Genomic DNA, 56,328 nt, shown 5'->3' with positions numbered 1-56,328 from the left:
CCGGGGAGAGGAAGAATTCCTTCTTCCTCTCCCCGGGACAGACCGCCAGCGAGGAACCGGAACAGCGCCCTCGCGATTTTCAGAGCTGCGCGATGGCCTCGCGCAGGGCAGCCTCGTCGATCGGCTTCTCCAGGTGGGGCACCGTTCGGAAATGCGGGTGGATGACGGAGGCGTCGTATCCCGTGATGAAGAGGAAGGGGATGTCCGCCTCCTGCAGGGCTGTGCAGACCTTGTAGACGCGCTCCCCCTCCAGGTTCACGTCCAGCATGGCCAGGTCCGGCCGGCCGGACCGCAGCAGGTCCAGCGCCGGCTCCACGCCCGAGACCGGCCCCATGACGATGCCGCCGAGCCGCTCCACCAGGGTGCAGACATCCTCGGCGATCAGGTACTTGTCCTCCACGACCAGCACCTGGCGGCCGGAAAGTGGTGCAGCCTGTTCCTCAGCTTGCGTCATCGTCCCCGTCCTCCTCGGCGTCCGTCCCGTCTTCTTGCTCCATCGCGATCACCCGTGGTCCCATGGGCAGCTCCACCGCGCAGCGCACCCCGCCCGGCAGGAACTCCAGCGAGGTGACGGCGCCGAGGTCGTAGGGCAGGCCGCGCTCGATCAGCCGGCGACCGAAACCCGTGCGGGAGGGGCGCACGTCCAGCACCGGCACTCCCGTTTCCTGCCATTCCAGCGCCAGCCTGTCCCCACCGCCCGTGTGCAGGATGCGCCAGCGCACGCCCAGCTGCCCATCCGGGCCGGAGAGGGCGCCGTACTTCACCGCGTTCGTCGACAGTTCATGGATCCCCAGGGCGAAGGTCTCGGCCGCCTTGTCCTTCAGCAGAATGGGCGGCCCCTCGATGGTCACCCTCTCTCCGTCCTGGCCGAGCACCGCTGCCAACTCGTCACGCACCAGCCCGTCCAGGGTAATCCCCTCGCGGCCGCGGTTGGCAAGAAGGCCCTGGGTGCGCGCCAGGCTGTCGATGCGGCCGCCCAGGTGCAGGCGCAGTTCCTCCAGGCTCTCCGCGCTCTCCAGGGATTGGCGGGTGATGGAGCGCACCACGGCCAGGATGTTCTTCACGCGGTGCTGCAGCTCCGCCATGAGGAGGGATCGCTGCGCCTCCGCCCGGCGCTGGGCATCCACGTCCTGGGAAACGCCCAGTACCCGCGCGCCGGAACGGCCGCCGCTGAAGCGGATCCACAGCTCCCTGCGGCCGGCCAGCAGCCGCCCGTCCACGTCCAGTGGCTCGCCCTGTGCCAGGGTCCGGTCGAAGGCCAGCGCCAGGCGGTCCCGGTCCTCCGGGTGGGCGGTGCCCAGCAGGGCCGCCAGGGTGGCGGGCGGCGGCGCCTCGAAGACCTCCTCGAAGCCCTCGGAATGCGTGAAGCGGCCGCTCTCCGGGTCGAGGTCCCAGGTGGCAATGCGGGCGGCCGTCATCGCCTGCCGGGCACGATCCTGCACGACGCGCAGCGCCTCCTGCGCGCGCACCGCTTCCGTGACATCCAGGAAAGTGAGCACGGCACCGGCGATGAAGTTGTCCACGCTGCGGTAGGGCAGCACGCGGACGAGGTAGCGCTGCCCCTCCCCCAGGCCGATCTGCCGCTCCACGGTAGAAAGGGTCCGCAGCACGCGCCGCAGGTCGTCCCCCATCTCCGGATAGGGCACGCGGGAGGCGAGATGCGCGATCGGGCGCCCGATGTCGCCGTCGATGAGGTGGAACACCTCCGACATGCCGGGCGTGAAGCTCTTCACCCGCAGGTCGTTGTCGAGGAACAGCGTGGCGATCTGGGTGGATTCCAGCAGGTTCTTCAGGTCGCTGTTCGTCCGGGCCAGCTCGCCCACGCGGTGCGCCAGCTCGCCGTTGACGGTCTGCAGCTCCTCGTTGACGGATTGCAGCTCCTCCTTCGAGGTCTCCAGCTCCTCGTTGGCGGATTGCAGCTCCTCGTTGATGGACTGGTACTCCTCATTCGAGGACTTCAGCTCCTCGTTCGTGCTCTCCAGCTCCTCGATCGTGGCCTGCAGCCGGTCCTTGGTGACGCGCAGCTCGCTCTCCAGCCGTGCCACGTGCTCGTCGCGCAGGATGGCCGGGTTCCGCGCCGCCTCCTCCGCTTCTCCGCCATCCATCCCAAGGTCATGGAAGAGGACGACGAAATGCGGCGGGTCCTGCGAGTTCTCCGTCAGGGGCTCGATCGTCATGCCCACCCGGCGCGCCTCGTCCTCCGTCCCCATGCGGAGCGAGGAGATCCGGACGGTCCGGCGCTCGGCCCCTGCGCGCAGTAGCGCCGCCCGCAGGTCCAGCCGCAGGTCGCGATGCACGAGGTTCAGCAGGTTCAGGTTGGCCACGCCGGTGCTCGGGTCCAGGAAGGGCCCGGTGCGGCCGGAAAAGTTCAGCACCTGGTACTCGGAATCGATAACGACGTAGGCGGGCGCGTGCCGTTCCACCGCGCGCTCGGCCCGGCGGCTGAGATTGATGCCCGGCACCGCCCGGGCTGACGGGTCCGCCTCTCCCCCGGCGCGGCGGATCTCCGCGCGCGCGGTCAGCGGGAATTCCGGCAGTACCCGCGTCGCCGTCTCCTGCCGGCGGAAGATCCGGTGCTTGCGGTCCACGGGTTGGAAGAGCTTGCCGTGCCGCGTCACGTTCTCCGACGGGCCGAGAAAGAGGTGACCACCCGGCCGCAGGGAGAAATGGAACAGCGGGATCACGCGCTCCTGCAGCTCCGCGTTCAGGTAGATCAGCAGGTTGCGGCAGGAGATCAGGTCGGTGCGGGAGAAGGGCGCGTCCTTGATGACGTTGTGCGCGGAGAAGATGCACATCTCCCGCAGGTCCTTGTGGATGGCGTAGGTGCCGCCTTCCCGGACGAACCAGCGCGCCAGGCGCTCCGGCGGCACGTCCTTCTCGATGGATTGCGGGTAGCGCCCGGTGCGCGCCACCGTCAGGGCCCGCGCGTCGATGTCGGTGGCGAAGATCTGCACGTGCGGCGGCGCATCCATCCGCCCGATCGCCTCGCGCAGCAGCATCGCCAGGGAATAGGCCTCCTCCCCCGTCGCGCAGCCCAGCACCCAGACGCGGATCGTGTCCCCCGCCCCCTTGCCCTCCAGCATGCCGGGGATGACCCGCTCCTCCAGCACCGCAAACTCGGCGGGGTCGCGGAAGAACTGGGTCACGCCGATCAGCAGGTCCTCGAAGAGGTTCTGCGCTTCATCCGGGTCCTCGCGCAGTCGTGCTACGTAATCGTCCAGCGCGTCGAGCCGCAGCACGTGCATCCGGCGCTGGATGCGGCGCAGGAAGGTATTGGCCTTGTAGCCGTGGAAGTCGTGGCCCGTGCGGTTGCGGAGAATAGTGGCGATGGCGGGCAGCCGGCTCTCGCCGTCCCGCAGCGCCGCCCGGTCCCCCTGCGGCCCTTCCACCTCGCGCAGGTAGGAGACGAGGGAGAGGAGGCGCCGCGGAATCTCCGGCAGGGGCAGGTACAGGTCGGCCATGGCCGCCGCCCCCATATCCTCGCCCGCCTTCGCCTTGTCCTCCTCCGCCTCGTCTCTCTCCGCCAGGATCAGGCCGCCGCAGGCCTTGAGCCGGGCCACGCCGATGCTGCCCGCATCCGGCATGCTCTCCAGCAGGATCGTGACCGCCGCCTCCCGCTGCTCCTCGGCGAGGGAGATGAGGAAGGTGTCCACCGTGCCGCGATGCCCGGGCCGTTCCTCGGCGGGGGTGATGCGGAGATGCCCGTCCTCGATCGTCGTCATCACCCCGACGGGCGCCACGTAGAGCTGGTCCGCCGCCAGGCGGTCCCCATCCGCCGCCAAGCGGGCAGGGGGGCCGCCGCCCGCGTTCAGCGCCCCGACGAGGGCGGCCGTGTCGATCGCCTCCTTCGACTCCGAGACGATGACGAAAGCCGCGCCGCTCTCCCGCGGCATCAGGGAGAACAGGCGCAGCAGGGATTGGAAGGTCGCGGCCGCGACCCCGAGCCCGACCACCGCCAGGGGCGCGGCCTCGGTGGGCGCGGCTGCCCCGGCGGCGTCCTGATCGTTCAATGCCTCACCCTTCCGTCCAAGGCCCCCTTTATAATCCGAAATCGGTGGCCCGGTTTATACCTCAGGCTCCCCGGCCCGCCGGGCCATGCGAAGGTCCTGCGTCGCGGCCCGGCGGAGCGTGGCGGCGTAGCCCGCATACTCGGCGGCGCGCGCCTCGTACAGTTCGGCCACCGCCTTGCGCCCGTTCTCCCGCGCATCCCTCGCCATGCGGGTCACCAGCTCCACCCGCTCCTCCATCATCCGCATGGCAATCCGTAGCGCGTCGCCCACCCCCGCCTCCTGCGAGGCGATGGCGGCCTCCGCAGTGAAGGCGTGGCCGATCTGGCAGCGGTAGCGCAGCGGCCGCGTCCCCTTCATTTCCGAGAGGACACCGTGGCAGTGCGGGCAGCTCAAGGGGGAGGGGTTGGCCAGGGTCCTCAGCTGATCGGAGCCCAGCCGGCGCCCGGCGGCGATCGCCACCTCCAGCTCCAGGTCGGGCGAGGGCGGCACGCGCGGCCCGGCCAGCGTGCCGGCCACCGCCGCCAGCATCCCGGCGAGCTCCTCGGCGCGGCCCACCGCGTCCACCTCCACCGTCTCCAGCGCCGCGCGGGGCATCTCGTCGGCCTCCGCGTCCAGCGGGTGCTGCACCATGGCCACGCCCCCCGCGGCCTTGATGGCGTGCAGCCCGGAGGCGCCATCGTTCAGCAGGCCCGTCAGCACCAGCCCAATGGCCCGCGGCCCGTAGGACAGGGCGACAGAGCGGAAGAGCGGATCGATGGCCGGCCGGGCCATGTTCTCCCGCGGGCCAGTTCCCAGCGCGATCGCACCGTCCATCGCCAGCAGGTGCCGGTCGGGCGACGCGACGATCACATGGCCGGGCCGGATGGGCTGCCCATCCACGGCCTGCCTCACCGGCAGCGCGCTGTGCCCGGCCAGCGCCTCCGCGAGATAGCCCGGGCTGTTGCCCGGGACATGGGTGGCGATGAGGACCGCTGCGGGGAAGTCGGGCGGCAACCCGCCTAGCAGGCGCCGCAGGACGGCGCTGCTTCCGAAGGATCCTCCGATGGCGACGACATCCCGTCGGCCGGTCACCCGATCCGCGCCCGCGGGGGGGCGGGGGCCGGGCATAGGGTGGAGACCTGGGACAGGGCGTAGTCCGCCAGATCGGCCAGGCGGGCTGGATCGAGCAGCTCCACCTGCCCCTTGTCCATCCGGAGGAAGCGAAGGCGCCGCAGCTCCTGCAGGGTGCGGTTCATGTGGACGGTGCTGAGGCCCAGCGTATCCGCCAGCACCTCTTGCGTCAGCGGCAGCGGGAAGCGCGTCTCGCTCGCCAGGCCCACGGCGGCCAGGCGATCGCGCAGCTCCAGCAGGAGATGCGCGGTGCGCTCCAGGGCGGTCTGGCGGCCCAGCCGCATCAGGTGGTCCAGCAGCCCCGCCTCGGCCCTGGCGGCATCGAGGGCGAGGGCGGCGGCGAGGGCGGCATGTTGTTCCGGGGCGTCCCGTAGGGCGGCCGCCACCGGCTCCAGCTCCACCAGTTCCAAAGGGGTGAAGGCGAGAGTGGCGGCGGTGGCCAGGGCAGAAGGGATGGTGCTGATCCCCATGGTGTCCCCCGGCAGCAGCAGCCGGAAGATCTGGCGGCGCCCGTCCTGGAGCGACCGCACCGCACCGGCCCAGCCGCTGCGGATCAGCCGGGGCCGCAGCGGGGCGCCCTGCTCGCCGATCTCCTCCCCGGCCGGGCAGGCCCGAACCGGGCCGCCCAGCCCTTCGAGCAGGACCGTGTCGAAAGGACCAAGGGGCTGCAGCCTGCCCAGGCGGAGGGAGAGGAGGCTGCCGTGATCGGACGGGCGCATCTGTGTGGCAATAACCATAGTTCTACTCTCCCGATGGTGCCGCCGGGGGCCGCCCACCATGTTCGCACCATTCTCCGAACATCTGGATAACCTGTGTGTAACAGGACGACCTAACGGCCTGACCACCCCGTGAGGCCTTGCTGCAGGAGCCCGAGGGACTCGTGCATCATCCGCAGATCCTGGGCGGCAGCGTAGGACGCCATCTGCGCGACGTCCTGGCTGAGCGCCGGTGCGTCTCCCGCATTTGCACCAGTAGCTCGCGGGCAGTCGGCAACGGGCAGCTGCGCCGTTCCAGGCGCGCGATCGATTCCTCCCGGGGCCGGACCCGAGCCTCGGTACCGAGGATCAGACGTCATGTTTGCTCCACAGGCTTTTCCAGGACGATGGCTGCTTGATTCATTGGCCGCAGCCCGATTGTTCGGGGTCAGCAAGGGGCCGCGCAATGGAACGCGGGACCGCTCGCGCGATTGGGATCGCGGGAATAACGCCCGATAGGACGCTGCGCGACATTCCTCCTTAAATTTTTCGGCCAGGAGGAGAACGCACATGAGCGAGGTGCTCCGGAGCCCTTCAGCGGCTCGCAACCGGATCGACCTGGACGATCCCTACTGTGTCCAGCACTGGGCCAGGAACTTCCGCATCACGGAGCTGGACCTGACCATCGCCGTGCAACAGGCCGGCCCGCTGGTCCAAGACGTGGCCCTGCTTCTTCGCCAGCCGGTGCCAGGCAGTGCGGAGCAGCAACGCGAGACCGGGCTGGGCGCCTTCTGACGGGCAACAGGCCCATGGCCAGGGGGCGCGGAGAAGTACGGCCCGCGCTGACCTGACGTTTCCCGGGGCGCGCGGGTCGGGCGTCGCTGCCCCGAAGCGGAGGTCCGGCCTCTGCCCGGAGTATCGGGGGGTGAATCCGGGGTAGGACCGGCGCGCGGCGCCTCACCAGCAGGCCGGCAGCACCGCCGCCGGCGCCGCCTGGAAGAGCACGGCGAAGCCGGCCAGGACGCAGGCCGCCGCGCCGAACCAGCGCGTGAAGCCGGGCTCGGGCTCGCCGCCCTCCGTTGCGGCGCGCACGGGCTGGGCAAGAAGGAAGAGCAGGGCGAGCGCGGCCAGGGCGAGGAGCGTGGCCGCGGCGACCAGCGCCGCCACCCAGGGCAGGCCGAGAAGCTGCCCAGCCTGCAGCCCGCGCTCGCAGGCATGGGCGTGGACGGCGTAGATCGCGCCGAAATGCGCGCCCCAGACGGCGAGCCCCGCCGCCGGCCAGAGGACGGCGCGGGCGGCGGAGGCGGCCTCGCTCACAGCAGGCGCGGGAAGCCGTGCAGCAGCACGATCCCCACCGCCCCCTGCCCGGCCGCGTAGAGCCAGAACAGCATGGTGTTGTCGAAGGTCAGGCGCCGCGTGGCGTCCAGCATCCCCGCCCAGGCGCGGGCCTGGGTGTAGAGCGCCATGATGACGCAGGTGATGACGATACCGCCCTGCCAGGTGAGCAGCGCGTAGGAGGAGGCGGTGTGCGCGTGCTGCGTCGGCCAGATGCCGGCGCCGGTGAGGGCGGAGAGGTCCACGAGGTAGCCGCCGATCAGCAGCACGAGGGCCAGCGGCACGGCCCAGAAGGGCAGCGCGTTGCGCCGCCGCAGCAGCGCGCGCGCCAGCAGCATCACCGCGCCCGCGCCGAGATAGAGGGCCAGGGCGATCCCGCCGCGCTCCAACACGGGCAGGCCGATCCCGGCGGGGGGCCACATGCCGTCCCCGTTCACCAGCCACAGGAACAGGTAGGTGCCGATGAGGCAGGCGTAGCAGGAGCCCATCACCAGCATCAGCCCGCACATCGCCCACCAGGAGAGCGACATCGGGCCGGTGACGTAGGTGGGCAGCACGATTCCGCCGCCGATGTTGCCGCGCCCCTCCCCGATCGGGCCGAAATCCGTGCCGGTCCAGAGCCAGTAGAGGAAGGCGGCCAGGGCCAGCGCGGCGAAGGCGGCGGCGGGCACCAGCCACTCCACCGTCAGCACGAGGAAGAAGCCCGCCGTGCCCACCGCCGCGACGAGATGCGCCCAGGAGGGGCCGGGCAGCACGGCGACGTATTGCGGCGTGCCCTCCGCGGGGCTGACCACCAGCCCCTCACGCCGGCCCGTGATCGTGCCGGGCAGGTAGTGCGCGCCCGCCTCCACCTCCTCCGCCAGCTTCGGGTTGCGCCAGAGGGGATAGCGGCTGTTCACCGCCGGCAGGCTGCGCGGGCCGTAATTATAGTTGGGCAGCCACTCCATCGTGCCCGCGTCCCATGTGTTGTCGCCGCCGTTCTGCGGCCGGAAGTTCCGGATCAGGTCCGTGAACAGCACGACGCCGCCCGCCAGCACCATCAGCGCGCCGATGGTGGAGATCAGGTTCCAGATCTCCAGCCCCATCCCCGCGGGGTAGGTGTAGATGCGCCTGGGCATCCCGAGGAAGCCGGAGATGTGCATGGGGAAGAAGGTGACGTTGGTGCCAAGAAAGCAGAGCCAGAACACCCACTTCCCCAGCCGTTCCGACAGCGGCGTGCCGAGGCAGGGCGCCCAGTAGTAGAGGGCGGCGAGGATCGGGAAGACCATGCCGCCGATCAGCACGTAGTGCAGGTGCGCCACGATGAAGTAAGTGTCGTGCGCCTGCCAGTCGAAGGGCGTGACGGAGACCATCACCCCCGTCAGCCCGCCCAGCGTGAAGATGAACAGGAAGCCGAGGATGAAGAGCGTGGGCGTCGCGAGCCGCGCGCGCTGCCCGCTCGCGAAGGTGGCGATCCAGGCGAAAACCTGCAGGCCGGAGGGGACCGAGACGGCGAAGCCGGCGGAGGCGAAGAAGGCCAGGCTCAGCCCCGGGATGCCCGTGGCGTACATGTGGTGGACCCAGAGCCCGAAGGAGAGGAAGGCCGTGCCCACCAGCGCCAGCACGACGAGGCTGTGCCCGACCAGCGGCGCCCGCGCCATGGTCGGCACGATCATGGAGACCATCCCCGCCGCCGGCAGGAAGATGATGTAGACCTCCGGGTGGCCGAAGAACCAGAACAGGTGCTGCCAGAGCATCGGATCGCCACCGCGCTCCGGCAGGAAGAAGGGCCAGTCGAAGGCGCGCTCCAGCTCCAGCAGGGTGGAGGCGACGATCACGGCGGGGAAGGCGAAGATCACCATCCCCGCGAAGACGAGCATGGCCCAGGCGAAGACCGGCATCCGCCCCAGCGTCATGCCCGGCGCGCGGCAGCGCAGGATACCCGTGATCAGCTCGATCGCGCCGGCGATGGCGGAGATCTCGATGAAGCCGATCCCCAGCAGGTACATGTCCGTGTTCACGCCGGGGGAGTGCGCCTTGCCCGTCAGCGGCGGGTACATGAACCAGCCCCCGTCCGGCGCCGCGCCGAAGAAGAGCGACATGAAGAAGGCGGAGCCGCCGATGAGGTAGATCCAGTAGGCGTAGGCCCCCAGCCGCGGCGTCGGCATCTCCCGCGCACCCAGCATGGCGGGCAGCAGCGCGATTCCCACCGCCTCCACCACCGGCACGGCGAAGAGGAACATCATAATCGTGCCGTGGGTGGTGAAGACCTGGTTGTAGGTGGCCGGGTCGATCAGCGTCAGGCCGGGAAAGGCGAGCTGCAGCCGGATGAGCACGCCCAGCAGCCCCGCCAGCAGCAGGAACATCAGCGAGGTCGCCAGGAAGAGCGGCCCGATGAGGTTGTTGTTGATCTCCGTGATCACGCGGAAGCCGCGCGGGAAGGCCCAGGCAGCCTCCAGCCGGCCCAGCTCCTCCGGCGGGCGCGGCAGGGTATGAGGCAGATCACTCAACGCAGGGATTCCAGCCAGGAGGCGAGGGCGAGCAGGTCGGAACCCTCCAGGGAACGGGCGTAGGACGGCATGTTGTTGCCGGGCTTGATGTCCTGCGGCGCCGCGATCCAGCCCGCCAGATTGCCGCGGTTGTTCGGCAGCGCCCCCGCCGCCAGCGTGGCGCGCGACCCCACGCGCGAGAGGTCCGGCGCGATCCGCGCCACCCAGGGCGTGCCGCGCACCGCGTGGCAGGCACCGCAGCCCGCCTCCCCGAACACCTGCATCCCGCGCCGGTGCTCCTCCGTCTCCGGCTGGGGCACGGGCGCGCGCTGGCGGGCGATCCAGGCGTCGAAATCCTCGGGCGTCTGCACCACCACGTCGAAGGCCATCAGGGCGTGCTGCTGCCCGCAAAACTCCGTGCACTGCCCGCGCAGTTCGCCCAGCTTGTCCGCGCGCAGGCGCTGGCGGTTCACGCGGCCGGGGATCATGTCCAGCTTCCCGTGCAGGTTCGGCACCCACAGGCTGTGGATCACGTCCGCCGAGGTGAGGTTCAGCTCTACCTCCCGCCCCAGCGGCAGGTGCAGCGCGTTCGCCGTCACCGCGCCCTCGCCGAGGTCGGGGTAGCGCACCTCCCACCAGTACTGCCGGCCGATGATCTCCACCCGCAGCGGCGCGTCCGACATCGGCTTCGTCAGCGCGCGAGAGACGGAGAGCGAGTAGCCCAGCAGCGCCGTCAGCACGACCACGGGGAAGGCGATCCCGCCCCCGATCAGGAAACGTCGTGACCCCATCGCTCGCCGCAACCCTTGCGGCGCCAGGAAGGCGAGCGCCAGGAAGCCCATGGTGACGAGGAACACCGCCCCGCCGCCCCAGAACAGCACGTGGCTGAGCATCGCGATGCGGTCTGCCTGGACGCCCCAGGGATCGAGCGGTGTCTGCGCGCCGGTGCAGGCGGTGAGGAAGATCGCAGGGGCTCCGCCCCTGCACCCCGCCAGGAGGCTGAGCCTCCTGGACCTGCATCGGGCTGCCGCGGAACTGACCTGATATGTCAGCCCTCTTCCATCTGCACCCGTCCTGCCCTTGCAGTCGCCTCGGGTCATGGACCCGAGGCGCGCCGCCAGCCGAATGACTCCAAGCAGGTAGAAAAAGATGATGGAGAGGGTCCAGGGAGAGGAAGAATTCCTTCTTCCTCTCCCTGGGGCCACCGGACCGGACACCGCAGAACCGGAACCCGTCACGCCTCCATCTGCTCCGGTGCCGCCCGCAGCGCGCGGGCGAGGGCGAGCAGGGCAAGCGCCGCGAAGGCGATGCCGCCCGGCACCCACATCAGCAGCCCGCCGAGTTGCTGGTCCTCCAGCGGCGTCAGTCCCCATGGCAGGGTGGTGAGGGCGTGGGGCGCGAAGAGCGGGCGCGGGGCGAAGGTGAGGAAGGCGCCGAGCGCGCCCATCTGCGCCGCGGTGGCGAGGCCGGAGAGAAGGGCAGCGTCCGCGCGCGGGGCGCGGGTCACCCCGGCCCAGAACAGGGCGGCGGCGCCGAGGAGGGTGGCGTGCATGGCCCACCAGGCGATGTCCGAGGTGAAGGTCAGGGCGTAGGGCGCGGGCAGGTGCCAGAACCAGAGCGCGACGGCGAGGAGGGCGGCGGAGAGCGCCAGCGCGCCGGGCCCGGCCAGGCGTGTGCGGAAGGCGGCGGCGAGCAGCGGCGCGGCCACGAGCATGATGAGAAGGTGCTGCCCGACCCGCACGGAGAAGAGCGCGACCGCGAGGCTGCAGAGGGGAGACACCAGGGCCGCCGCCAGCACCGCCCAGCCGGCGAGGAGAGGCCGCCGGTCCGCGGCCAGGCGCCAGCCGATGAGGAGCCCGGCCAGCAGGACCCCGGCCAGGAGAGGGCTGGTGTTCCAGCCCGCCTCACCCGGGAGGGGCGGCAGGCCGCAGAAGGGCACGGCGTCCGTCCGGTTCATGCGCGCCCTCTGCTGCTGTTTGAATCATGGACGATCATACAGGATCGGCGCGCCCGCGCCCCGCGAGGCGGAGGGCCAGGGCGAGGAGAAGTGCGACCAGTGCGATCACAATCGCGTCCGTCACCGCGCCCGGGCTCCCTTCCGCCGCGCCGGGGGCGAGCGGTGCGTCCGGCCGCACGGACCACAGGAGCCCCGCCGCGTGCTGCATGACGAGCAGCGCGCAGACCGCCCGCATCCGCCAGGGCCGCCACTGCGGCACGGCCGAGAGGGCGATGGCGCCGAGCAGCGCGGGCACGGCTATGCCGAGCTTCAGCCACGGCCAGCCCCCTTCTTGCCGCCGCAGGTACCAGGCGGCCTCCGGCGGCAGGTCGGCCGCCCAGACGGTGACGAACTGCACGAACCACAGCCACAGCGCGAAGACGCCGAGGGTGAGCAACGCGCGTTCCAGCCCCGTGCGCGCCTCCGGGTCCTCCGGGCAGCCGAGGATCAGCACGGCGAGGCCGAGGAAGGCGGCGGCACCGCCCTCCAGCAGCGAGATCCCCTGCAGGCTGGCAACCCAGGCCGGATCGCGGGACAGCGCCCAATCCTCGAAGCCGATGGCGGCGGAGAGCACCACCAGCATCAGCGCGATCCCGGCGGGCCAGCGCTTTTCCGCCCGCCGGTCCAGCCACCGCCCCAGCACGCACCACAGCGGCAGGATCACCGCCGTGGCGACCCCGATCGCCACCGCGCGCGGCTTCCCCGTCCAGGGATAGAGGTCCGGCGCTAGCGCCACCAGCGGCAGGGCCAGGACCACCAGCGCCGGCATGGCCCGCCCCGCGGCGGAGAAGGCGGGCCGCAGCGGCTCCACCCACAATTCCCGCAGCAGCAGGCCGGAGGCGAGCACGGCCAGCGCCCCTGCCCCCAGCGTGGCGGCCAGCAGCCAGGCCAGAAGCCAGGCTTCCGCGATGGCGGTGATCATGGCGCGGCCCGCATCAGCGCCTCCACGTGCCGCGCCACGGCCCAGCGCTGGCGCGGGTCCAACCGGTCCGCCATGGGGTGCGCGCCCGCCCGGTTCTCCGCGATCGCCGCCATGCTGCGCGCCGGATCGGCGGGCAGGGGCGGGATGGGCGGGTGGCCGCGCGAGACGACCACGCCATCCCCCACCCCCCGCGCCCCGTGACAGGGCGTGCAGAAGATGGCGTAGCGGTCCGCGCCCTCGGCCAGCAGGGCGGCGTCCACTGGTGGACCGGGGGCGGCCAGGGCGCGTTGCTGTGCCGCCGCCCCGCGCGGCACGGCGCCCTCCGGCGGGGGTAGCGGGGCGGGGGGCTTGGGGCTCTCGGGCCAGCCATCGCAGCCGGCGAGGAGCAGAAGGAGGACGAGGCGTCTCATGTGGCTCCAAGGGGCGCTGCCCCTTGGATCCTCCGGGCAAGCGCGAAGCGTCTGTCCTGAGCCGGGGTGGCAACGGCCACCCCGGACCCCGCGATCCGTTGGGCCGGGCCGAACTGTCCCGCGCCGAGGGGCTTGATCCCTCGGTGAAACCCCTGATCCGCCTTCCGCGGCAGCCCCGGAGAAAAAGATGAGTGGGGGTCCAGGGGGAGAGAATTCCTTCTCTCCCCCTGGGGCCACCCGCGCACCGGATCAGGATCGTCCATCACGCGCTCCGCACCTCGGAGACGCGCAGCGGGGACAGCCCGCGCAGGAACTGCGCCGTCCCCTCGGGCTCGTAGAGCGGGTCGTCGGAGGACAGCAGCAGGAAGAAGCGGTCCGCGCTGGCGCGGTGGAAGCCGCGGGCGAAGAAGGCGGGGTGGCTCAGCCGGGGAAGGCCGTTCAGGGCCAGCATTCCGATCAGGGCGGCGGCGCAGGCCCAGAGGATGGCGACGAGGTAGGTGGTGGGCATGAAGGTTGGCCAGGCGTTGAGCGGGCGGCCCCCCACGTTCACGGGGTAGAGGTGGACGGAGATGTACCAGGCCGTGCCGGCGGCCAGGGCCGCGCCGAAGGCGCCGGCGGCGAGCGCGATGTAGCCCACGGGTGCGGCGCTGACGCCGAGGGCCTCCGCGGCCTCGGGGATGGGGTAGGGGGAGTAGGCCTCCAGGTGGCGCCAGCCGGCGGCGCGGGCGGCGCGCACGGCCTCCGTCAGGGCGTCGGCCTCGGCGAACTCGGCCATCTGGCCGAAGGGCGGGGGGTGGCTCACCGCTCCTCCTCCTCCATCTCGGCCTCGCTCTCCTCGTGGCGGGTCTCGTACATGGAGACCGCGGGGACGAGGCGGCCGAAGAGCAGAAGTACCAGGGCGAAGAGCGCGAGGGTGCCGCCGAGCAGGCCCCATTCCGCGAGGCTGGGGGAATAGGCGGGGCCGATGCCGACGAGGTGGTCGCGCAGGAGCCCGTCCACCACGAGGGACCAGCGGTCCAGCCAGACGCCGGCGGCGGCCAGGGTGCCGACGGCGACGAGGACGAGGGTGCGGCGGCGCGCCCACCCGCTCCAGAGGAGCTGCGGCAGGGCGGCGGAGAGGGCGACCGCACCCCAGTAGGCGGGGGCACCGGGCCCCAGCACGCGGGCGGAGAGGGCGGCGCGGGTGGTCGGGTCTTCCTCCGCAAAGCCGACCAGCAGCTCGTGCGCGTAGGCCAGGGCGGCGACGAGCCCGGCGGTGGCGGTGAGCTGTGCCAGGAGGTTCATGTCCTCCCGGTCCACGAAGCGCTGGAGGGAGAGGGCATGGCGCAGCACGGCGGCCAGCGCCAGCACCACGCCGAGGCCGGAGGGCAGGCCGGTGACGACGACGTGCAGCGGCAGCCGCGCCTGGTGCCAGCCGGGAACGAGGGTGGTGGCGAATTCCAGCGCCACCACCGTCTGCGCCCAGAGGAGCAGCGGCAGCACCATCGCGGCGACGAGGCGGTAGGCGGCCTGGTGCCGGTGCCAGTGCGCGACAGAGCCGCGCCAGCCCAGCGCCAGCAGCCCGTAGGCGCGCGCGGCGCCGATCCGCCCGCGCGTGGCCGCCGCGTCGCGCATCGTCGCGAGATCCGGGATGAGCCCGATGAACCAGAAGAGGGAGGTGACGACGACGTGCGACATGATGCCCCAGAAGTCCCAGACCAGCGGGCTGCCGAACTGGGGCCAGAGGCCGGTGTAGGAGGGATAGGGCAGGGTCCAGAGGAAGAGCTCCGCCCGGCCGAGGTGCAGGATGGGGTAGAAGGCGGCGGCGAGGATGGCGGCCAGCGCCGCGGCCTCCGCGAAGCGGTTCACCGCCGTGCGCAGCCCGTGCCGCCGCAGCACCAGGATGGCGGCGAAGAGGCTGGCGGCGTTGGCGATGCCGATCCACCAGGCGTAGCCGATCAGGTCGAAGCCCCAGACATGCGGGATGTTGTTCCCCCACACGCCCACGCCCCGCACCAGCACGGCGGCGACGGAGGCGGCCAGTACCACCACCCCCGCTGCGCAGAAGGCGACGGAGAGGCGGAAGCCCCAGGCGCCCGGGCGGAGGGCTGCGGCGGCGACGGGGGCGGTGACGTCGCTCATGCCTCCGCCTCCGGCGCGACGCGCGCGAGGTAGGTGGTGCGGGGACGCGTGCCGAGATGGCCGAGCATGGCGTAGTGCCGGCCATTCTGCCGCGCGCGGGAGACGGCGCTCCCGGGGTCGTTCAGGTCGCCGAAGGTGATGGCGCGGGTCGGGCAGGCGCGCTGGCAGGCGGTCTCCACATCCCCGTCGCGCAGCGCGCGGCCTTCGGCAGATGCCGCGCTGCGCGCGCCGGCGATGCGGTGGGAGCAGTAGGTGCACTTCTCCATCACGCCGCGCGGGCGCAGGGGCACGTCCGGGTTGCGCGCGGGCGTGTCGAGCAGGCGGCGGTGGTCCGCCCAGTTGAAGCGCCGGACCTTGTAGGGGCAGTTGTTGGAGCAGGTGCGCGTGCCGATGCAGCGCGGATAGACCATGAGGTTCAGCCCCTGCTGGTCGTGCAGCGTGGCGTTGACGGGGCAGACGGGCTCGCAGGGTGCCTGCTCGCAATGCATGCAGGGCACGGGCTGGAAGGAGGAGGCGGGGTTCGCCTCCTCCCCATGGTGGTAGCGGTCCACGCGCAGCCAGTGCATCTCCCGCCCCTGGGAGACGGCGAGGGGGCCGACCACGGGCACGTTGTTCTCCGCCTGGCAGGCCACGGCGCAGGCGTTGCAGCCGATGCAGGCGTCCAGGTCGATCGCCATGCCCCAGGCCTGGGCGGGGTAGGGCCAGTCCGGGTGGAGCGAGGCGTCGCGGCCGGGCTGCGGCAGGGTGCCGCCGGGCGCGACGGTGCGGACGGCCTCGGACGGGTCCACGCGGTGATGGGAATCCGTGGTAACGACATCCGCCCTGCGGCCGGTGGACCGCATGGAGAGGCCGGGCGCGGTCCAGGCGCCGTCAGCAGGGCGCAGGGCGTAGGCGTCGAAGCCCCTTCCTTCCCCCACCGGCCCGCCGGCACGGCGCCCGCCGCCGAGGGGCAGGGTGACGCAGTCCGGCGCGTGGCCGGGCACGGGCCAGCAGGGCGCCAGGACGCGGCGGCCGCCGAGTTCCAGCTCCACCTCGTCGCCCGGCGAGAGCCCGTGCGCGGCGGCGGTGGCGGGGGCCATGAGCGCGGCGTTGCCCCAGGTGATCTTTGTAAGCGGGCGCGGCATCTCCTGCAGCCAGGCCTCGTGCGCCGCCTCCCCGCCGCGCGTGCCGGGATCGGGCGCGAAGACCGCCACCAGGCCGCGGGGCATCGGCGGGGCGGGGCGGTTCCAGTCCTCCCGCAGGGCCGGGCGCAGGCCGGCGGGCGCCTCTCCGGCCAAGCCCTCCTCCAGCGCGGCGGCCCAGCGCGCGTCGAAGCTCTCGCCCCAGGCGGCGCGCCAGGTTTCCCCCACCGCCGCGCGGGCCGTGGCGGGGGCGCCGAGCAGGGCGGTGAGGATCTCCACCTCGCCCCGCGCCTCCTCGGCGAGCGGAACGGTGGCGGGCTGGCGAAGGGCGGGGGTGCCGTCGAAGGCGCGGGAGTCGCCCCAGCTCTCCAGCGGGTGGGCCATCGGCACCTGCCAAGTGCAGAGCCGCGTCGTCTCGTCCGCGCGGAAGCCGAGATGCAGGGTGAAGGGGATGCGGCGCAGGGCCGCCTCAAAGCCCAGCGCGGCCGGGGCATCGTAGGCCGGGTTGGCGCCGAGGATCAGCAGGTGCGTCACCTCGCCCGCCGCGATGTCGGCCATGATCGAGGCGAGGGAGGCCGCCATCGGCTCCGGCCGGGCCAGCGGGTGCGGCAGCAGGCGCACCGCCTCGCTTTCCAGCCTGGCGTTCATCGCGTGGGCCAGGGCGTGCACCTCAGCCCCCATGCCGCGCCCGACGAGGACAACCGCGCCCGGTCGGTCCTGCACGAGTTCCGCCGCGACCCCGGCGGCGTCCGGATGGGTGCCGGACGCGCCCTCCACGCCCAGTGCTGCAGCGACGGCGCCGGCGAAAGCGGCGGCATTGGCGGGGTGCAGCGGAATGCGCCGGTCGGCGCGGGCGCCGGTGATGCTCGGCGAGGCCTCCGCCACGATCAGCCGCGCGCCCCGCCCCTCCGCCCGCGCCGTGATCCAGTCCCGCGCGTGGCGGAGATGGCCGGGCATCGTCCCCAGCGGATCGGCGCCGAGGCAGAGCACCGCGCGGGCCCGCGAGAGGTCCGGCACGGCGGCGAGCGCCTGCCCGAAGGCGCGCGTCGCCCCTTCCAGCGCCGCGTCATCGGCCAGCGGGTCGTGCTGATGCCAGCGCGCCTCCGGGTAGGCCGCCAGCACCGCCCCCGTGATCCGCGCCAGGGTGGGGGAGGAGACCGGGCCGGTGAGGATCCGCAGCCCCCGCCCGCCGCGCGGCGCCAGCTCGGCGCGGGCGGCGGCGATGGCCGCATCCAGCATCTCCGCCGGCACCGGGCGGCCATCCCGCCGGATGCGGCGGGCGCGCTGAGGGTCGTGCAGGGAGAGCACCGCCGCTTCCGCGAAGATGTCGGTGGCGCCGAGGCTGGCGGGGTGGGCCGGGTTGCCCTCCACCTTCACCGCGTGGCCGTTGCGCGTGCGGACGATCACCCCGCGCGAGAGCCCGTCCAGCTCCAACACCGTGGCGTATTCCGCCGTGATGGCCGCGCCATCGGACGCGCGGGCCGGGGCGTGCAGCGGGTGGCCGTGCTCCGGCGCCTCCTCGCAGCCTGCGAGGGCGGAGAGGGCGAGGGATGCGCCCATCAGCCGCAGCGCCTCTCGCCTCTCCAGCGCGCCGTGCGGCGCGGGGGCCAGGGCGGCGGGCTGCGGCGGCTCGGGCGCGGGATCGGGGCCGCGCCGGGGTGGGATGGCACCGCTCATCGGTGGCACGTGGAGCAGCGGGTGAGGGGCGAGACCTCCACCCCGTAATGCTCGTAGCGGAAGGATTGCAGCCCGTGCGGCCGCAGCGCGTGCGCCTCGCCGGTCGGGGCGTAGTCCCGCGCGAAGACCGCGCCCGCCGGGCGCTGCTGCGCCGCGGGGTCGCGGTGGCAGTCCAGGCAGAAGCCCATGTTCAGCGTCTCGGCTTTCGCCGTGCGCGGCATCTCCTCCACCTTGCCGTGGCAGGTGCCGCAGGCCACGCCGGCTGCGGTGTGGGCGGAATGGTCGAAGCGCGCGTGGTCCGGCAGGCGGCTGACGGAGGACCACTCCACGGCCGCCCCGCGCGCGATGGCCGCCCGTAGCGGCGCGAACTGGGCGGTGACGTTCCACACCCGCTCGTGGCAGCCCAGGCAGGTTTCGGCGCTGGGCATCCCCGCATCCGCGGTGCGCTCCACGCCCGCGTGGCAGAAGCGGCAATCCAGCCCCAGCCCGCCCGCGTGCACCGCGTGGCTGAAGGGGATCGGCTGCGCCGCCGGCTCCCCCACGCGCCAGGCCGTGCCGGAGCGCACCCAGGCGAAGCCCGTGCCGAGGCCGAGGAGAAGGAGTGCCGCACCGATGACCAGGGCAAGGCGCAGCCGGGCATCGGCGGCGGGGGAGAAAATCTGCGCCATCGAATTCCCGGCCAACGGGATCGGCAACGCGAGGGGGGCGGGACGGTTTCGGGCACGGGCAGGCCGTTGCGCTTGTGGCCCCAGGGAGGCTCCCCCTTCCTGGAACCCTCCGCCAGGAAGGGGGAGCCTCCTGGACCTGCATCGGGCTGCCGTGGATACGATGACAGAAGGGCGGCGCCGAAGGCCTTCTGACACCGTGTCAGTCCAGGCTGCCTTGTTGGTCCCAGAGGCTCATGGAGCCTTGGCGCGACGCCAGCCGAGCATCCCGCCGCAGCCCGATAGAAGAAGATGATGGGGGTCCAGGGAGAAGAATTCCTTCTTCCCCCTGGGGCGGCCCGCTCAGCCCATCAGCGTGTTCCAGTCCGACACGCCGGACACCCCGAGGAGGCGGACGGAGCCGAGCGCGAAGAGGAGCACGCTGTCCTGGGTGCCGTCGAAGTTCACGTCCATCTCCAGGCCGATGAAGCCGCGCATGTCCTCCAGGCGGAGGTGATCGACGCCGACCTGGAAGTCCGTGATGGTGTCCACCCCCGCGAGGAGGCCGCCCTCGACCACGAAGAGGTCGGCGCCTTGCCCGCCGCTCAGGCGGTCGCTGCCCGCGCCGCCGTTGAGGATGTCGTCGCCGTCGCCGCCGTCGAGGACGTCGTTGCCCAGCTCGCCGTAGAGGGTGTCGATGCCCTTCCCGCCGAGGAGCCGGTCGTCGCCGATCCCGCCCCAGAGATTGTCGGCGCCGTCGAGGCCGGACAGGGTGTCGTTGCCCAGCCCGCCACGGATGATGTCCTCGCCCGCGTTGCCGGTGATCGTGTCCGACCAGATAGACCCGTTGACCGGGGCGTTGTTGGCGCCGCCCATCACGGTGACCGTCACCCGGGCGGTCGAGGTCGCGCCGGCGCTGTCGGCCACGGTGTAGGAGAAGCTCTCCTGCACCTTGGCGCCCGGCGCCAGCAGGTCGAATTCGTCCGCATCCGCGGAATAGGTCAGCATCTTGGTGGTGGCGTCGAAGGCGACGCTACCCTTCAGCCCGGCCGTGTCCACGGAGACGATCGACTTCGTGTCGCCCGCATCGGGATCGGTGTCGTTGCCGAGCAGCGCCGCCCACAGGTTGGCGGAGGTGGCGTCCTCCGTCACGCCGACGGCGTCGTCCGCCGCCACCGGGCGGTCATTGACGCCCGTGACCTCCCAGGTGGCGGAGGTGCCGACCATCTCGATGCCGTCCGTCACGCCATAGGCGACGGTGACCAGCGCCGTCTCCCCGGCCCGCAGCCCCTGGAAGGCCGCGGCGGAGGGATCGAGGGAGAGGAGCCCCGTCGTCGCGTCGAAGGTCACGCCGGCAGGCAGCGGGTCCTCGCCCAGCACCACGGAGAGGATGTCGCCGGCGTCGATGTCCGTCGCGCCCTCCAGGGCGAGGAGGGACACGGCCGCGCCGTCCTCGGTCGCCGGCGCGTGGAGCGGCGCCGCGACCACCGGGGTGTCGTTCACGCCGGTCACGGTCACGGAGACGGTCGCGCCGGAGCTGGAGCCGCGCCCGTCCGCCACCGTGTAGCCGAAGCTGTCGGTCGCCGTGGCGCCGGCGCCCAGCGCCGCGAAGGCCGGATTGGATGCGGCGTAGGAGAGGGACTGCGTCGCCGCGTCGAAGGCCACCGTGCCGAGGGTGCCGGTGGTGTCCACCGAGACGATGGCCCTCGCGTCGCCCGCATCGGCATCGGTGTCGTTGGCGATGACGACCGCCGCGAGCCCGGCCGCGGCCCCGCCGGCCGTCACCTGGATCGCGTCCGCCCTCGCCACGACCGGCGCGTTGGGATCGGCGATCTTGACCATGGAGACCTCGTCCAGCGCCAGGCCGGCGCCGTCCAGCTTGCCGCCGGTCTGCGCGAAGACGAGCCGGTCGGAGCCGTCGCCGGAGCCGCCCACCACCTCCACCGAGATCGTCTCCCAGGCCGCGCCCTTCGGCGCGCCCTGGTAGACCACCTTGCCGCCATAGGTGACGGTCAGGCTCTCCGTGTCCTTCAGGTCGGTGTCGGCGATCCCGAAGCTGAGCTTGTAGGTCGCACCCTTCACCACGCCCTGCACGTCCTGCGCCAGCTGCACGTTGTTCTGCCAGCCGTCCAGGTCCGTCCAGTACCCGCCCTTCGCGGCGCTGACGCCGCTGACGGTGTCGCGGTGCTGCTCCACGCGGCCGGTGCCGAGGTTGTGCCAGCCCGGCATCTCGCCGGCCTCGCTGTAGCGGCCCCAGTCGCGGTAGTCGGTGCCGTTGATGTTCTCGAAGCCGCCGTTGAAGATCAGGTTGCCATCGGCGGCGCCCGCCGGGGCCGCGGCCGTCTTCACCATCGCCACGTTGTCGAGCGCCAGCCCGGCGCCGTCCAGCTTGCCGCCGCTCTGCGCGAAGACGAGCGTGTCGGAGCCGTTGCCCGAGCCACCGACGACGGTCACGGTGATCGTCTCCCAGGCCGCGCCCTTCGGCGCGCCGGAATAGACGGTCACGCCGCCATAGGTGACGGTCAGCTTCTCCGTCGTGTCCTTCAGGTCGGTGTCGGCGATCTGGAAGCTGAGCTTGTAGGTGGCGCCCCTCTCCACGCCCTCCACGGTCTGGGCGAGCTGGACGTTGTTCAGCCAGCCGTCCAGGTCGGTCCAGTAGGCGCCGTCCACGGCCTTCACGCCGCTCACCGTGTCCTGGTGCTGCTCCACGCGGCCGCTGGCGAGGTTCACCCAGCCGGGCATCTTGCCGTCCGGGGAGTAGCGGCCCCAGTCGCGCACCTCCGTGCCGTCGGTGTTCTCGAAGCTGCCGTTCTGGATCAGGTTCGGGGCCAGCGGCAGGGCGCGGGCGGGCTCGGCGGCGGCGCGTGCCGCCTCCAGCGCCGCGACGGCCGCGGCGATCCCGGCGGGGGCGGCTCCGGTGGCGAGGGCGGCGAGCTCCGCGCCCGTCAGGCTCACCCCGTCGGAGAAGGTCACCGTCTCCGGCAGCACGCCGTCCTCGAAGACCAGGGCGCCGCCATCGGTGAAGCTCACCACCAGGTCCGCGCCCAGCGCGCTCACCGCGATCCCGGTAGAGGCGATGCCCTCCACCACCACTGCGCCGCCCGCGGCGGAGCTGACGAGGTCGATCCCGTCGCCGGCCGCGTAGCGGATCGTGTCCCCGGCGCCCGCCACGATGGCGTCGTTGCCGGCACCGCCGGCCAGGGTATCGACCCCAGCGCCGCCGAACAGCACGTCGTTGCCGCCGCCGCCCCGGAGCGTGCTGCCATCGGCGCCCGCCACGATCACGTCGTTGCCGCCATCGCCGTTCAGCACGTCGTGCCCGGCGCCGCCAACGAGAGTATCGCTGCCCTGCAGGCCGTACACCACGTCATTGCCGTTGGTACCACTGACGACGCTCCCGCCCGTGCCGCCATAAACGGTGGTGTAGCCCTCCACCGTATCCACGTATTCGCGGGCCACGCGGGTGTTGTCGGAGTAGACGCCGTCCACCCCCATGTCGATGAACTTCTGCAGCTCCTCGCCCGTGCCGGTATGGGTCCAGACATAGACCTTCAGCCCCACCGCGTGCGCCTTCGCGACGAGGTCGGCCGAGACGTTGGCCGTACCAACGGAGATCGTGTCGGCCCACTTGGCGACATTGGCGAGATTCACGCCAGCGAAGCTGGTGGCGACGTAGTCGATCGAGGTGCTGATGCCCGCGGCCGGGTAGAGCGTGCTGGCGAGGCGCTGCGTGGCCGAGGTGTCGAAGGAGGAGACGGAGATGTCCTCCGCATCGGTTATGCCGCGCGCCACCAGCAGGTCCACGAGGGCCTTCGGCATGTCCAGCCCCTTGGCGGCGTGGGTGGACGGGTTTTTCATCTCGATGCTGATCTTGATCTCGCGCCCCGTCTCCGCCTCCTTCGCGGCGACGAGGTCGAGAGCCTGATTCAGCGTCATGGTGCCGGGGCTGGAGGCCAGGAGCTTGGCGTAGGTGGTGGAGGGGATGGTGCCCGTGTCGTGGGCGACGACGAGCACGCCGTCCGACGTCATCTGGATGTCGAATTCGGCCCAGTCCGCGCCCCAGTCCATAGCGGCGGCATGCGCCTCGGCGGAGTGGTCGGTGTAGGGGTTCGTGCCGCGGTGGCCGAAGATCTCGAAGGTCATGGGGTTTCTCGGGGCGTGACGGAGCGCCCGGCCGCGATTGGCGGCCGGCGGGGTGGTGGACGGGAAGGCGGCAGGCGATCAGGGGCGGTCCGGATCGCCTGCCAGGAGGGGCGGGCACGGCACGACCGCCGTGTCCGACAGGGCCAGCCGGTCGCGTATCACCGGCGGCAGCTCCGCGTCGCAGAAGACGGCGGAGGCGTCCTCGATCCGCCCGCCGCGCACATGCGCGGGGCGGCCGAACTTGGAGGCATCGAGCACGAGGAAGGAGCGGCGGGCGTGGCGCATCATCACCTCGCGGATGCGCACCTCCTCGCGCGAGTAGTCCAGCAGCGAGCCGTCGGCGTCCACGCCGCCGACGCCGAACACCGCGATGTCCACGCGGTAGGCGGCGAACAGCTCCTCCCCCGCCGGGCCGCAGACGTCGAGATCGCCGATGCGGACCGTGCCGCCCGCGATCGCCACCTCGAATTCCGGGTTCTGCGCGGCCGCCAGCGCCAGCGGCAGATTATTGGTCACGATCTTCAGGCCGCGATGGCCGGAGAGGCATTCCGCCACGATCTGCGGCGTCGTGCCGATGCCGAAGGAGACGCAGGCGCCATCCGGCACGTGCTGCGCCACGGCGGCGCCGATCTGGCGCTTGGCCGCGCGGTTCATCACCTGGCGGTCGCGGAAGCTCATGTTGCCGCCGCTTGAAGGGGCGGTGATGCCGCCGTGCAGCCGCCGCGCCACGCCCTGCTCGCAGAGCCCGTTGATGTCGCGCCGGATGGTCTGGGTCGTCACCTCGAAGTGCTGGGCGAGCTCGTCCACCCGCAGGAAGTCCCGGGTCTTCAGCATCTCCGCAATGACCGCCTGCCGGCTCTGGGAGGCGGCGCCGATGTTCAGATGAAAGGGCGACCTGTTCATGCGCGGCGTCTTAGGGCCGCTCTGCTGCAAAGACGTGACATACCCGAGAAGGATTGGTGTTCTGCGCCGGGGAGGGTGGCGAATCCGGATCAACCGGGGCCACGGACGGCAGAAATGCTTGATTCGAATAGATTGATCTTTGCGAGGAGCTGGCATCCCCATTTGATGGCGGGTGCGGCCGGAGCCGCTCCAGGCCGTCGGCAGCTTCACAAAACCGACATCGAAGCAACATTCATTCGAAGCAAGCCGGGGATATCAGGCCGCCCATGAACCCGACCGACGGAAGGGGGGCCGCCATCAGGCTGGATGCCGTGCGCAAGCAGTTCGGCGACACCGTGGCCCTTCACGACATCACACTCGACGCCGCGCCCGGCTCCCTCGTGGTGCTGCTCGGCCCCTCTGGCTGCGGCAAGTCCACCCTGCTGCGCGTGCTGGCGGGGCTGGAGGAGGCGACCGGCGGCACCGTCCACCTCGGCGGGCGCGATGTCACGGGGCTGCCGCCGGCGGCGCGCGGCATTTCCATGGTGTTCCAGTCCTACGCGCTCTTCCCCCACCTGACCGTGGCGGAGAACATCCTCTTCGGCCTGCGCGCGCGGAAGGTGGCGCGGGCGGAGCGGGACGCGCGGCTGGCGCGCACCGCCGCCATGATGGGCCTGGACAAGCTGCTGGAACGCCGCCCTGGGCAACTCTCCGGCGGGCAGCAGCAGCGCGTTGCGCTGGCCCGCGCCATCGTGGCCGAGGCGCCGGTCTGCCTGATGGACGAGCCGCTCTCGAACCTTGACGCCAAGCTGCGCGCGGAGATGCGGCACGAGATCCGCAGCCTGCAGCAGCGGCTGGGCCTGACCATGGTCTACGTCACCCACGACCAGGTGGAGGCGATGAGCATGGCCGACCAGGTCGTGCTGATGCGCGACGGCCGGATCGAGCAGGACGCGACGCCCGCCGAGCTCTACGCCCGCCCCGCCACCGCCTTCGCGGCCGGCTTCATCGGCACCCCGCCCATGGCGCTGCTGCGGCTGGAGGCAGGGCCGGGCGGCGCCTGCATCGCCGGCGCGCCGGAGCACGCCGTGGCACCGGCCGAGGCCGCGGGCGCCCTGCTCGGCCTGCGGCCGGAGGACGTGGCGCCAACGAACGGCCACGGCTTGCCCGCCACCGTCACCAGCGCCGAGTTCCTGGGCGCCGAGACGGTGCTGCGCTGCGCGGTGGGGAGCGAGGTGGTGCAGGCCCGCATCCCCGGCCACCAGGTGATGACCCCTGGCAGCCCCATCCGCCTGCGGCTGCCGCCTCCGGCGCATCTCTTCGACCACGCGACGGGCCGGCGCCTGCCTCTGCCGGTCCACGCACCCGCTCTCGCCTGATCACGGAAGGACGATCCATGATGATCACCCGCCGCGCCGCCCTCGGCGCGCTCGCCGCCGCGCCCGCGCTTGCCGCGCCCGCGGTGCGTGCCCAGTCGCCCGTGCAGATCACCTTCAACTACCCCGTCGCCGTGGGTGGCCCGATCACGAAGGTGATCGACGGCTACTGCGCCGACTTCGAGCGCGCCAACCCCGGCATCCGCGTGCGCCCGGTCTATACCGGCACCTACCAGGACAGCATCACCAAGGCGCTGACGGCGGCCCGCGGCGGCGATGCCCCGCAGATGGCCTGCCTGCTCTCCACCGACATGTTCACCCTCATCGACGAGGGCGTGGTCGTCTCCTGGGACGAGCTGCCCGGCGCCGACAAGTCCTGGATGGACGGCTTCTACCCCGGCTTCATGGAGAACAGCCGCACGGGCGGGAAGACCTGGGGCATCCCGTTCCAGCGCTCCACCATCGTGATGTACTACAACAAGGACGCCTTCCGTGAGGCCGGGCTGAACCCGGATGTGGCGCCCGCGACCTGGGCGGAGCAGGTGGAGTTTGCCCGAAAGCTGACGAAGCGGCAGGGTGAGAACACCGCGCAGTGGGGCATGCAGATCCCCGGCAACGGCTTCGCCTACTGGATGCTGCAGGCCCTGGCCACGCAGAACGACGTGCGCCTGATGAACGAGGCGGGCGACCGCACCTTCTACAACGACCCCAAAACGATCGAGGCCGTGCAGTACTGGCTGGACCTCTCCACCAAGCACAAGGTGCACCCGCCGGGCATCGTGGAGTGGGGCACCACCCCGCGTGACTTCTTCGAGCGCAAGGTGGCGATGATCTGGACCACCACGGGCAACCTGACCAACATCAAGAACAACGCTGGGTTCCCCTTCGGCGTGGCGATGCTGCCGGCCGGGCGCAAGCGCGGCAGCCCGACGGGTGGCGGCAACCTGTATGTCTTCAAGTCCGCCAGCCCGGCCCAGCGCGAGGCCGCGGTGAAGTTCGCCCGCTTCCTGACGGAGCCGGAGCGCGCGGCGCAGTGGGGCATCGACACGGGCTATGTCGCCAGCAGCCCCGCCGCCTGGGAGACGCCGAAGATGAAGGAGTACGTGGCCGGCTTCCCCGCCGCCGCGGTGGCGCGCGACCAGCTGCCGCACGCCGTGGCCGAGCTGTCCACCCACGAGAACCAGCGCGTGACGAAGGCGCTGGAGGACGCGATGCAGTCCGTGCTGACCGGCCGCGCGCAGCCCGCCGCCGCCATGGCGAAGGCGCAGGACGATGCCGAGCGCATCCTGCGCAGCTACCGGTAAAGGGACCGCCGGGCCCATGCGCGGACGCGCGACACTCCACGCCTGGCTGATGCTGGGCCCGGCCATGCTGCTGCTGGTCGCCTTCACCCATTACCCGGTGGTGGCGACCTTCTGGCACTCCTTCTTCTCCACCCCTCGCGGGGCGCGCCCGTCGCGCTTCGTGGGGGTGGAGAACTACGAGGTGCTGGCCGCCGACCCGATCTTCTGGCAGGCGCTGACGAACAACCTGATCTATGCACTGGGCACCGTGCCGATCTCCATCGCGCTGGCGCTGGCCATGGCGCTATGGGTGAACGGCCGCATCCCCGGCAAGGCGGCGCTGCGCGTGGCCTATTTCACGCCCACGGTCCTGCCGATGATCGCCGTCGCCAACCTCTGGCTGTTCTTCTACACGCCGGATTACGGGCTGGTGGACCGGCTGACGCACTTCCTCCTTGGCTGGGGCGCCACGAATTGGATCGGCAGCCAGGAGACGGCGCTGGGCGCGATGATGGTCATCGCTGTCTGGAAGGAAGCCGGGTTCTTCATGATCTTCTACCTGGCCGCGCTGCAGGCTATCCCGCCCGTGCTGTACGAGGCGGCGGCGGTGGAGGGCGCATCCCGCTGGGAGGTGTTCCGCCGCGTCACCCTGCCGCTGCTGGGCCCGACCACCCTGTTCATTGCGGTGAACGCGCTGATCAACGGCTTCCGGCTGGTGGACCACATCATCGTCATGACCAAGGGCGGCCCGGACAACGCCACCGCCCTTCTCCTGACCTATATCTACGAGGTCGGCTTCCGCTTCTGGGACACCGCCCAGGCCTCGGCGCTCACCATGGTGCTGCTGCTGATCCTGATGCTGGTCGCCCTGGCGCAGTTCACCTTCCTCGGCCGGCGGACGCACTACAGATGAGCGCGACGACGACCATGCAGCCCGCCGCGACGCAGCCGCGCCTGCGCCTCGGCCTATGGCTGGAGACGCTGGGCGCCTGGGCCCTCGCGATCCTCTGGGCGGCGCCGCTGCTCTACGCCCTCTGGGCCGCGATCCACCCCACCGGCTACGCCACGCGCTTCGAGCTCTTCGCGCCGCTGACGCTGGACAACTTCGCCGCCGCCTGGAACGCCGCGCCTTTCCCGCGCTACATGCTGAACAGCCTGCTGCTCGTCACCTTCGTCACGGGCTGCCAGTTCGTCCTCGGCACCCTCGCCGCCTTCGTCTTCGCCCGCAGCGCGTCGCGGTGGATGGGCGTGCTCTTCGCGGTGGTGCTGGTGCAGCTGATGATCATGCCGGATATGCTGATCGTCGAGAACTACCGCACCATGCGCGCGCTCGGCCTGGTGGACACGGTGGTCGGCATCGGCCTGCCCTACGTCGCCTCCGCCTTTGGCATCTTCCTGCTGCGCCAGACCTTCAAGCAGGTGCCGCGGGAGCTGGAGGAGGCCGCGCGCGTGGAGGGCTGCGGCACCTTCGGCATCCTATGGCGCGTCTACGTGCCGCTCGCCCGCCCGACCTACCTCGCCTACGGCCTCACCTCCGTCGCCTATCACTGGAACAACTTTCTCTGGCCGCTGGTCATCACCAACACCGTGGAGACCCGGCCCCTGACCGTCGGTCTCGCCGTCTTCGCCTCCACCGACCAAGGCATCGACTGGGCGATCATCAGCGCGGCCACCCTGCTCACCGCGGCTCCGCTTCTCCTCGCCTTCCTGCTGTTCCAGCGACAGTTCGTGCAATCCTTCATGCGGGCCGGGATCCGCTGAGGGGCGTGGTGCCTTCGTTCTGCTGGATCCGGAACCAGGGGGCGCTGCCCCCTGGAACCCCCGCCAGGAGGCTGAGCCTCCTGGACCTGCATCGGGCTGCCGCGGGGACTGACTTGAAGGGTGGCGCCTGACGCTCGGGCCCATTCCTGCCCTTGCAGTCGCCTCGGCTCCACGAGCCGAGGCGCACCGTCAGCGAGGTTCAGACCAACTCATAGAAGAAGATGATGGAGCGGGGTCCGGGGAGAGGAAGAATTCCTTTTTCCTCTCCCCGGGACAGACCAACAGCCCTATTCCGCCGCCACGGCCGGCGTCGCGCTGCTGTTCCACAGGGTCGGGTTCAGCTCCTCCGGCCGGTCCGGGAAGAGCAGGGCGCAGGCGAGGGTGATGCAGGCGAAGGCGGCGAGCACGATGAGTGTCAGGCCGAGGTTGCCGAAGGCGTCGTGCAGGTAGCCGATGGCGGGGGAGGCGGCCGCGGCGCCGAGGAAGCCCACGAAGAAGCGCAGGGAGTAGAGCTTCGCGCGCAGGGCCGGGGCGACGTAGCGGGCCGTCATCGTCTCGTTCACCGTCACCTGTCCGAAGATGGCGGCGGCAGCGATGGCGGCCACGGGCAGCACGGCCCAGCCCTGCAGGAAGGAGAGGGCGAGGAGGGCGGGGACGAGCGCGAAGGCGAGGGGCAGGAAGACGCGCTTGAGCGTGGTGCGGTCGATCATGCGGCCCACGGTGAACTGGGTGAGGCCGCCGAAGAGGGTGGCGGTGAAGGCCAGGGCGCCGACGAGGGGCAGGAGGGAGGGGCTGTCCGCCATCCGTTCCTGCATCAGCTTCGGGATCAGCAGGGTGAAGGCGTTGAAGACGAAGCCGGAGGCCACGGCCATGAGCATGAGGGAGATCACGGCCTGGCGGACGATGGTGGCCGGGATCTGCGGGAAGGGGCGGGCATTCTTGACGTGCTGGCGGGCGTCGTAGGGCGGTTCGCGCAGCCACAGCAGGCCGAGGACCAGGGCAGCGGCGGCGGGGACGAGGAAGGCCCAGCGCCAGCCGGCCTGGGTGACGAGAAGGGCGGTGAGGACGGGGGCGGAGGCGACGCCGAGGTTGCCGAACACGCCGTTGTTGCCCATGGCGCGGCCCACGCGGTCGCCGGCGGCCTCCACCAGCATGGCGGTGCCGATCGGGTGGTAGATGGCGTTGAACAGCCCGGCCAGGCCTAGGGCGGCCGCAAGGCCCCAGGGGCCGGACACGAAGCCCGCCAGCAACAGGGAGCCGCCGACGCCGAGGAAGAAGGCCGACATCAGCGCGTGGCGGCCCACCTTCTCGGCCAGCCAGCCCATGGGCAGGGCGCCAATGCCGTAGAGTACGAACATGCCGGTGCCCAGCGCCAGGACCGGCCCGTACTCCGTGCCGAAGGTGGCGCCGTTGGCCGCCACCATGCCCAGCACGGCGGTGGCGAGAATCAGCAGCATGTAGTGGCAGACGAAGTGCGCGGCGTTGATGAACCAGATCTGTCGCGTGGCGGGATCATTGGGCATTGGCGTTCTCCTGCCCTCGAAACTATCCTGGCCGGAAGAAGACGTTGGGCCATAGGATGTCGCGATCTGGCCAAACCGTGATCCCGAACCTAAATCTGCCGCAGGACGCGGTGGATCGGCCGCTCGCGGCCTTTCAGCGGGACTATGTGGACGGGCAGGTCACCGGCCGGCATCAGCACGCCCGCGTCCAGCTCCTCTACGCCCTGCGCGGGGTGATGCGGATCACCACGGATCGGGCCGCCTTCGTGGTGCCGGCCGGGCGCGCCCTCTGGGTGCCGGCGGGGGAGCCGCACTCCGTCGGGATCGTGGGTGCGGTGGCCATGCGGGCCCTGTTCCTGCGCGCGGATGCCGCCCGGGCCGGGCCGGAGGACGTCACGGTCCTCGCCGCTTCCCCCTTGCTGCGGGAACTGATCCTGGCGGCCTGCGACGAGCCGCTGGAGTGGGACGAGCGCGGCCGCGGCGGGCACCTCGCCGCCCTGATCCTGGACGAGATCCGCCGCGCGCCCAGCCTGCCCTTCGGCGTGCCGGAACCGCGGGAGCCGCGCCTGGCCCGTATGGCGGCGGCACTGCGGGCCGATCCAGCCATCCCCTGGTCGCTGGAGGAGTGGGCGGCAGAGGTAGGCGCGTCCCCTCGCAGCCTCTCGCGCCTGTTCCGGGCGGAAACCGGCCTCTCCTTCGGCGCTTGGCGGCAGGCTCTGCGGCTGGCGGAAGCGGCGGCCCTGCTGGCCCAGGGCATGCCCCCGGCCCGCGCCGGCGCGGCCGTGGGCTACGCCTCCGCCCCCGCCTTCGGAGCGGCTTTCCGCGCGGCCTTCGGGATGACGCCGGCAGGGGTGCAGGGGATGCGGGGCGGGTAGTGGCCAGGGGGAGAGAAAGAGTTCTCTCCCCCTGGACCCCCACTCATCTTCTTTTTCGGGGCTGCCGCGGGATGCTTCGCTGAAAGTGCGCCTGAGGTCTGAGACCTCAGGCGACTGCAGGGGCTGACACGGTATCGAAGGACCCCTGGCACCGCCCTCTGATCATCGTATCCGCGGCAGCCCGATCGCAGGGTCCGGGGTGGCCGTTGCCACCCCGGCGGAGGGTCCGGGAGGCGGAGCCTCCTGGGGCCGCCGGCACAGCAGCCTCAGCCCTTGATCGCCTCGGGATTGGCAACGCCGATCGGCGCCCCCGCCGCGAAGGCGAGGAGGCGGTCCACCGCCACTTCGTAGATCGCGTCGAACACGCCCCGCTCGGCATAGCCAAGATGCGGGGTGCAGAGGACGTTGGGCAGGCCGATCAGCGGGTCGGAGGCGCCGAGGACAGGCTCGTCGTCGAACACGTCCACGGCCGCCATGCCGGGGCGCCCGGCCTTCAGGGCGGTGGCGAGGGCGCCGGATGCGATGATCGGGGCGCGGGAGGTGTTCACCAGCAGCGCGCCGGGCTTCATCAGCGCCAGGTCCTCCGCAGTGACGATGCCGCGGGTGGCGTCATTCAGCACGATGTGCAGGCTGAGCACGTCGGCGGCGGCGAAGAAGGCCTCGCGGCTCTCGGCCACCTCGTAGCCGTCGGCGCGGGCGCGCTCCTGGCTGCCCTCGCGGCCCCAGCAGAGCACGCGCATGCCGAAGGCCGCCCCGACGCGGGCGACCATCGCGCCGATCCGGCCATAGGCGTAGATGCCGAGGGTCTTGCCTTTCAGGCCGATGCCGATGGTGCGCTGCCAGCCGCCCTCGCGCAGCCGCGCCGCCTCCTCGGGGATGTGGCGAAGGGCGGCGAGGATCAGGGCCCAGGTCAGCTCCGCCGTTGCCTCCGGCCCGCCGGCGCCGCCGGTGGAGACGATCACGCCCTGCTTCGTGCAGGCCTCCATGGCGATGTGGCCGGTGTGGCGCCCGGTCTGCGCGATGAGGCGCAGGCGGGGCAGGCGCTCAATCACGGCGGCGGGCATGCGGCTGCGCTGCTGGGTCAGCACCAGCGCATCCATGTCCTGAAGGCGGGCGACGAGGGCGTCCGGGTCCTTCTCCGTGTCGGGGAAAACCGTCACCTCGTGCTCGGAGAGGCGGGCGAAGGCGGGGGCGGTGCGGAAGGCATCCGCGTAGTCGTCCAGGATGGCGATCTTCATGCGCGTCAGCTCCGGCGGGTCTGCAGGCTGTGGTAGCCGTGGCGGCGGCGGGCCTCGGCGAGGTCAATGCCGGCGCGGATATCGGCCAGGATGGCGTCCTCCTTTTCCTCGATGGCGCGCGCCACTTCCAGCACCGCTTCCGCCTGGGCCAGGGGCACGGCAACGACGCAGCTGTCGTCGGCGCAGAGGAGGTCCCCGGGATCGACGCGGACGGTGCCGAGGACGATCGGCACCATCGTCGCCTCCAGCGCCACGCGGTCCTTGCCGGTGCGGGCGTGTGCGGCGCGGGACCAGATGGGGTAGCCGAACTCACGGCTCTCCCCGACGTCGCGGTTCACGCCGTCGATCACCGTGGCGGCCAGGCCCTTCGCCTTCGCCGCTTCCGTCAGGATGTTGCCCCAGACCGTGCAGTCCAGCCGGCCGCGGTTGTCGATGGCGATGATGTCGCCGGCCTCGGCCAAGTGCAGGAAGTCCCCCACCGTGCCGCCGCCCGTGCCCACGGGCAGGTAGCGCAGCGTCACCGCCTGGCCGGCCACGCGCGCGCCGGGCGACATGGGCCGCAGCCCGTCCACCGAGCCGGGCAGGCCCAGCCGGTCCAGCGCGTCTGAGATGGAGGAGGTGGGCAGGGCGGCAAAACCGGCCAGCACGGGGGCGGGCAGGCGGTGGAAGCGGGGTTCGGTCATGCGGTCAGTCGGCCTTGATGCTGTTCTCTCGGACCACGCGGCCCCAGGTGTCGATTTGGGCGTCGAGGAAGCGGCCCAGTTCCCCCGGGCCCGCCAGGACCAGCCGGGCCTGCTGGCCCTCCGTGATCTGCTTCGACACCGTCTCATCCCGGAAGGCCGCCGCCAGGGCCTCGTGGAAGCGCTGCACGATGGCGCTGGGCACCTTGGCCGGCGCGAAGACGCCCCACCAGGCCTCGGCCTGCAGGCCGGGGTAGCCTGATTCCTCCGCCGTGGGCACCTGGGCCAGGGCGGGCAGGCGCTGCGGGCCGAACTGGGCGATGGGGCGAAGCGTGCCGCCCGCCACCTGGGGCGCGACGAGGGCGGCGCTGCCCACCACCATGTCCACATGCCCCGCCACCGCGTCGTTCACGGCCGGTCCGCCGCCGCGATAGGGCAGGTGCTGGAACTGCACCCCGGCGCGGCTGCCGAGAAGGGTCATGACGAGATGGCCGATGGTGCCGTTCCCCGGCGTGGCGAAGGTGACGCCGCCGGGACTGGCCTTCGCGGCGGCGACGATCCCGGCCAGGTCGCGGAACGGCTTGTCCGGCTTGCAGGCCACGACATAGGGCGCGCCGCCGATCAGCGTCACCGGTTCCAGGTCGCCCTTCAGGTCGAAGGGCAGGCGGGGGACGAGGGCGGGAAGCACTGCGTGGCTGTCGAAGGTGAGGAGGAAGGTCTGCCCGTCCGGGCGAGCCTTGGCGACGACATCCGTGCCCGTGCTGCCGGCCGCGCCGCCGCGGTTCTCCACCACCACGCTGACGCCGAGCGCCCGCTGCAGCCCGGGCACGGCCAGCCGCGCCACCGCGTCGGTGGAGCCGCCGGGGGCGAAGGGGACGACGATGCGGATGGGCCCAGACGGCCAGGAGCCCTCGGCGCCCTGGGCCCGCGCGCGGATCGGGGGCGCCCCTGCGAGGGCCGCAGCCAGCGCGGCCCGGCGTGAAAGCGATGCCATGCGCGTCTCCTCCGGCATTGTTTTGCCGGGACTAGACTGCATGCGGAGCATCCCGGCAACCCGCGCCGGGATGCAGGGTTCAGCGCGGCTGCACCCCGGCCAGGGCGGCGCGCAGCCGGCCGGAGATCGTGTCGATGACCGCGACGGTGACGAGGATGAGCAGCACGATGAAGGCCACCACGCCCCATTCCAGCGTGCGGATCATCTCTGACAGCATCAGCCCGATGCCGCCCGCGCCGACGATGCCGATGATGGAGGAGGAGCGCGTGTTGCTCTCAAACATGTAGAGCACGTGGCCGGCCATCACGGGCAGGACGGCCGGGAGCACGCCGAAGCGGATGCCCGCGAGCTTGCCGCCGCCCGTGGAGGTCACGCCCTCCACCGCGCGGCGGTCCGCGGCCTCGATCGCCTCGGAGAAGAGCTTGCCGAAAGTACCGATGTCGCCGGTCATGATCGCCAGCACGCCGGCGAAGGGCCCGAGGCCGACGACGCTGACCCAGATCAGCGCCCAGATCAGCGCGTCCACCCCGCGGATGCTGTCCAGCACGCGGCGGGAGAGGAACTGCACCGCGCGGTTGACCGAGGTGTTGCGCGCGGCGAGGAAGCCGAGCGGGAAAGCGATGGCGGCCGATAGCAGCGTGCCGAGGAAGGCGATGGCCAGCGTCTCCGCCAGGCCGCGCAGGATCAGCACGGTGCGGGACCAGGTGCCGGGATCCGGCGGCAGCATCAGGCCGATGAAGTGGACCAGCTGGCCGAAGCCGCCGGCGATGCGGCCGGGCGAGAACTCCAGCCGCCAGAGGCCGAAGGCGAGAAGCGCGACGGCGGCGGCGGAGATGCCGATGGCGCGCGCCCGCGCGGCGGTGACGCGGCGGAACTGGCCGGGGTGACGTGCGGCGAGGCCGGCCATGTCGGCCCGTGCGGCCTCACGCAGGGTGAGAGGACGGGCGGCGCTCATGCCCCGCGCTCCATCGCGCCGATGAGGCGGTGGCGAAGCTTCTCCGTACCGAAGTCGATGAGCATGACGGTGACGATGATGAGCAGGAGGATGGCGGAGACGTCGTTATAGTAGAACTTGCGGATCGCCTCGATCAGGTCCTGCCCGATCCCGCCCGCGCCGACGAAGCCGAGCACGGAGGCCTGGCGCACGTTGATCTCGAAGCGCAGCAGCGCGTAGCTGACGAAGTTGGCCAGCACCTGCGGCAGCGCGGCGAAGCGCACGACTGCCACCCAGGAAGCGCCGGCGGCGACCGCGCCCTCCACCGGCTTGCGGTCGATGTTCTCCACCACCTCGGAGAAGAGCTTGCCGAGCGCGCCCATGGTGTGGATGGCAATCGCCAGTACGCCCGGGACCGGGCCCAGCCCGAAGGCGATCACGAAGACCAGGGCGAAGACGATGTCCGGCACGGTGCGGCAGAACTCGAGGAAGCGCCGGGCGGTGCCGCGGATCCAGGGGTTCGGCACGAGGTTCGCGGCCGCGACGAAGGAGAGCACGAAGCCGCCGATCGCGCCGAGCGCGGTGCCGACATAGGCGATGAGAAGGGTGTCGGCGAGGAGCAGGCCCCACTTCTTCAGGCCCCAGAACCACTCCGCCGGGTCGGTCCAGACGCGGCCGCCGCCGGATTCCAGCGCGGTAATGCGGTCGAAATAGCCGAGGAAGCCGCCGAGATGCTCCCAGAGCCGGGGCAGGTCCACCTCCGCCACGTGGCCGGCCAGCAGCGCGAGGGCGGCGATGGCGAGGGCGAGGAGGAGGGCGCGGCGGCGCGGGCCGCGCGCGGCCTGGCGGTAGCCGTCCAGCAGCTCGTGCAGGCGGCCGTCGGGCAAGGGGGCGATGGCAGTGGCCAGGGGAAGGGCTCCTGGAAAGGGATCCGCCGCCCCGGGGGCCGGGGCGGCGGGTGCTTCGGTGCGCGGGGTCTGGTCCGCGCCGGCGTCAGCCGCGGCGGCGCAGGTTGTCCACGAAGCGGTTCAGCTCGATGATCGGGTCGTAGGCCTTGTTGTCCACGGCCACCAGCGGGCCCTGCTTGCCCTCGTAGATGGCGTCGAACGCCTTCTTGTCGGCGGTGGCCAGTTCCAGCACGGCGGTGCGGATGGCGGTCTTCAGCTCCTCCGGCATGGCGTTCAGGTAGGCCATGGGCGAGTTCACGATCTGGTCGGACTTGAAGATGATGCGGAAGTCCTCCGCCTTCACCATGCCCTTGCGCGCCATGCGCAGCAGGTTGCTTTCCTGCTCGTCGTTCCACCAGTTGGCGCACATGTCCACCGTGCCCTGGTTGAGCGCGATCACGGCGTTCTCGTGGCTGCCGGTGTAGACGACGCGGCCGAAGAATTCCTCCGGCTTGATGTTCATCTTGTTCAGCGCGAAGCGCGGCACGTTGTTGCCGGAGGTGGAGTTGGGGTCCACCAGGCCGAGGTTCTTGCCGCGCAGGTCCTCCACGCGCTGATAGGGGCTGTCCTTCTTCACGTAGAAGACGGAGTAGTAGCCCTTCGTGCCGTCCAGGTTCGTCTCGATCGCGAAGGCGGTGATCTGGGATCCCGTCATCAGCGCGCGGGCGAAGGAGGAGGGGCCGTAGGAGGCGATGTGGATGTTGCCGGCGCGCTGGCCCTCGATCACCGCCGCGTAGTCATTGGCGATGCGCAGCGTGACCTTCGTGCCGAGCCGCTTGGACAGGTACTCGATGAAGGGCCCGTAGCGCTCCGTCACGCCCGAGGCATTCTCGGAGGGGATGATCGCGAAGACCAGCTCCGGGTAGCGGCTGGCCCAGGGGGCGGCGCCTTGGGCGCGCAGCACGGACGGGGTGGCCAGCATGGCGGCCGTGGCGCCCAGCAGGGCGCGGCGTTGCAGGATCATCGGTAGCTCTCCGTGGTGGCGCTTGGCGCCGGGGCGTCAGGCGTGAAGGGTGAAGGGGCTGGCCTGCGGGGCGGGGCTGCCCGGCATCGGCGCAGGCGCGGGCCCGACCGCGTCCTCGGCCTCGAGCCCGTAGAGTTCGCGCGCCGCCGCCTCGTCCAGTGCGTCGGGCGGGCCGTCGAAGACGAGCCGGCCGGCTGAGAGGCCGACCAGCCGGTCGCAGTAGGCGCGCGCGATGTCGAGGGAGTGGAGGTTGCAGAGGACGGTGATGCCGTAGTCCCGGCTGATCCGCGCCAGGGCGTCCATCACCACGCGGGTGTTGCGCGGGTCCAGCGAGGCGATCGGCTCGTCAGCCAGGATGATCTCCGGCTCCTGCACCAGGGCGCGGGCGATGGCCACGCGCTGCTGCTGCCCGCCGGAGAGGTGCTCCGCCCGTTGGGAGGCGAGGTTGGCGATATCCAGCCGCTCCAGCGCCGAGAGGGCGACCGCCCGATCCTCGTCGGACCAGAGGCGCAGGAGGGAGCGATGGGCCGGCACCCTGTTCAGCCGGCCGACGAGCACGTTCGTCAGCACGTCCAGCCGGCCGGAGAGGTTGAACTGCTGGAACACCATGGCGCAGCGCGCCCGCCAGTCCCGCAATTCGCGGCCGCGCAGGGCGGTCACGTCCGTGCCGTCCCACAGGACGCGGCCGGCCGTCGGCTCCGCCAGGCGGTTCACCATGCGCAGAAGGGTGGATTTGCCCGCGCCGGAACGGCCGATGACGCCCACGAAGCTGCCGCGCGGCACCTCCAGGCACACATCGTCCACGGCGAGCCGCTCGCCGAAGCGGCGGCTCAGTCCCTCGATGATCAACATGGCGGCTACCTACCGGCCGCCCTTGAACGGTGCGTGTCGGATCGGTGAAGGATTTGTGTCGGGAGGCAGCCCTGGAGGCGAATGCCCGTTCCTGCCCTTCCCCGCGAGCGTGCCATTCCCCGCTGCTCCGCCCCGCTGCTCCGAGGACGGTACGCCTACACCGCGGTCCCACCGCCTCTCGGGCTGGGGATCAAAGGATCAGCGTGAAGGCCACGGCGGTTAGGACCAGGGCGAGGCAGACGCGCAGGGATCTCTCCGGTACCCGGTTCGAGAGAAGGCTGCCGAGGATGATCCCGGGGATCGAGCCGGCCAGGAGCGACCCGACGAGGCCGAAATCCACCGTGCCCAGCCACCAGTGCCCGAACCCGGCCAAGAGGGTGAGCGGCACGGCGTGCGCGATGTCGGAGCCGACCAGCCGGACGGCGGGCAGCTTGGGGTAGAGGATGAGCAGCGCCGTCATCCCGATCGCGCCGGCGCCCACCGAAGTAAGGGTGACCATCACGCCCAGCATCGCGCCGACCAGGACGGTCAGGGCGGGCGTGTTCACCCGCCCCGTCCGGCCCAGCAGGCCCGACACCGCCGCCACGACCTGCTTCTGGCAGAGCATGACAGCCGCCGTGAGCAGCAGCACGATGCCGAGCGCAACCGCGATGAAGTGCGACCTGCCGCCCCCGCCGATGCCGAGATAGGCGGCCAGCAGGATGGTGAAGGCCGTGGCGGGCACGCTGCCCGCGGCCAGGAGTCCCACGATGCGCCACCCGACGCTGCCGTGCAGCCCGTGCACGGCGGTGCCCACCGCCTTGGTGCTGGCCGCGTAGAGCAGATCGCTGCCGACGGCCGAGGCAGGATGGACGCCGAAGAGCAGGATCAGGAGCGGCGTCATGAGCGAGCCGCCACCCACCCCCGTCAGCCCGACCAGCAGGCCGACGCCGAGCCCGGAGGCGGCATAGGTGATGTCAGGCATGCGCGGTTCCCCGGGCCGCGGCGGCGCGCCACCGCCGGATGGGGCAGGGGGCGGGCAAGGGCTAGCGGCCGGAGGCGACGAAGTGCGGGTTGCGGTAACCGGGCTTGCCGTAGGCGAAGGGCCCGCCATCCAGCGTCTCCACCCGGCCGCCCGCTGCGCGCAGCACGGCGTCGCCGGCCGCGATGTCCCACTCCATCGTGGTGCCGAGGCGGGGGTAGAGATCGGCCTCGCCCCGCGCGATGAGGCAGAGCTTCAGGGAGCTGCCGGCCGGGCGGAAGGCGGCCACCTTGCGGCCGTTCAGGAAGGCTTCCATGGCGGCCGCATCGCCGTGAGAGCGGGAGCCGACGACGGTCAGCCCATCCTCCGGAACCGGGCGCGCGGCGATGGGGCGCTCGCCGCCGGCATCGGCCAGCAGCGCGGTCCCGGGGCCAGCGCCGAGATAGGTCTCGCCCCGCGCGGGCACGACGACCACGCCCAGCACCGGCACGCCGTCCTCGACCAGCGCGATGTTCACCGTGAACTCGCCGTTGGCGCTGATGAACTCGCGCGTGCCGTCCAGCGGATCCACCAGCCAGAAGCGCGGGCCCGTCACCTCGGGCGAGAGGCCCTTGGAGGCCTCCTCCTCCGACACCACGGGGATGTCGGGTGTCAGGGCGCGCAGCGCGGGCAGGATCACGTCCTCCGCCGCGCCGTCGGCCGCCGTCACCGGGCTGCCATCCGTCTTCAGGGTGGCAGCGGCGTCGCCGTAGAAGCACATCGCGGCCTGCCCGGCCCTTTCGGCGATCGGGCGAACCGCCGCGGCGAGCTCGGCGAGGTCGAGGGTGACGGCGCTAGGCATCGCCGCCCCGCAGCAGGCCGCGCGCCTCAAGCCCGGCCACGATCAGCTCGGCGGCGTCCTCCGGCCGCATCTTCGCCGTCTGGATGTGCAGCTCCGGCGTCTCGGGCGGCTCGTAGGGGCTGGAGACGCCGGTGAAGTTGGTGATCTCGCCGGCCCGCGCCTTCTTGTAGAGCCCCTTGGGATCACGGCTCTCCGCCACGTCCAGCGGCACGTCCACGAAGACCTCAAGGAAGTCTCCCTCCGGCAGCAGGCGGCGCACCATGTCGCGCTCGGAGCGGAAGGGGGAGATGAAGGAGGCAAGGACGATGAGGCCGGCATCGGCCATCAGCTTCGCCACCTCGCCCACGCGGCGGATGTTCTCCACCCGGTCCGCGTTGGTGAAGCCGAGGTCGCGGCACAGGCCGTGGCGCACGTTGTCGCCGTCCAGCATGTAGGTGTGCTTGCCCATGGCGAAGAGGCGGCGTTCCACCAGGTTGGCGATGGTGGACTTGCCGGCGCCCGACAGGCCGGTGAACCACAGCACGCAGGGGCGCTGCCGCTTCTGGTCCGCACGCGCCTCGCGCCCGACATCCACGGACTGCCAGTGGATGTTCTGCGCCCGGCGCAGGGCGAAGTGGATCAGCCCGGCCGCGACCGTCTCGTTCGTCAGCCGGTCGATAAGGATGAAGCCGCCGGTGTGGCGGTTCTCCTCATAGGGATCGAAGGCGATCGCCTGGTCCAGGCTGATGTTGCAGACGCCGATCTCGTTCAGCTTCAGGTCGCGCGCCGCGCTCTGCTCCAGCGTGTTGACGTTGACCTTGTGCTTGAGGGTCGTGACGGAGGCGGTGACGGTCTTCGCCCCGATCTTCATCAGGTAGCTGCGCCCGCTGAGCATCGGGTTGTCGTTCATCCAGACCAGCGTCGTCTCGAACTGGTCGGAGACCTCGGCGGGGCTCTCGCCGGCGCAGATCACGTCGCCCCGGCTGCAATCGACCTCGTCCTCGAGCGTGATCGTGACGGACTGGCCGGCCGTGGCGTAGGGCATCTCGCCGTCCAGGATCACGGAGGCGACGCGGCTCTGCCGGGCGGAGGGCATGATCTTCACGGGGTCGCCGGGGAAGATCGTGCCCGCGGCGATCAGGCCGGAGAAGCCGCGGAAGTTCATGTTCGGGCGGTTGACCCACTGCACGGGCATGCGGAAGGCCGCGCCCGAGGGCTGGCGGGCGATGCTCACGGTCTCCAGATGCGACATCAGCGTCGGACCCGCGTACCAGGACATGTTGCCGCTGCGCTCGGTGATGTTGTCGCCCATCAGCGCGGAGATGGGGATGGGCACGATCTTCTCGATGGCCAGCGGGGCGGCGAAAGCCATGTAGTCGCCGAGGATGCGGTCGAAGACCTCCCGGCTGTAGCCGACCGCGTCCATCTTGTTGATCGCCAGCACCACGTTCCGGATGCCCAGCAGGGAGACGAGGTAGGAGTGGCGCCGCGTTTGCGTCAGCACGCCCTTGCGCGCGTCGATCAGGATCACGGCGAGGTCGGCGGTGGAGGCGCCGGTGACCATGTTGCGCGTGTACTGCTCGTGGCCGGGGGTGTCGGCCACGATGAACTTGCGCTTGTCCGTGGAGAAGAAGCGGTAGGCCACGTCGATGGTGATGCCCTGCTCGCGCTCCGCGGCCAGGCCGTCCACCAGCAGGGCGAAGTCGATGTTCTCGCCCTGGGTGCCCATCTTCTTGGAATCAGATTCCAGAGCGGCGAGCTGGTCCTCGAAGATCATCTTGCTGTCGTAGAGCAGGCGCCCGATGAGGGTGGACTTGCCGTCGTCCACCGAGCCGCAGGTGATGAAGCGCAGCAGGCTCTTCGTCTCGTGCTGCTTCAGGTAGGCCCCGATGTCGGTGGCGATGAGGTCGCTGACATGGGCCATCAGAAGTACCCCTCCTGCTTCTTCTTCTCCATGGAGGCGGCGGCGTCGTGGTCGATCGCGCGGCCCTGGCGCTCGCTGGTGCGGGTCAGCAGCATCTCCTGGATGATCTCGGGCAGCGTGGCCGCCTCGCTCTCCACCGCGCCGGTCAGCGGGTAGCAGCCGAGGGTGCGGAAGCGGATCCGCTTCATCTGCGGGGCCTGGCCGGGCGGGATGCGCATCCGCTCGTCGTCCACCATGATCGTCAGGCCGTTATGCTGAACGACCGGGCGCTCCGCCGAGAAGTAGAGCGGGACGATGGGGATGCTCTCCAGGTGGATGTACTGCCAGATGTCCAACTCGGTCCAGTTGGAGATCGGGAAGACGCGGATGCTCTCCTTGTTGCCGATCCGCGTGTTGTAGAGGTTCCATAGCTCCGGGCGCTGGCGCTTGGGATCCCAGCGATGCGCCTCGGAGCGGAAGGAGAAGATGCGCTCCTTCGCGCGGCTCTTCTCCTCGTCGCGGCGGGCGCCGCCGAAGGCCACGTCGAAGCCGTGGTGGTCCAGCGCGGCCTTCAGCGCGACCGTCTTCATGATGTCCGTGTAGGCGCCGCCGTGGTCGAAGGGGTTGATCCCCTGGGCCACGCCCTCCTGGTTGATCCACTCGATGAGCTCCATGCCCATCGACCGCACCCGCTCGTCGCGGAAGGTGATCATATCCCGGAACTTCCAGGTCGTGTTCACGTGCAGCAGCGGGAAGGGCGGCACGCCCGGGGCGAAGGCCTTCTTCGCCAGGTGCAGCATGACCGCGCTGTCCTTGCCGACGGAGTAGAGCATCACCGGCTTGCGCGCTTCGGCCGCAACCTCGCGGATGATGTGGATGCTCTCGGCCTCCAGGCGCTGCAGATGGGTCAGGTCGGGCGGCGTCGGCCGCGCGCTGCTGGTCATGCTGGTCTCCCAGAGGTCGGGCCGGAGGCGGTGGCGCGGGATGCCCGTGAATTCCTCGATCCTGAGCACGAGGTCGGCGGGGATCTCCCGGTCGCCGCTGACCCATTGGCTGACGGCTCCCTCGCTGCGGCCGACCGCCGCGGCGATGTCGCTCTGGCGCTTGCCGCTCTCTCGGAACAGTCGTTTCAGGTCAGGCATGAGCGGACTTTAGGTGAACTAAAGTCTTCTCTGCAAGTGGTTGCAGAACTTTCTATCTACTCGCCTATCACAACCCACGGAACGCCGGGCGGCAACTCCATGCGGCGAAGGCTTCCCCTCGCGTCGCGCAAGCACAATGATCCGGGCGCCCCGCCCACCGGGGCGCCCGGACGGAACCGGAGATGCCCGTGCGAGAGAAACGAGCGGCCAGACGCTGGCCTGCGAGGATTGCGGCGGCCGCGATCATGGCGGCCCTCCTGGCGCTGCTGCCTCTTGCGACCCTTGCTCGTGGGCCGGAGGTGGGCGACTACCGGGGTGTCTATGTCGCCGGCACGCCGCTGCTGAACGCGAACCGGACCATGCCGGACGCGGTGTACGGCAGCCGCCAGGCCAGCGGGGTCTATATCCGCCTGCCCTGGGCCGTGATCGAGCCGGAGCCCGGCCGCTTCGACTTCACCCTGCTGGACCGCGAGATGACCCGGGCCGTGGCCGCCGGAAAGCGCGTCTCCCTGTCCGTCATTGCCGGCGGGCGGGCGCCGGCATGGCTGGGAAGCGCCGGCATACGCACGCTGCGCCTCAGCACGAGCCAGGGCGGGACCGAGCAGGCCGGGGCGCGCCCCACCTGCATCTCCGTCGACCTGCCCCTGCCGTGGGACCCGGCCTACCAGGCCGCCTTCCAGCGGATGTGGACCGCCGTGTCGCAGCACCTGCGGCAGACCCCCGGCGCGTGGGAGGCGCTGCGGATCGTGAAGCTGACGGGCGTGAACCGCATCAGCGAGGAGCTGAACATGCCCTGGCGCGCCGCCGGCAGCGCCTGCGGCAGCCCGCCGCCGGACGACACGCCGCGCTGGGTGGCCGCCGGATACCGCACCGACGTGATGGTGGAAGCCTGGGTGCGCCTTTCCCGCATCATCGCCGAGGCCTTTCCCGGCAAGCTCCTGGCGCAGGACATCCTGGAGCGGAACGACTTCCCGCCAGTAGGCGACAACGGCGCCCCGGACCGGAATCCCCCCGTGAAGGCCCGCATCATCGCCGAGGGCCGCCGCCTGTTCGGCTCCCGCTTCGCCCTGCAGTGGAACGCGCTGTCCCTCGACGGCGACCTGGCGCCGACCGTCCTGGATGCCCGCCGGCAGGGAACCGTCATCGGCTGGCAGACCAACCTCTTCCGCGGCTTCCAGGGTGCTGGATGCAACACCAACCGGCGCGAGGCACCCCTCGAATGCGCCGAGCCCGACTATGCGGCCACCCTGGAGCGCGGCGTCCGCAGCGGGGCAGAGTACCTGGAGGTCTGGACACCCGACCTCGCCCGGTTTCCCGAGGCCGTCCGGGCCGCGGACAACGCCCTGCGGCAGGGCAGGAATGCCCGGTAGCCGGGTGCTGTTCCTGCGCTGATGCTCTGTGCCAGGGAGGGGAAGAAGGATTCGTCCTCTCCCTGGGCCTCTCACCATCACCTTTTCTGCGGGTTGGGGCTGCGCGGCCGGCAGTTCGCCTCAGGCCATCGGCTCGAGGCGACTGCGGGGACAGGGGAAGCGCCCCTACGAAAAGTCCCATGTCAGGGCGGGCTCGGCGGCAGGCGGGGGGGGACCCGAGGGTCTTAGGCCGCTGGCCCGGGGCGCACGCTTGGCATCTGCCCGGGAGGCCAGGGGGCGGAGTGGGCCAGAGGAAAGGCTCCCGGTATCATCAGCCCCCGATCCGCCAGGCGGCCGCGCCCAGCAGCCCGGAATGCGGCCGCATCACCTGGATGACCGGCACCTTCTCCAGATATCCGGCGAAACGCCCCTTGCCCGTGAAGCCCGCCCGCAGCGCCGCCACGTCCAGCAGCGGCCCGAGATTCCGGCACAGCCCGCCCGTGACGTAGACGCCCCGATCGGCAAGGAGCGTCAGCGCCAGGTTGCCGGCGGCGGCCCCGAGCACGCCGGAGAAGACCCGCAACGCCTCGGAGCAGACCGGGCAGTCGCCCGCCGCCGCGCGCGCGGAGACGTCGGGCGGCCCGGCCAGCTCCACCGGCCGCCCCTGCACCTCCCCGATAATCCGCGCCAGCGCCAGCAGCCCGGGGCCGGAGAGGACGCGCTCCAGCGAGACGTGCCCGCCATAGGTGACGCGCAGGCGCCGCAGCACCTCCTCCTGCAGATCGTCCTGCGGTGCGAAGGAGGCATGGCCGCCCTCGCTTGGCAGCACGCGGGAGGTGCCGCCGGCATCCACCAGGAAGGCCACGCCCAGCCCCGTACCCGGGCCCAGCACCACGGCCGGGTGGGTGGGCTTCGGGGAACCCTCCTTCAGCACCCGGCACTCCCCCTGTTCCAGATGCGGCACGGCGGAGGCCTGGGCGACGAAGTCGTTGATGATCGCCAGTCGCTCCACGCCGAGGCGGCGCTTGGCGTCCGCGATGGAGAAGCGCCAGGGGCTGTTGGTGAAGGCCACCTCGTCTCCGAGCACGGGGGTGGCGACGGCCAGGACCGCCTCCTCCACCGCCCGCCCGGCCAGATAGGCCTCCGCAGCCTCGATCGGGCCGGGGTAGTCCGCGCCGGGCAGCTTCGCCTCGTCCCGCGGCGCCCTGCCATCCTCGGAGAGGGCGAAGCGGGCATTGGTCCCGCCGATGTCGCCGACCAGACGCAGCGTCATGCCGCCAGCTCCCGCAGGGATTCATCCGGGATCTTCCGCCGCAGCGCCTCCACGTCGCCCCGCCGCGGATGCGCCGTGCCCGCGTTGGAGACGGCGGCAGCCCCGGCGGCCACCCCCCAGGCGAAGGCCTCCGCCGCCGGCTTCCCGTCGGAGAGCGCCATGGTCATCGCGGCCAGGAAGCTGTCCCCGGCGCCCACCGCGCCCTTGGCCTCCACCGGCAGGGCGGGAAGGCGCAGCGCGCCCTCTCGGGTCGCCAGCATCGCCCCGTCGCGGCCGAGGGTGACGGCCAGGATCTCCACCTTGCCGGAGCGCACCAGCTCCACCGCCGCGCGCTGCTGCTCCCCCTCGCCCTCCAGCTTACGGCCGACCAGCGCCTCGAACTCGCCGAGGCTCGGCTTGGCGAGGGCGATCCCCCCCGCCTCCACCGCCGCCCGCAGCGCGGCACCGGAGGTATCGAGCACGAAGGGAAGGCCGCGCTTCCCGGCGATGGCGCCCAGCCGGGCGTGGAAGTCCTCCGGCGCGCCGCGGGGCAGGCTGCCGCTGCCAACGATCCAGTCCGCGTCCACTTCCTCCATGGTGGAGAGCGCCGCTTTCCACTCCGCCTCGGACAGTTCCGGCCCTTCCGGCACGAAGCGGTACTCCTGCCCGCTGCTTCGCTCCATCACCGTCTGGCTGATCCGCGTCAGCCCCTCGATAGGCACGCCCCGGTGCGGCACGCCGCCTTCCTCCAGCAGCTCCTCCAGGAATCGCCCGGTGACGCCGCCCGAGAGCACCACGGCCAGGGCCCGCCCGCCCAGTTCCTGCACCACGCGGGCCACGTTCACCCCGCCGCCACCGGGATCGTGCCGTTCATCCGTGGTGCGGATCTTGTGGATCGGCCGCACCTTCTCCGCCTCGCAGGCCAGGTCGATGGTCGGGTTTGGCGTCAGCGTCGTGATCAGTCCCGGCATTCCGCTCCATCCACTCCAAAGGCAGGGGCCATATGGGGCAGGGAACGCGCGTCGGCCACGGAGGTCGCCACGCGCGTATCATTCGGCGGAAAGCAACCCTATATCCCCCCGACCATGCTGCGCCTGACCGAGATCAAGCTCCCCCTCGACCACGAGCCCGAAGCCCTGCGCGACGCCGTCCTCGCCCGGCTGCGCGTGGCGCCGGAGGACGTGCTGGACATCACCGTCTTCCGCCGCGGCCACGATGCCCGCCGCCGCGGTGCCATTGCCCTGATCTACACGCTGGACGTCACCCTGCGGGACGAGGCCGCGGTGCTGGCGCGCGTGGCAGGGGAACGCCATGTGGCCCCCACGCCCGAGACCGCCTATCGCCTGCCCGCCGCCCCGCCCGCGCCGCGCCTGCGGCCCGTGGTGATCGGCGCCGGCCCCTGCGGCCTCTTCGCCATGCTGATTCTCGCCCAGCTCGGCTTGCGCCCCATCCTGATCGAGCGCGGCCAGATCGTGCGCCAGCGCACGCAGGACACCTGGGGCCTGTGGCGGCGCTCCGTGCTATCCCCGGAATCCAACGTGCAGTTCGGCGAGGGCGGTGCCGGCACCTTCTCCGACGGAAAGCTCTACTCGGGCATCGGCGACAACGCGAACCGCATCCGCAAGGTGCTGGAGGAGTTCGTGGCCGCCGGCGCGCCGGAGGAGATCCTCTACCTCTCCAAGCCGCATATCGGCACCTTCCGCCTCGTCTCCATGGTGGAGAAGATGCGCGCCGGCATCGAGGCGCTCGGTGGCGAGTACCGCTTCGGCACGCGCGTCGAGGACGTCGAGCTGGGGCCGGACCGCGCCGTGCGCGGCCTGCACCTCTCCGACGGCACCTTCCTGGAGGCGGACCGCGTGGTGCTGGCCATCGGCCATTCCGCGCGCGACACCTTCGCCGCCCTGCACGAGCGCGGCGTGTTCATGGAAGCCAAGCCCTTCTCCATCGGCGTGCGGATCGAGCACCCGCAGGGGCTGATCGACCGCTGCCGCTTCGGCCCCCAGGCCGGCCATCCCACCCTCGGCGCCGCCGACTACAAGATCGTGCACCACTGCAAGACGCCCGCCGCCGAGGGCCGCGCGGTGTACTCCTTCTGCATGTGCCCCGGCGGCCAGGTCGTCGCCGCCGCCTCGGAGCCCGGCCGCCTCGTCACCAACGGGATGAGCCAGTACTCGCGCGCCGAGCGCAACGCCAATGCCGGCATCGTCGTCTCCATCACGCCGGAGCGCGACTACCCAGGATCACCGCTCGCCGGCCTTGCCTTCCAACGCCACTGGGAAGAGCGCGCCTTCATCGCCGGCGGGTCCAACTGGAACGCCCCCGTGCAGCGCGTGGAGGACTTCCTCGCCGCCCGCCCCTCCACCCGCCTCGGCGAGGTGATCCCCTCCTACAAGCCCGGCGTCACCCCCACCGATCTTTCGCTGTGCCTGCCGGACTTCGCCGTGGCCGCCATCCGCGAGGCCCTGCCGGCCTTCGACCGCCAGATCCGCGGCTTCGCCATGGGGGACGCGGTGATGACGGCGGTGGAGACCCGCACCTCCTCACCCCTCCGCATCCGCCGAGACGAGACCGGGCAGAGCCTCAACACGCCGGGCCTGTTCCCGGCCGGGGAGGGCGCTGGCTACGCGGGCGGCATCCTCTCCGCCGGCGTGGACGGCATCCGTGCGGCGGAGGCGGTGGCAGCAAGCCTCTCCGCGGGCGCACTCGTGGCGTCGTCCTGACCGGTCCGGCCCCAAGGGGCTCCACCCCCTAGACCCCCGAGCAAACGCGAAGCGTCTGTCCCGAGCCAGGAGCCCCGGGACACCGGGACCTGCATCGGGCTGCCGCGGGACTGACTTGCGGCGTGGCGCTGACGCCCGGCGCCTCAACCTGCCCTTGCAATCGCCTCGGCTCCACGAGCCGAGGCGCACCGTCAGCGAAGCCCAGACCAGCTGATAGAAAAAGATGATGGAGAGGGGGCCGGGGAGAGGAAGAATTCCTTCTTCCTCTCCCTGGCCACAGACCGCCCCCGGAGTATTGGAACGCGTCACTGGACCCGAGTATGGGTCAGCCACAAGGAGGACGGTCATCAGTTCCATCCATCTCATGGATAGATGGAATCCGCTTCATGCGTTGGAGTTCGCGGCCGCACGAGCGCATTTCTCTGTCAACGAAGGGCGGCACCCCGCCGCCCGATCCACCCAGGACATGCAGCCATGATGAACCTTCGCACCCTTGCCCTCGCCGCCGCCCTGATCGGCTCTGTCGCCGCCCCGGCCTTCGCTGACCAGGACCGCGTGCCTGAGGGCGCCACCGCTTCCGGCGCCTGGACCCAGACCGCCAGCCGCACCCCGCTGGCCGGCAGCGTTGCCGATGCGCAGCAGACCTTCCTGGAGCGGAGCGGCGCGACGGGCGGCGCCGGCCAGCACGGCTGAACCGGCGAAGCCGGGACCGATCCCGACCGATCCGCATCCCCGGGCCAGGCTGGCCCGGGGATGCGGATTTTTTGTGCTTGCCGGCCGGGCCAAGCAGCCGGGCCATCACGTGCGCTGATGGGGACCATTGACGCCACCGCCTCGACGTCCGGGGCGTCCCTGCCCAGTTCTCCCCGCGAACGCTGCTGAAGGACTTCGCGTGAACGCTCCCCTCGAATTCGCCCTGGATACCTTCGGGGACGTCACCGCCGGCCCGGACGGCGCGCCGCTGCCGCACGCCCAGGTCATTCGCAACCTTGTCGAGGAGGCCGTGCTGGCGGACGGGCTCGGCATCGACTTCTTCGGCGTGGGCGAGCACCACCGCGCGGACTTCGCCGTTTCCGCGCCCGAGGTGCTGCTGGGCGCCATCGCCGCGCGCACGGAACGCATCCGGCTCGGCACCGCCGTCACCGTGCTGTCGTCGGACGACCCGATCCGTGTCTTCCAGCGCTTCTCCACGCTGGATGCCCTGTCCAACGGCCGGGCGGAGGTGGTGCTGGGCCGCGGCTCCTTCACCGAGTCCTTCCCCCTCTTCGGCTTCGACCTGAACGACTACGAGACGCTGTTCGAGGAGAAGCTGAACCTCTTCGCGGAGCTGCTGAAGGGCGGCCCGGCGCAGTGGCAGGGCAGCATCCGCCCGGCGCTCGACGTGCCCGGCGTCTTTCCGCCGATCGAGCACGGCACGCTGAAGAGCTGGGTCGGCGTGGGCGGCAGCCCGCAATCCGTGGTGCGCGCGGCGCATTACGGCCTGCCGCTGATGCTCGCCATCATCGGCGGGGATCCCGCGCGCTTCCGCCCCTATGTGGACCTGTACCACCAGGCGCTGGAGAAGTTCGGCAAGGATCCCCAGCCCATCGGCGTCCACTCCCACGGCTACGTGGCCGATACGGAGGAGGCGGCGAAGGAGGAGCTGTGGCCGCACTGGAAGGCCGGCCGGGACCGCATCGGCGCCGACCGTGGCTGGCCGCCGGCGCAGCGCGCTGATTTCGAGCGCGAGATCGAGGGCGGCTCCCTTTATCTCGGCACGCCCGAGACCGTGGCCCGCCGCATCGCGGGCACGGTCAGGACCCTCGGCCTCGCCCGGTTCGAGATGAAGTACAGCGCCGGCACCCTGCCGCACGAGCGGATGATGCGGAGCATCGAGCTCTACGGGACGAAGGTGGTGCCGATGGTGAAAGACATGCTGGCTTGAACCGAGATGGCGGGAAGGACGTTGCCTTCCCGCCATGGCCGACGATCCCCTCGCCCCCTACCGCGCCAAGCGGGATTTCGGGAACAGCCCGGAGCCCCAAGGGAAGTTCCGGGGCGCCGCACCGAAGCGCCGCCGCGCCAAGGCGCTGTCCTTCGTGGTGCAGAAGCACGACGCCACCCGGCTGCACTACGACTTTCGCCTGGAGCTGGGCGGCGTCCTGAAATCCTGGGCCGTCACGCGCGGCCCCAGCCTCGACCCCGCCGAGAAGCGCCTGGCCGTGGAGGTGGAGGACCACCCCCTCGAGTACGGGACGTTCGAGGGCACCATCGGCGCGGGCTACGGCGCCGGCACGGTCATGCTCTGGGATCGTGGCAGCTGGGAGCCGCAATCGGAGGACCCCGCTGCCGATCTGGAGGCCGGGCGCCTGCGCTTCACCCTGCACGGGGAGAGGCTGCGCGGCGCCTGGCACCTCGTCCGCATGCGCCCGCGCGGGAAGGCGGGGAAGCACAACTGGCTCCTCATCAAGGACGAGGATGAGGAAGCGCGGCCCGGCGACGCCGACGCGCTGCTTGACGCCAATGACCGCTCCGTCACCACGGGCCGCGACATGGACGCTATCGCCGGCAAGCCGCGCGAAGCGGCCGCGAAGCCCGCGCCGAAGAAGCGCGCCAAGCCCGCGAAGAACCCCGCATCAGACCCCGCCGGAACGGAGCCCGCCCGCCGCGCCGCCGCCGCGCGGGTCACCATCGGCGGCGTCGCGATCAGCCATCCGGACAAGCCCCTCTGGCCCGAGGACGGCATCACCAAGCGCGATCTTGCCGAGTACATGCAGGCCGTCGCCCCGCGCCTGCTTCCCTGGATCGCCGGCCGCCCGCTCTCCCTCCTGCGCGCGCCGGACGGCCTTGCCGGGGACCGCTTCTTCCAGCGCCATGCCGGGCGCGGCACCTCGGCCCTCATCACCCGGGTGACCCCGCGCGGCGAGGAGGCCCCGCTGCTGCAGGTGGACACGCCCGAGGCCCTGGTCGCCCTGGCCCAGTCCGGCGTGCTGGAGATCCACCCCTGGCCCGCGCCCAGCAAGGCCGTCACCAAGCCCGACCGCCTCATCCTCGACCTCGACCCCGCCGAGGACCTCCCCTTCGCCACCGTGGTGGAGGCCGCGCAAATCCTGCGCCGTCGCATGGAGGCCGCCGGTCTCGTCCCCTTCTGCAAGACCACCGGCGGCAAGGGGCTGCACCTTGTCGCCCCGGTTCAGGGTGCCACCTGGAAATCGCTGCACGCCAGGGCCGCCGCCCTCTGCGACGCCCTGGCGGAAGAGGCGCCCGGCCACTTCACCACCGAGAGCGCCAAGGCCTCCCGCAAGGGGCGCATCTTCCTGGACTACCAGCGCAACGCCCGCGGCGCCTCCGCCGTCGCCGCCTGGTCCCCGCGCGCACGGGCCGGTGCCACCGTTTCCATGCCGCTGGACTGGCTTGAGGTGACGCCGGATCTCGACCCGAACGTCTTCACCATCCGCACGGCGCCGGATCGGCTGAAGCAGCCCGATCCCTGGGCCGGATTCGAGGGGCAGGCGCGGCCGTTGAAGTAGCACACGGGGGCGCTGCCCCCCTGCACATCCCATCCACCGGGACTGATCTAGAAGGTGGGGGCTGGGAATCGCACATCCCGTGCCGAGTGGCATTGCTGGTCGGGGAACCACAGGCCCCGCATCCCGCGGCAGCCCAACGGAAGAAGATAAGGGTGAGGGGGCCGGGGAGAGAGAATTCCTTCTCCCTCTCCCCGGGGCAGCCCTACCGGAACGGCACCGCGTACATCAGCCCGCCCGCATTCCAGAGCCCGTTCAGCCCGCGCGGCAGCTTCAGCGCGCTGCCCTGGCCCACATTGCGTTCGAACAGCTCGCCGTAGTTCCCCACGGCCTTGATCGCCTTCAGCATCCAGTCGTTCGAGAGCCCAAGGCGCGACCCGAACTCGCCGCTGGTTCCCAGCAGGCGCTGCGCCACGGGGTTCTGGCCGCGCGCCATCTCGTCCGCGTTGGCGGCGGTGATGCCGGCCTCCTCGGCCTCCACCAGGCCGTAGTGCACCCAGGCCACAATGTTGCTCCAGGCATCGTCCCCGTTGCGCGTGAACGGGCCCAGGGGCTCCTTCGAGATGGTCTCGGGCAGCACCATGTAATCCGCCGCGTTCGGCGCCACGGTGGCGATCGCGCCGGCGAGCGCGGATGCGTCCTGCGTCATCGCGTCGCAGCGGCCGGAGAAGAAGGCCTGCTGCATCGTGTCCACCCGCTCGAACACCACGGGCTGGAAGCGGATGTTGCGGGCGCGGGCGATGTCGCCCAGCGTCACCTCGTGCGTCGTGCCCTGGGCCACGCAGACCGTCGCGCCGTCCAGCCCCTTCACGTCGCGCACGTTGGCGTCGCGCCGCAGGGCGAAGCCCTGGCCGTCGTAGAAGTTCACCGGCCCCGCATTGAGCCCGATGGAGGCGTCGCGCAGGAAGGTCTGGGTGGAGTTTCGCAGCAGCACGTCGATCTCACCGGATTGCAGCGCCGTGAAGCGGTTCTGCGCGGTCAGGCCGACGAAGCGCACCTTTGTCGCGTCGCCCAGCACGGCGGCCGCGATGGCGCGGCAGTAATCCGCGTCCAGCCCGCGTACCTCGCCGCGCGAGTCCGGCACGGAGAAGCCGGCGAAACCGGTGGAGACGCCGCAGGCGAGCGTGCCGCGCTGCTTCACTGTGTCCAGCGTCGCGGCGGACGCCGAGCCCGGGGACAGCCCGGCGAACGCCGCGCCACCGATCCCGAACGCCGTGCAAGCCGCCATGAGAAGCCGCTTCATCTCGATTCCTTTCATGAGAGGGAGAGCAGGATGGCCGCCACGGCCAGCGAGAGAAGGGAAAGGAAGGTCAGGACCATCCCGGACACGCGCAGGCGCATGCGATGCGTCTCCCCGCCAATGGAAAGCGCGTGGAGCAGCCGCCCGAGCACCAGGGCGATGCCGGCACCGTGAAGCAGCGGCGCGGGGGCGCCGGCCAGCTCGTCCGCCATCAGCAGCACCAGCACCATCGGCACGTATTCGGCGAAGTTGCCGTGCACGCGCCCCGCGCGCTGCAAGGCCGGATCGCCCCCGGTCCCGAGCGAAACCCGCGCGCGCCCCCGCGCCCGGATCACGCGCCAGGAGAGCCAGACATAGGCCAGGCCCAGCAGCCCCGCGTAAAGAAGCGTCACCCGCGGCATCGCGCCCCCTCTGCCGCTTGCCCTGCCGGGGGGCGCTGACTAGCGTGCGCCCGCATCGACGGAAGGGAAAATCTGGCGCCATGCGGCACCGTCTCGCCCTCGCCGCGGCGTTGGCCGCGGCCTGCCAGATACCGGCACAGGCCCGGGCTCAAACCCAGGCCGCGGGTGGCCCGGGCTGCGCCGAACTGGCGCGCATCGTCCAACTCCTGGCCGGTGGACCCCAGAACTTCCCGACGGAGAGCGCGCCCAACGGCACCCCGCCCACCGCCCCGGGCGGCGCGCCGCGCGGTGCGCCGGGTGGCCCGGCAAGTGGCCCGCCCGGCGCGGTGGCCCCCGCCAGCGCGCCTGCGGGCCCGGTCCGTACCACGCTGCTTCCCCCCGGTGCGCTGCGCGCCGCGGTTTCCGCCACTCCGGGCGAGACCCGATACGTCGCCGAGCTCCACGAAGGGAACAATCGCCGGGGCGGGGCCGACCGCGCCCCGCAGGTGCTGCGCCAGGCAGCGGAGCGCGTGGCCGCTTGCTATCGCGGTATCCGCCCCACCCGGGAGCCCAACGGCACGGCGGAGGACAACATCCGCTTCACCATCGCCCCGGGCACGGAGATCGCCGTCGTCCTCGAGAACGGTTCCGGCGGCTCCCCCGCGGTCAACCTCGTCGCCACCCGCCGGGTGCGACGCTAAGGGCGGCGAAACGCGAGGCGCCCGTTCCAGGCGAGGGGCCCAGGATCCCTGTAATCCCGCCCGGTGGCCGCCGCATCGGGCTGATACGGTGTCTCCGCCGCGTGAAGGGGGTGCGAGCCTCCAAAGTCGCCTCGGCTCCAGGAGCCGCGGCGCACCTCCAGCAAGGTCGGACCAGCTCGAAAAAGAAGAGGATGGTGAGGGGTCCGGGTGAAGGAAAAATTCTTTCTTCCTCCACCCGGGACATCCCGTCAGCCAGGGATCGCAGCGAAGCGGCATCAGGCCGCCAGCGCCGCGTCCACGGCTTCCCCGAGCCGCTCCAAGATGAGGTCGATCTCCGCCTCCCCCGCGATGTAGGGCGGCGCGAGGAGGATGTGGTCGCCCCGTGTTCCGTCGGCCGTGCCGCCGCCGGGGTACACCGCCAGCCCGCGCGCGAAGGCCTCGTCCCGGATGCGCTGATTCAGGCGGCGGGTGGGCTCGAAGGGTTCCCGCGTCGCCCGGTCCGCCACCAGCTCGATGGCGCGGAACAGGCCGCGCCCGCGGATGTCGCCGACGTGGCGGTGGTTGCCGAAGCGCTCCACCAGCCCGGCCTCAAGCCGCGCGCCCATGGCCTGGACCCGGCCCAGCAGGCCGTCGCGCGCGATCACCTCCTGCACGGCCAGCGCCGCCGCGCAGGCCACGGGGTGGGACAGGTAGGTGTGGCCGTGCTGGAAGGCGCCGGACCCCGCCATGATCGGCGCCAGCACCCGGTCGTTCATCAGGATGGCGCCGATCGGCTGGTAGCCGCCGCCCAGGCCCTTCGCGATCGCCTGGATGTCCGGCGCGATGCCCTCCTGCTCCCAGGCGTGCAGGGTGCCCGTGCGGCCCATGCCGCTCATCACCTCGTCCAGGATCAGCAGGGCGCCATGGCGGTCGCAGATCTCGCGCACGGCCCGGAAGTAGCCGGCGGGCGGCGCGGCGCAGCCGGCCGTGGCGCCGACCACCGTTTCCGCGACGAAGGCGGCCACGTTCCCCGGGCCCAGGCGCTGGAACTCCGCCTCCAGCTCCTCCGCGAGACACGCCACGTAACCCTGCTCGTCCTCGCTCTCCCGCATCCCGCGATAGGGGAAGGCGGCGGAGACATGGCTGAAGGCATCCGCCAGGATCGGGGCATAGGGCGCGCGCCGGGCCGCGTTCCCGCCCAGCGCCAGGGCACCCAGCGTGTTGCCGTGGTAGCTCTGGCGGCGCGCGATGAAGCGCGTGCGTCGCGGCTCGCCCTTCTCCACGAAGTGCTGCCGCGCCAGCTTCAGCGCCGCCTCCATCGCCTCCGATCCGCCGGAGACGAAGTAGGCGCGGCTCAGCCCACCCGGCTCGTGGCCCACCAGCACCTCGCCCAGGCGCTCCGCCGGCTCATTGGTGAAGAAGCCGGTGTGCGCGTACTCCAGCGCCGCCACCTGCTGCTGCACCGCCGCGATCACCTCCGGGTGCCCGTGACCCAGGCAGGAGACCGCCGCGCCGCCGGAGGCGTCCAGCACCTCGCGCCCCTCGGAATCCCGCAGCCAGCAGCCCTGACCGGAGACCGCCACAGGCGGCGTGGCGCGGCCACGATGCAGAAGACGGGACATCATCAAGGATCTCCTCCGGATTCGGGCGCGTAGCGGGAGAGTTCAGCCAGGCGCGCCTCCGCCTGGCGCAGCCTTTCCATCGCCGCCGCGCCGCCATGCGCGAACACCGCCGCCGCCAGCGCCTGCGCCAGCGAGACAGCCCCTGTCAGCGAGTGGAAGAAGCCCGGCCCATCGGCCTCGAACCGCAGCAGGTGCGCCGCCCCGCGCGCCACCGGCGCCGCCGGGGAATCCGCCAGTACCACCAGCACCGCCCCGGCCGCGCGCGCCGCCGCCGCCGTCCGCACCGCCTCCGCCGAGTAGGGCGCGAAGCTCGCCAGCACCACGGCGTCGCGGCTGGAAAAGGCGTCCAGGTCCAGTTCCTCCGGCCCCTCCGCCCCAACCAGCCGGGTTTCCGGCCGGAACAGCCTCAGCTGGTAGTGCAGCAGCCCTGCCACCGCACGGCAGGAGCGGAACCCCGCGCACCAGATCCGCGGCGCCCGGTGCAGCGCCGCCGCCGCGCCCGCTACCGGCCCGGCCTTCAGCGCCCCGAGCATCGCCGCATCGGCGGACAGCATCGCCGCGGGCAGGTCGCCCCTTGTCCTGGCACGGCCGGAGAAGGGGGCCGCCGGCCGGCGCGCTTCCACCAGGGCCGCGCGCAGGGGTTCCCAGCCCGCATAGCCGAGGGCCTGCGCCAGGCGTGTGAAGCTGGCCGGATTTGCCCCCGCATCCGCCGCCAGATCCCGCATCGATCGCGTGGTGGCGTCGAACTCGTGCTCCGCGAGATAGCGCGCCGCCTCCCGTAAGCGGGGCGGCAGATCCGGCAGGGCCAGGCGCAATCTCTCGAGAGGTGCGTCGAAGGACATGAAACGTATAATGCGTAATGGCCGGGTGGATGCAACAGTTGTTTCGTAGGTGGATCCGCGCCAGGATCAGCCCATGCGGATCGCCCTCATCCACGCCCTTCGCCATTCCCCGCCGCCCGTCGAGGCCGCCTTCGCCCGTCTCTGGCCGGAGGCGACCCTCATGAACCTGCTGGATGACAGCCTCTCCGCCGACCTCGCCCGCGACGGTGCGCTCACCCCCGCGATGACGGACCGCTTTCTCTCCCTCTCCCGCTACGCCAGGGGCACCGGCGCCGATGCCATCCTCTTCACCTGTTCCGCCTTCGGCCCCTGTATCGAGGCGGTGGCCGAGGCCTTCGCCCCGATGCCTGTCCTCAAGCCCAATGAGGCCATGGTCGCCGAGGCCGCCGCGATCGGCGGCCGCATCGGCCTGCTCGCCAGCTTCGCCCCCACCCTCGCCAGCATGCCCCCGGAATTCCCATCAGGCGTCACGCTCGTTCCGATGCTGGCCGCCGGCGCCCTCGATGCCCTGAACCGCGGCGACGGCGAGGCCCACGACCGCCTCGCCGCGGAAGCTGCCAGATCCCTCACCGACTGCGACGTCATCGCCCTCGCCCAGTTCAGCCTCGCCCGCGCTGCCCCGCTCGTCGCGGCCACCACGGGCAAGCCCGTCCTCACCACGCCGGATAGCGCGGTGCGGGCGCTTAAGGCGCGGCTGGGGTTGTCGTGATCTCTTTCTGATGGGTCCGGCACCAAGGGGCTCTGCCCCTTGGATCCCCGCCAGGAGGCTGGTTGGACCTATAGGTCCAACCCTGGACCGGCATCGGGCTGCCGCGGGACTGACTTGAGACGTGGCGCTGACGTCTGGGGCCTGATCCTGCCCTTGCAGTCGCCTCGGCTCCAAGAGCCGAGGCGCACCGTCAGCGATGCTCAGACCAGCTGATAGAAAAAGATGATGGAGAGGGGGCCGGGGAGAGGAAGAATTCCTTCTT

General features: G+C 71.6%; 47 protein-coding genes. 13 read left to right on the top strand and 34 right to left on the bottom strand.

The window, feature by feature from the left end; genetic code table 11:
* Positions 1–79: 79 nt before the first annotated feature.
* From NRP21_RS16890 to NRP21_RS16875, 4 genes are read right to left on the bottom strand one after another with little or no spacing between them, the layout of a single operon-like run.
* Entirely contained in the window at positions 80–454 is a 375-nt protein-coding gene (locus tag NRP21_RS16890; protein WP_257717398.1) for a response regulator, read from the bottom strand.
* Positions 441–4,010, bottom strand: coding sequence for a CheR family methyltransferase (locus NRP21_RS16885; protein ID WP_257717397.1), 3,570 nt, complete (start codon positions 4,008–4,010; stop codon positions 441–443). Before NRP21_RS16885 ends, NRP21_RS16890 begins: the two co-directional genes overlap by 14 nt.
* 54 nt (positions 4,011–4,064) lie before the next feature.
* Positions 4,065–5,081, bottom strand: a complete 1,017-nt coding sequence (locus tag NRP21_RS16880) for a chemotaxis protein CheB (RefSeq protein ID WP_257717396.1) — start codon at positions 5,079–5,081, stop codon at positions 4,065–4,067.
* Positions 5,078–5,857, bottom strand: a complete 780-nt coding sequence (locus tag NRP21_RS16875) for a Crp/Fnr family transcriptional regulator (protein WP_257717395.1) — start codon at positions 5,855–5,857, stop codon at positions 5,078–5,080. Before NRP21_RS16875 ends, NRP21_RS16880 begins: the two co-directional genes overlap by 4 nt.
* Before the next feature lie 528 nt (positions 5,858–6,385).
* Between NRP21_RS16875 and NRP21_RS16870 the strand changes: the two genes are divergently transcribed.
* Positions 6,386–6,610, top strand: a complete 225-nt coding sequence (locus NRP21_RS16870; RefSeq protein WP_257717394.1) for a DUF3606 domain-containing protein — start codon at positions 6,386–6,388, stop codon at positions 6,608–6,610.
* A 162-nt stretch (positions 6,611–6,772) separates the two neighbouring features.
* On the opposite strand, the gene NRP21_RS16865 is transcribed toward NRP21_RS16870, so the two are convergent.
* From NRP21_RS16865 to NRP21_RS16810, 12 genes are all read right to left on the bottom strand, one after another.
* On the bottom strand, positions 6,773–7,132 hold the full coding sequence (locus NRP21_RS16865) for a hypothetical protein (RefSeq protein ID WP_257717393.1): 360 nt from the start codon (positions 7,130–7,132) through the stop codon (positions 6,773–6,775).
* Positions 7,129–9,639 (bottom strand): cbb3-type cytochrome c oxidase subunit I, encoded by a 2,511-nt coding sequence (locus tag NRP21_RS16860; protein WP_257717392.1) that lies wholly within the window; start codon positions 9,637–9,639, stop codon positions 7,129–7,131. The genes NRP21_RS16865 and NRP21_RS16860 overlap by 4 nt, the downstream gene beginning before the upstream one ends.
* Positions 9,636–10,511, bottom strand: a complete 876-nt coding sequence (gene coxB / locus NRP21_RS16855) for a cytochrome c oxidase subunit II (protein WP_257717391.1) — start codon at positions 10,509–10,511, stop codon at positions 9,636–9,638. The genes NRP21_RS16860 and coxB overlap by 4 nt, the downstream gene beginning before the upstream one ends.
* Before the next feature lie 341 nt (positions 10,512–10,852).
* Entirely contained in the window at positions 10,853–11,575 is a 723-nt protein-coding gene (locus tag NRP21_RS16850; RefSeq protein ID WP_257717390.1) for a cytochrome c oxidase assembly protein, read from the bottom strand.
* Between the two features lie 34 nt (positions 11,576–11,609).
* Complete coding sequence (locus NRP21_RS16845) at positions 11,610–12,536, bottom strand: hypothetical protein (RefSeq protein ID WP_257717389.1); 927 nt, start codon at positions 12,534–12,536, stop codon at positions 11,610–11,612.
* Complete coding sequence (locus NRP21_RS16840) at positions 12,533–12,946, bottom strand: c-type cytochrome (protein ID WP_257717388.1); 414 nt, start codon at positions 12,944–12,946, stop codon at positions 12,533–12,535. Before NRP21_RS16840 ends, NRP21_RS16845 begins: the two co-directional genes overlap by 4 nt.
* A gap of 262 nt (positions 12,947–13,208) precedes the next feature.
* Positions 13,209–13,748, bottom strand: a complete 540-nt coding sequence (locus tag NRP21_RS16835) for a DUF3341 domain-containing protein (protein ID WP_257717387.1) — start codon at positions 13,746–13,748, stop codon at positions 13,209–13,211.
* A complete protein-coding gene (gene nrfD, locus NRP21_RS16830) occupies positions 13,745–15,067 on the bottom strand; it encodes an NrfD/PsrC family molybdoenzyme membrane anchor subunit (protein ID WP_257717386.1) in 1,323 nt (440 codons plus the stop codon). The genes NRP21_RS16835 and nrfD overlap by 4 nt, the downstream gene beginning before the upstream one ends.
* Positions 15,064–17,865, bottom strand: coding sequence for a 4Fe-4S dicluster domain-containing protein (locus tag NRP21_RS16825; RefSeq protein ID WP_257717385.1), 2,802 nt, complete (start codon positions 17,863–17,865; stop codon positions 15,064–15,066). The genes nrfD and NRP21_RS16825 overlap by 4 nt, the downstream gene beginning before the upstream one ends.
* Positions 17,862–18,533 carry a cytochrome c3 family protein gene (locus NRP21_RS16820; RefSeq protein ID WP_257717384.1) on the bottom strand — a complete coding sequence of 224 codons (672 nt, stop codon included), beginning with the start codon at positions 18,531–18,533 and terminating at the stop codon, positions 17,862–17,864. Before NRP21_RS16820 ends, NRP21_RS16825 begins: the two co-directional genes overlap by 4 nt.
* Positions 18,534–18,872: 339 nt before the next feature.
* The gene (locus tag NRP21_RS16815; protein WP_257717383.1) at positions 18,873–22,652 is read right to left on the bottom strand and encodes an Ig-like domain-containing protein; all 3,780 of its coding nucleotides are present in this window, start codon (positions 22,650–22,652) and stop codon (positions 18,873–18,875) included.
* Between the two features lie 78 nt (positions 22,653–22,730).
* Positions 22,731–23,555 carry a DeoR/GlpR family DNA-binding transcription regulator gene (locus NRP21_RS16810; RefSeq protein WP_257717382.1) on the bottom strand — a complete coding sequence of 275 codons (825 nt, stop codon included), beginning with the start codon at positions 23,553–23,555 and terminating at the stop codon, positions 22,731–22,733.
* A gap of 266 nt (positions 23,556–23,821) precedes the next feature.
* Here NRP21_RS16810 and NRP21_RS16805 point away from each other — a divergent pair, with 266 nt between their 5' ends.
* Genes NRP21_RS16805 through NRP21_RS16790 form a run of 4 tightly spaced genes read left to right on the top strand, consistent with a single transcriptional unit; the run spans position 23,822 to position 27,954 of the window.
* A complete protein-coding gene (locus tag NRP21_RS16805; protein WP_257717381.1) occupies positions 23,822–24,913 on the top strand; it encodes an ABC transporter ATP-binding protein in 1,092 nt (363 codons plus the stop codon).
* A 17-nt stretch (positions 24,914–24,930) separates the two neighbouring features.
* The gene (locus tag NRP21_RS16800; RefSeq protein ID WP_257717380.1) at positions 24,931–26,214 is read left to right on the top strand and encodes an ABC transporter substrate-binding protein; all 1,284 of its coding nucleotides are present in this window, start codon (positions 24,931–24,933) and stop codon (positions 26,212–26,214) included.
* Between the two features lie 16 nt (positions 26,215–26,230).
* Positions 26,231–27,106, top strand: a complete 876-nt coding sequence (locus NRP21_RS16795; protein WP_257717379.1) for a carbohydrate ABC transporter permease — start codon at positions 26,231–26,233, stop codon at positions 27,104–27,106.
* Positions 27,103–27,954: a carbohydrate ABC transporter permease gene (locus NRP21_RS16790; RefSeq protein ID WP_257717378.1), complete on the top strand. Its 852-nt coding sequence runs from the start codon at positions 27,103–27,105 to the stop codon at positions 27,952–27,954. Before NRP21_RS16795 ends, NRP21_RS16790 begins: the two co-directional genes overlap by 4 nt.
* Before the next feature lie 287 nt (positions 27,955–28,241).
* Here NRP21_RS16790 and NRP21_RS16785 read toward each other — a convergent pair whose 3' ends face one another.
* Positions 28,242–29,477, bottom strand: coding sequence for an MFS transporter (locus tag NRP21_RS16785; protein WP_257717377.1), 1,236 nt, complete (start codon positions 29,475–29,477; stop codon positions 28,242–28,244).
* A 77-nt stretch (positions 29,478–29,554) separates the two neighbouring features.
* On the opposite strand from NRP21_RS16785, the gene NRP21_RS16780 reads away from it, so the two are divergent.
* The gene (locus NRP21_RS16780; protein ID WP_257717376.1) at positions 29,555–30,331 is read left to right on the top strand and encodes a helix-turn-helix domain-containing protein; all 777 of its coding nucleotides are present in this window, start codon (positions 29,555–29,557) and stop codon (positions 30,329–30,331) included.
* A gap of 266 nt (positions 30,332–30,597) precedes the next feature.
* Here NRP21_RS16780 and NRP21_RS16775 read toward each other — a convergent pair whose 3' ends face one another.
* The 11 genes from NRP21_RS16775 to cysD form a co-directional block, all read right to left on the bottom strand.
* Positions 30,598–31,569, bottom strand: a complete 972-nt coding sequence (locus tag NRP21_RS16775; RefSeq protein ID WP_257717375.1) for a D-2-hydroxyacid dehydrogenase family protein — start codon at positions 31,567–31,569, stop codon at positions 30,598–30,600.
* A gap of 5 nt (positions 31,570–31,574) precedes the next feature.
* Positions 31,575–32,252, bottom strand: a complete 678-nt coding sequence (locus NRP21_RS16770) for an RraA family protein (RefSeq protein ID WP_257717374.1) — start codon at positions 32,250–32,252, stop codon at positions 31,575–31,577.
* Positions 32,253–32,256: 4 nt separating this feature from the next.
* Positions 32,257–33,243 carry a tripartite tricarboxylate transporter substrate binding protein gene (locus tag NRP21_RS16765; RefSeq protein WP_257717373.1) on the bottom strand — a complete coding sequence of 329 codons (987 nt, stop codon included), beginning with the start codon at positions 33,241–33,243 and terminating at the stop codon, positions 32,257–32,259.
* Between the two features lie 79 nt (positions 33,244–33,322).
* The gene (gene phnE / locus NRP21_RS16760) at positions 33,323–34,198 is read right to left on the bottom strand and encodes a phosphonate ABC transporter, permease protein PhnE (RefSeq protein ID WP_257717372.1); all 876 of its coding nucleotides are present in this window, start codon (positions 34,196–34,198) and stop codon (positions 33,323–33,325) included.
* Positions 34,195–35,064, bottom strand: a complete 870-nt coding sequence (gene phnE / locus NRP21_RS16755; RefSeq protein WP_257717371.1) for a phosphonate ABC transporter, permease protein PhnE — start codon at positions 35,062–35,064, stop codon at positions 34,195–34,197. Before phnE (NRP21_RS16755) ends, phnE (NRP21_RS16760) begins: the two co-directional genes overlap by 4 nt.
* A 106-nt stretch (positions 35,065–35,170) precedes the next feature.
* Positions 35,171–36,088: a phosphonate ABC transporter substrate-binding protein gene (gene phnD, locus NRP21_RS16750; protein ID WP_257717370.1), complete on the bottom strand. Its 918-nt coding sequence runs from the start codon at positions 36,086–36,088 to the stop codon at positions 35,171–35,173.
* Positions 36,089–36,124: 36 nt separating this feature from the next.
* On the bottom strand, positions 36,125–36,940 hold the full coding sequence (gene phnC / locus NRP21_RS16745; RefSeq protein ID WP_257717369.1) for a phosphonate ABC transporter ATP-binding protein: 816 nt from the start codon (positions 36,938–36,940) through the stop codon (positions 36,125–36,127).
* A gap of 190 nt (positions 36,941–37,130) precedes the next feature.
* The gene (locus NRP21_RS16740) at positions 37,131–37,904 is read right to left on the bottom strand and encodes a sulfite exporter TauE/SafE family protein (protein ID WP_257717368.1); all 774 of its coding nucleotides are present in this window, start codon (positions 37,902–37,904) and stop codon (positions 37,131–37,133) included.
* Positions 37,905–37,965: 61 nt separating this feature from the next.
* A complete protein-coding gene (gene cysQ, locus NRP21_RS16735) occupies positions 37,966–38,742 on the bottom strand; it encodes a 3'(2'),5'-bisphosphate nucleotidase CysQ (RefSeq protein WP_257717367.1) in 777 nt (258 codons plus the stop codon).
* Positions 38,735–40,645, bottom strand: a complete 1,911-nt coding sequence (gene cysN, locus NRP21_RS16730; protein WP_257717366.1) for a sulfate adenylyltransferase subunit CysN — start codon at positions 40,643–40,645, stop codon at positions 38,735–38,737. Before cysN ends, cysQ begins: the two co-directional genes overlap by 8 nt.
* Positions 40,645–41,766, bottom strand: a complete 1,122-nt coding sequence (gene cysD, locus NRP21_RS16725; protein WP_332844180.1) for a sulfate adenylyltransferase subunit CysD — start codon at positions 41,764–41,766, stop codon at positions 40,645–40,647. The genes cysN and cysD overlap by 1 nt, the downstream gene beginning before the upstream one ends.
* A 245-nt stretch (positions 41,767–42,011) precedes the next feature.
* Between cysD and NRP21_RS16715 the strand changes: the two genes are divergently transcribed.
* Positions 42,012–43,136, top strand: coding sequence for a beta-galactosidase (locus NRP21_RS16715; protein WP_257717365.1), 1,125 nt, complete (start codon positions 42,012–42,014; stop codon positions 43,134–43,136).
* A gap of 310 nt (positions 43,137–43,446) precedes the next feature.
* On the opposite strand, the gene glk is transcribed toward NRP21_RS16715, so the two are convergent.
* Positions 43,447–44,388, bottom strand: a complete 942-nt coding sequence (glk, locus tag NRP21_RS16710) for a glucokinase (protein ID WP_257717364.1) — start codon at positions 44,386–44,388, stop codon at positions 43,447–43,449.
* The gene (locus NRP21_RS16705) at positions 44,385–45,338 is read right to left on the bottom strand and encodes a 1-phosphofructokinase family hexose kinase (RefSeq protein ID WP_257717363.1); all 954 of its coding nucleotides are present in this window, start codon (positions 45,336–45,338) and stop codon (positions 44,385–44,387) included. The genes glk and NRP21_RS16705 overlap by 4 nt, the downstream gene beginning before the upstream one ends.
* A 114-nt stretch (positions 45,339–45,452) precedes the next feature.
* Here NRP21_RS16705 and NRP21_RS16700 point away from each other — a divergent pair, with 114 nt between their 5' ends.
* The 4 genes from NRP21_RS16700 to ligD all read left to right on the top strand — a co-directional run bounded on the left by NRP21_RS16700 (position 45,453) and on the right by ligD (position 50,596).
* Positions 45,453–47,087: an NAD(P)/FAD-dependent oxidoreductase gene (locus NRP21_RS16700; RefSeq protein WP_257717362.1), complete on the top strand. Its 1,635-nt coding sequence runs from the start codon at positions 45,453–45,455 to the stop codon at positions 47,085–47,087.
* A gap of 474 nt (positions 47,088–47,561) precedes the next feature.
* On the top strand, positions 47,562–47,780 hold the full coding sequence (locus NRP21_RS16695) for a hypothetical protein (RefSeq protein WP_257717361.1): 219 nt from the start codon (positions 47,562–47,564) through the stop codon (positions 47,778–47,780).
* 199 nt (positions 47,781–47,979) lie between these two features.
* Positions 47,980–49,011: an LLM class flavin-dependent oxidoreductase gene (locus tag NRP21_RS16690; RefSeq protein ID WP_257717360.1), complete on the top strand. Its 1,032-nt coding sequence runs from the start codon at positions 47,980–47,982 to the stop codon at positions 49,009–49,011.
* A gap of 34 nt (positions 49,012–49,045) precedes the next feature.
* Positions 49,046–50,596, top strand: coding sequence for a non-homologous end-joining DNA ligase (gene ligD, locus NRP21_RS16685; RefSeq protein ID WP_257717359.1), 1,551 nt, complete (start codon positions 49,046–49,048; stop codon positions 50,594–50,596).
* A 202-nt stretch (positions 50,597–50,798) separates the two neighbouring features.
* Here the strand turns inward: ligD and NRP21_RS16680 are convergent, their stop codons facing one another.
* Together NRP21_RS16680 and NRP21_RS16675 are read right to left on the bottom strand one after the other, a co-directional pair.
* Positions 50,799–51,836, bottom strand: a complete 1,038-nt coding sequence (locus NRP21_RS16680; RefSeq protein ID WP_257717358.1) for an amino acid ABC transporter substrate-binding protein — start codon at positions 51,834–51,836, stop codon at positions 50,799–50,801.
* 11 nt (positions 51,837–51,847) lie between these two features.
* Positions 51,848–52,234 carry an MAPEG family protein gene (locus NRP21_RS16675; protein WP_257717357.1) on the bottom strand — a complete coding sequence of 129 codons (387 nt, stop codon included), beginning with the start codon at positions 52,232–52,234 and terminating at the stop codon, positions 51,848–51,850.
* 80 nt (positions 52,235–52,314) lie between these two features.
* Here NRP21_RS16675 and NRP21_RS16670 point away from each other — a divergent pair, with 80 nt between their 5' ends.
* Entirely contained in the window at positions 52,315–52,914 is a 600-nt protein-coding gene (locus NRP21_RS16670) for a hypothetical protein (RefSeq protein ID WP_257717356.1), read from the top strand.
* Between the two features lie 275 nt (positions 52,915–53,189).
* Here NRP21_RS16670 and NRP21_RS16665 read toward each other — a convergent pair whose 3' ends face one another.
* The gene (locus NRP21_RS16665; protein ID WP_308219908.1) at positions 53,190–54,518 is read right to left on the bottom strand and encodes an aspartate aminotransferase family protein; all 1,329 of its coding nucleotides are present in this window, start codon (positions 54,516–54,518) and stop codon (positions 53,190–53,192) included.
* Positions 54,518–55,357 (bottom strand): MurR/RpiR family transcriptional regulator, encoded by an 840-nt coding sequence (locus NRP21_RS16660; RefSeq protein WP_257717355.1) that lies wholly within the window; start codon positions 55,355–55,357, stop codon positions 54,518–54,520. The genes NRP21_RS16665 and NRP21_RS16660 overlap by 1 nt, the downstream gene beginning before the upstream one ends.
* Before the next feature lie 73 nt (positions 55,358–55,430).
* Between NRP21_RS16660 and NRP21_RS16655 the strand changes: the two genes are divergently transcribed.
* Entirely contained in the window at positions 55,431–56,066 is a 636-nt protein-coding gene (locus tag NRP21_RS16655; RefSeq protein ID WP_257717354.1) for an aspartate/glutamate racemase family protein, read from the top strand.
* The last annotated feature ends 262 nt before the right edge of the window (positions 56,067–56,328 follow it).

Origin of the sequence: Roseomonas populi, assembly GCF_024594815.1 — a bacterium.
Taxonomy (GTDB): domain Bacteria; phylum Pseudomonadota; class Alphaproteobacteria; order Acetobacterales; family Acetobacteraceae; genus Roseomonas; species Roseomonas populi.
This window is presented reverse-complemented; position numbering and strand designations above follow the sequence as displayed.

Excerpts from the sequence above, each read along its gene's own strand:
- NRP21_RS16890 (WP_257717398.1), bottom strand. The coding sequence starts at position 454 with ATGACGCAAGCTGAGGAACAGGCTGCACCACTTTCCGGCCGCCAGGTG.
- NRP21_RS16875 (WP_257717395.1), bottom strand. The coding sequence starts at position 5,857 with ATGGTTATTGCCACACAGATGCGCCCGTCCGATCACGGCAGCCTCCTC.
- NRP21_RS16870 (WP_257717394.1), top strand. The coding sequence starts at position 6,386 with ATGAGCGAGGTGCTCCGGAGCCCTTCAGCGGCTCGCAACCGGATCGAC.
- coxB (WP_257717391.1), bottom strand. The coding sequence starts at position 10,511 with ATGCTCAGCCACGTGCTGTTCTGGGGCGGCGGGGCGGTGTTCCTCGTC.
- NRP21_RS16850 (WP_257717390.1), bottom strand. The coding sequence starts at position 11,575 with ATGAACCGGACGGACGCCGTGCCCTTCTGCGGCCTGCCGCCCCTCCCG.
- NRP21_RS16845 (WP_257717389.1), bottom strand. The coding sequence starts at position 12,536 with ATGATCACCGCCATCGCGGAAGCCTGGCTTCTGGCCTGGCTGCTGGCC.
- NRP21_RS16840 (WP_257717388.1), bottom strand. The coding sequence starts at position 12,946 with ATGAGACGCCTCGTCCTCCTTCTGCTCCTCGCCGGCTGCGATGGCTGG.
- nrfD (WP_257717386.1), bottom strand. The coding sequence starts at position 15,067 with ATGAGCGACGTCACCGCCCCCGTCGCCGCCGCAGCCCTCCGCCCGGGC.
- NRP21_RS16825 (WP_257717385.1), bottom strand. The coding sequence starts at position 17,865 with ATGAGCGGTGCCATCCCACCCCGGCGCGGCCCCGATCCCGCGCCCGAG.
- NRP21_RS16820 (WP_257717384.1), bottom strand. The coding sequence starts at position 18,533 with ATGGCGCAGATTTTCTCCCCCGCCGCCGATGCCCGGCTGCGCCTTGCC.
- NRP21_RS16815 (WP_257717383.1), bottom strand. The coding sequence starts at position 22,652 with ATGACCTTCGAGATCTTCGGCCACCGCGGCACGAACCCCTACACCGAC.
- NRP21_RS16810 (WP_257717382.1), bottom strand. The coding sequence starts at position 23,555 with ATGAACAGGTCGCCCTTTCATCTGAACATCGGCGCCGCCTCCCAGAGC.
- NRP21_RS16805 (WP_257717381.1), top strand. The coding sequence starts at position 23,822 with ATGAACCCGACCGACGGAAGGGGGGCCGCCATCAGGCTGGATGCCGTG.
- NRP21_RS16800 (WP_257717380.1), top strand. The coding sequence starts at position 24,931 with ATGATGATCACCCGCCGCGCCGCCCTCGGCGCGCTCGCCGCCGCGCCC.
- NRP21_RS16795 (WP_257717379.1), top strand. The coding sequence starts at position 26,231 with ATGCGCGGACGCGCGACACTCCACGCCTGGCTGATGCTGGGCCCGGCC.
- NRP21_RS16790 (WP_257717378.1), top strand. The coding sequence starts at position 27,103 with ATGAGCGCGACGACGACCATGCAGCCCGCCGCGACGCAGCCGCGCCTG.
- NRP21_RS16785 (WP_257717377.1), bottom strand. The coding sequence starts at position 29,477 with ATGCCCAATGATCCCGCCACGCGACAGATCTGGTTCATCAACGCCGCG.
- NRP21_RS16775 (WP_257717375.1), bottom strand. The coding sequence starts at position 31,569 with ATGAAGATCGCCATCCTGGACGACTACGCGGATGCCTTCCGCACCGCC.
- NRP21_RS16770 (WP_257717374.1), bottom strand. The coding sequence starts at position 32,252 with ATGACCGAACCCCGCTTCCACCGCCTGCCCGCCCCCGTGCTGGCCGGT.
- NRP21_RS16765 (WP_257717373.1), bottom strand. The coding sequence starts at position 33,243 with ATGGCATCGCTTTCACGCCGGGCCGCGCTGGCTGCGGCCCTCGCAGGG.
- phnE (WP_257717372.1), bottom strand. The coding sequence starts at position 34,198 with ATGAGCGCCGCCCGTCCTCTCACCCTGCGTGAGGCCGCACGGGCCGAC.
- phnD (WP_257717370.1), bottom strand. The coding sequence starts at position 36,088 with ATGATCCTGCAACGCCGCGCCCTGCTGGGCGCCACGGCCGCCATGCTG.
- phnC (WP_257717369.1), bottom strand. The coding sequence starts at position 36,940 with ATGTTGATCATCGAGGGACTGAGCCGCCGCTTCGGCGAGCGGCTCGCC.
- NRP21_RS16740 (WP_257717368.1), bottom strand. The coding sequence starts at position 37,904 with ATGCCTGACATCACCTATGCCGCCTCCGGGCTCGGCGTCGGCCTGCTG.
- cysQ (WP_257717367.1), bottom strand. The coding sequence starts at position 38,742 with ATGCCTAGCGCCGTCACCCTCGACCTCGCCGAGCTCGCCGCGGCGGTT.
- cysN (WP_257717366.1), bottom strand. The coding sequence starts at position 40,645 with ATGGCCCATGTCAGCGACCTCATCGCCACCGACATCGGGGCCTACCTG.
- cysD (WP_332844180.1), bottom strand. The coding sequence starts at position 41,766 with ATGCCTGACCTGAAACGACTGTTCCGAGAGAGCGGCAAGCGCCAGAGC.
- NRP21_RS16715 (WP_257717365.1), top strand. The coding sequence starts at position 42,012 with ATGGCGGCCCTCCTGGCGCTGCTGCCTCTTGCGACCCTTGCTCGTGGG.
- glk (WP_257717364.1), bottom strand. The coding sequence starts at position 44,388 with ATGACGCTGCGTCTGGTCGGCGACATCGGCGGGACCAATGCCCGCTTC.
- NRP21_RS16705 (WP_257717363.1), bottom strand. The coding sequence starts at position 45,338 with ATGCCGGGACTGATCACGACGCTGACGCCAAACCCGACCATCGACCTG.
- NRP21_RS16700 (WP_257717362.1), top strand. The coding sequence starts at position 45,453 with ATGCTGCGCCTGACCGAGATCAAGCTCCCCCTCGACCACGAGCCCGAA.
- NRP21_RS16695 (WP_257717361.1), top strand. The coding sequence starts at position 47,562 with ATGATGAACCTTCGCACCCTTGCCCTCGCCGCCGCCCTGATCGGCTCT.
- ligD (WP_257717359.1), top strand. The coding sequence starts at position 49,046 with ATGGCCGACGATCCCCTCGCCCCCTACCGCGCCAAGCGGGATTTCGGG.
- NRP21_RS16680 (WP_257717358.1), bottom strand. The coding sequence starts at position 51,836 with ATGAAGCGGCTTCTCATGGCGGCTTGCACGGCGTTCGGGATCGGTGGC.
- NRP21_RS16675 (WP_257717357.1), bottom strand. The coding sequence starts at position 52,234 with ATGCCGCGGGTGACGCTTCTTTACGCGGGGCTGCTGGGCCTGGCCTAT.
- NRP21_RS16670 (WP_257717356.1), top strand. The coding sequence starts at position 52,315 with ATGCGGCACCGTCTCGCCCTCGCCGCGGCGTTGGCCGCGGCCTGCCAG.
- NRP21_RS16665 (WP_308219908.1), bottom strand. The coding sequence starts at position 54,518 with ATGATGTCCCGTCTTCTGCATCGTGGCCGCGCCACGCCGCCTGTGGCG.
- NRP21_RS16660 (WP_257717355.1), bottom strand. The coding sequence starts at position 55,357 with ATGTCCTTCGACGCACCTCTCGAGAGATTGCGCCTGGCCCTGCCGGAT.
- NRP21_RS16655 (WP_257717354.1), top strand. The coding sequence starts at position 55,431 with ATGCGGATCGCCCTCATCCACGCCCTTCGCCATTCCCCGCCGCCCGTC.